This window comes from Streptomyces sp. NPDC101219 (assembly GCF_044767675.1).
In the GTDB taxonomy this organism is placed as follows: domain Bacteria; phylum Actinomycetota; class Actinomycetes; order Streptomycetales; family Streptomycetaceae; genus Streptomyces.
Map to the genome: position 1 here is coordinate 382,055 of NZ_JBIWOK010000002.1, position 57,526 is coordinate 439,580.

General features: G+C 68.9%; 51 protein-coding genes, 4 tRNA genes and 2 pseudogenes (1 of these 57 only partly in view). 22 read left to right on the plus strand and 35 right to left on the minus strand.

What is annotated here, in order from left to right; translation table 11 throughout:
* The 17 genes and pseudogenes from ACIRPP_RS05015 to ACIRPP_RS05095 all read right to left on the minus strand — a co-directional run.
* The coding region (locus tag ACIRPP_RS05015; protein ID WP_403638049.1) for a hypothetical protein at positions 1–841 on the minus strand (841 nt) is incomplete at its 3' end.
* Positions 842–1,017: 176 nt separating this feature from the next.
* A complete protein-coding gene (gene tuf, locus ACIRPP_RS05020; protein ID WP_164350660.1) occupies positions 1,018–2,211 on the minus strand; it encodes an elongation factor Tu in 1,194 nt (397 codons plus the stop codon).
* Positions 2,212–2,381: 170 nt separating this feature from the next.
* The gene (gene fusA / locus ACIRPP_RS05025) at positions 2,382–4,508 is read right to left on the minus strand and encodes an elongation factor G (protein WP_362090582.1); all 2,127 of its coding nucleotides are present in this window, start codon (positions 4,506–4,508) and stop codon (positions 2,382–2,384) included.
* A 38-nt stretch (positions 4,509–4,546) separates the two neighbouring features.
* Positions 4,547–5,017 (minus strand): 30S ribosomal protein S7, encoded by a 471-nt coding sequence (rpsG, locus tag ACIRPP_RS05030; protein ID WP_003998848.1) that lies wholly within the window; start codon positions 5,015–5,017, stop codon positions 4,547–4,549.
* A 2-nt stretch (positions 5,018–5,019) separates the two neighbouring features.
* Positions 5,020–5,391: a 30S ribosomal protein S12 gene (gene rpsL, locus ACIRPP_RS05035; RefSeq protein WP_003948652.1), complete on the minus strand. Its 372-nt coding sequence runs from the start codon at positions 5,389–5,391 to the stop codon at positions 5,020–5,022.
* Positions 5,392–5,662: 271 nt separating this feature from the next.
* Positions 5,663–6,223, minus strand: a complete 561-nt coding sequence (locus ACIRPP_RS05040) for a DUF1707 and DUF4190 domain-containing protein (protein ID WP_403638052.1) — start codon at positions 6,221–6,223, stop codon at positions 5,663–5,665.
* A gap of 249 nt (positions 6,224–6,472) precedes the next feature.
* A complete protein-coding gene (locus tag ACIRPP_RS05045) occupies positions 6,473–10,384 on the minus strand; it encodes a DNA-directed RNA polymerase subunit beta' (RefSeq protein WP_403638054.1) in 3,912 nt (1,303 codons plus the stop codon).
* Between the two features lie 111 nt (positions 10,385–10,495).
* The gene (gene rpoB, locus ACIRPP_RS05050; protein WP_403638056.1) at positions 10,496–13,981 is read right to left on the minus strand and encodes a DNA-directed RNA polymerase subunit beta; all 3,486 of its coding nucleotides are present in this window, start codon (positions 13,979–13,981) and stop codon (positions 10,496–10,498) included.
* A 600-nt stretch (positions 13,982–14,581) separates the two neighbouring features.
* Positions 14,582–14,968, minus strand: coding sequence for a 50S ribosomal protein L7/L12 (rplL, locus tag ACIRPP_RS05055; protein WP_403638058.1), 387 nt, complete (start codon positions 14,966–14,968; stop codon positions 14,582–14,584).
* A gap of 114 nt (positions 14,969–15,082) precedes the next feature.
* Complete coding sequence (rplJ, locus tag ACIRPP_RS05060) at positions 15,083–15,613, minus strand: 50S ribosomal protein L10 (protein WP_164334174.1); 531 nt, start codon at positions 15,611–15,613, stop codon at positions 15,083–15,085.
* Positions 15,614–15,947: 334 nt separating this feature from the next.
* Positions 15,948–16,190 (minus strand): annotated as a pseudogene (locus ACIRPP_RS05065) (DUF1396 domain-containing protein); the annotation flags it as partial.
* Positions 16,191–16,335: 145 nt separating this feature from the next.
* Positions 16,336–17,283, minus strand: a complete 948-nt coding sequence (locus ACIRPP_RS05070; protein WP_403638060.1) for a hypothetical protein — start codon at positions 17,281–17,283, stop codon at positions 16,336–16,338.
* Between the two features lie 168 nt (positions 17,284–17,451).
* Positions 17,452–18,177, minus strand: coding sequence for a 50S ribosomal protein L1 (rplA, locus tag ACIRPP_RS05075; RefSeq protein ID WP_192229764.1), 726 nt, complete (start codon positions 18,175–18,177; stop codon positions 17,452–17,454).
* A gap of 82 nt (positions 18,178–18,259) precedes the next feature.
* A complete protein-coding gene (gene rplK, locus ACIRPP_RS05080; protein ID WP_403638062.1) occupies positions 18,260–18,694 on the minus strand; it encodes a 50S ribosomal protein L11 in 435 nt (144 codons plus the stop codon).
* A 177-nt stretch (positions 18,695–18,871) separates the two neighbouring features.
* The gene (gene nusG, locus ACIRPP_RS05085; protein ID WP_403638064.1) at positions 18,872–19,675 is read right to left on the minus strand and encodes a transcription termination/antitermination protein NusG; all 804 of its coding nucleotides are present in this window, start codon (positions 19,673–19,675) and stop codon (positions 18,872–18,874) included.
* A gap of 80 nt (positions 19,676–19,755) precedes the next feature.
* A complete protein-coding gene (gene secE / locus ACIRPP_RS05090; RefSeq protein WP_164334180.1) occupies positions 19,756–20,043 on the minus strand; it encodes a preprotein translocase subunit SecE in 288 nt (95 codons plus the stop codon).
* 108 nt (positions 20,044–20,151) lie between these two features.
* A tRNA-Trp gene (locus tag ACIRPP_RS05095) sits at positions 20,152–20,224 on the minus strand.
* 271 nt (positions 20,225–20,495) lie between these two features.
* On the opposite strand from ACIRPP_RS05095, the gene ACIRPP_RS05100 reads away from it, so the two are divergent.
* Both ACIRPP_RS05100 and ACIRPP_RS05105 read left to right on the plus strand, forming a co-directional pair.
* The gene (locus tag ACIRPP_RS05100) at positions 20,496–21,722 is read left to right on the plus strand and encodes a pyridoxal phosphate-dependent aminotransferase (RefSeq protein WP_403638066.1); all 1,227 of its coding nucleotides are present in this window, start codon (positions 20,496–20,498) and stop codon (positions 21,720–21,722) included.
* Between the two features lie 143 nt (positions 21,723–21,865).
* Positions 21,866–22,912 (plus strand): adenosine deaminase, encoded by a 1,047-nt coding sequence (locus ACIRPP_RS05105; protein ID WP_403638068.1) that lies wholly within the window; start codon positions 21,866–21,868, stop codon positions 22,910–22,912.
* Positions 22,913–22,997: 85 nt separating this feature from the next.
* Here ACIRPP_RS05105 and ACIRPP_RS05110 read toward each other — a convergent pair whose 3' ends face one another.
* The 9 genes from ACIRPP_RS05110 to ACIRPP_RS05150 all read right to left on the minus strand — a co-directional run bounded on the left by ACIRPP_RS05110 (position 22,998) and on the right by ACIRPP_RS05150 (position 28,634).
* Positions 22,998–24,053 carry a UDP-N-acetylmuramate dehydrogenase gene (locus ACIRPP_RS05110; RefSeq protein ID WP_403638070.1) on the minus strand — a complete coding sequence of 352 codons (1,056 nt, stop codon included), beginning with the start codon at positions 24,051–24,053 and terminating at the stop codon, positions 22,998–23,000.
* 181 nt (positions 24,054–24,234) lie between these two features.
* Positions 24,235–24,615, minus strand: coding sequence for a DUF3291 domain-containing protein (locus tag ACIRPP_RS05115; RefSeq protein ID WP_403638072.1), 381 nt, complete (start codon positions 24,613–24,615; stop codon positions 24,235–24,237).
* Between the two features lie 165 nt (positions 24,616–24,780).
* Entirely contained in the window at positions 24,781–26,220 is a 1,440-nt protein-coding gene (locus tag ACIRPP_RS05120; RefSeq protein ID WP_403638074.1) for a DHA2 family efflux MFS transporter permease subunit, read from the minus strand.
* 110 nt (positions 26,221–26,330) lie between these two features.
* Positions 26,331–26,903 carry a TetR/AcrR family transcriptional regulator gene (locus tag ACIRPP_RS05125; protein WP_403638076.1) on the minus strand — a complete coding sequence of 191 codons (573 nt, stop codon included), beginning with the start codon at positions 26,901–26,903 and terminating at the stop codon, positions 26,331–26,333.
* 283 nt (positions 26,904–27,186) lie between these two features.
* Positions 27,187–27,615, minus strand: coding sequence for a MaoC family dehydratase (locus tag ACIRPP_RS05130; RefSeq protein WP_403638347.1), 429 nt, complete (start codon positions 27,613–27,615; stop codon positions 27,187–27,189).
* Positions 27,616–27,623: 8 nt separating this feature from the next.
* Positions 27,624–28,076: a MaoC family dehydratase N-terminal domain-containing protein gene (locus ACIRPP_RS05135; protein WP_164334187.1), complete on the minus strand. Its 453-nt coding sequence runs from the start codon at positions 28,074–28,076 to the stop codon at positions 27,624–27,626.
* Positions 28,077–28,189: 113 nt separating this feature from the next.
* On the minus strand, positions 28,190–28,354 hold the full coding sequence (gene rpmG / locus ACIRPP_RS05140; protein WP_003948671.1) for a 50S ribosomal protein L33: 165 nt from the start codon (positions 28,352–28,354) through the stop codon (positions 28,190–28,192).
* Positions 28,355–28,442: 88 nt separating this feature from the next.
* A tRNA-Met gene (locus tag ACIRPP_RS05145) sits at positions 28,443–28,515 on the minus strand.
* Between the two features lie 46 nt (positions 28,516–28,561).
* Positions 28,562–28,634 (minus strand) — tRNA-Thr (locus ACIRPP_RS05150).
* Positions 28,635–29,082: 448 nt separating this feature from the next.
* Here ACIRPP_RS05150 and ACIRPP_RS05155 point away from each other — a divergent pair.
* Entirely contained in the window at positions 29,083–30,339 is a 1,257-nt protein-coding gene (locus tag ACIRPP_RS05155; protein WP_403638079.1) for an amidohydrolase family protein, read from the plus strand.
* A 198-nt stretch (positions 30,340–30,537) separates the two neighbouring features.
* Entirely contained in the window at positions 30,538–31,194 is a 657-nt protein-coding gene (locus ACIRPP_RS05160; RefSeq protein ID WP_403638081.1) for an SDR family oxidoreductase, read from the plus strand.
* 99 nt (positions 31,195–31,293) lie between these two features.
* Here ACIRPP_RS05160 and ACIRPP_RS05165 read toward each other — a convergent pair whose 3' ends face one another.
* The 5 genes from ACIRPP_RS05165 to ACIRPP_RS05185 all read right to left on the minus strand — a co-directional run bounded on the left by ACIRPP_RS05165 (position 31,294) and on the right by ACIRPP_RS05185 (position 37,883).
* Positions 31,294–31,506 (minus strand): hypothetical protein, encoded by a 213-nt coding sequence (locus ACIRPP_RS05165; RefSeq protein ID WP_164333294.1) that lies wholly within the window; start codon positions 31,504–31,506, stop codon positions 31,294–31,296.
* A gap of 150 nt (positions 31,507–31,656) precedes the next feature.
* The gene (locus ACIRPP_RS05170; RefSeq protein WP_403638083.1) at positions 31,657–31,851 is read right to left on the minus strand and encodes a hypothetical protein; all 195 of its coding nucleotides are present in this window, start codon (positions 31,849–31,851) and stop codon (positions 31,657–31,659) included.
* Positions 31,848–32,822, minus strand: coding sequence for a hypothetical protein (locus tag ACIRPP_RS05175; protein WP_403638085.1), 975 nt, complete (start codon positions 32,820–32,822; stop codon positions 31,848–31,850). The genes ACIRPP_RS05170 and ACIRPP_RS05175 overlap by 4 nt, the downstream gene beginning before the upstream one ends.
* 583 nt (positions 32,823–33,405) lie before the next feature.
* On the minus strand, positions 33,406–33,870 hold the full coding sequence (locus ACIRPP_RS05180; protein ID WP_403638087.1) for a hypothetical protein: 465 nt from the start codon (positions 33,868–33,870) through the stop codon (positions 33,406–33,408).
* Positions 33,871–34,769: 899 nt separating this feature from the next.
* On the minus strand, positions 34,770–37,883 hold the full coding sequence (locus ACIRPP_RS05185; RefSeq protein WP_403638088.1) for an NACHT domain-containing protein: 3,114 nt from the start codon (positions 37,881–37,883) through the stop codon (positions 34,770–34,772).
* Between the two features lie 314 nt (positions 37,884–38,197).
* Between ACIRPP_RS05185 and ACIRPP_RS05190 the strand changes: the two genes are divergently transcribed.
* The 3 genes and pseudogenes from ACIRPP_RS05190 (at position 38,198) to ACIRPP_RS05200 (ending at position 40,412) form a co-directional block, all read left to right on the plus strand.
* Positions 38,198–38,392, plus strand: a complete 195-nt coding sequence (locus ACIRPP_RS05190) for a hypothetical protein (protein ID WP_403638090.1) — start codon at positions 38,198–38,200, stop codon at positions 38,390–38,392.
* Between the two features lie 429 nt (positions 38,393–38,821).
* Entirely contained in the window at positions 38,822–38,986 is a 165-nt protein-coding gene (locus tag ACIRPP_RS05195) for a helix-turn-helix transcriptional regulator (protein WP_403638092.1), read from the plus strand.
* 59 nt (positions 38,987–39,045) lie between these two features.
* Positions 39,046–40,412 (plus strand): annotated as a pseudogene (locus ACIRPP_RS05200) (tyrosine-type recombinase/integrase).
* Positions 40,413–40,812: 400 nt separating this feature from the next.
* On the opposite strand, the gene ACIRPP_RS05205 reads toward ACIRPP_RS05200, so the two are convergent.
* Complete coding sequence (locus ACIRPP_RS05205) at positions 40,813–42,348, minus strand: PIN domain-containing protein (RefSeq protein WP_403638093.1); 1,536 nt, start codon at positions 42,346–42,348, stop codon at positions 40,813–40,815.
* A gap of 242 nt (positions 42,349–42,590) precedes the next feature.
* On the opposite strand from ACIRPP_RS05205, the gene ACIRPP_RS05210 reads away from it, so the two are divergent.
* A complete protein-coding gene (locus ACIRPP_RS05210) occupies positions 42,591–43,379 on the plus strand; it encodes an NUDIX domain-containing protein (protein WP_403638095.1) in 789 nt (262 codons plus the stop codon).
* Here the strand turns inward: ACIRPP_RS05210 and ACIRPP_RS05215 are convergent.
* On the minus strand, positions 43,363–44,370 hold the full coding sequence (locus ACIRPP_RS05215) for an XRE family transcriptional regulator (protein ID WP_403638348.1): 1,008 nt from the start codon (positions 44,368–44,370) through the stop codon (positions 43,363–43,365). The genes ACIRPP_RS05210 and ACIRPP_RS05215 overlap by 17 nt on opposite strands.
* Positions 44,371–45,165: 795 nt before the next feature.
* On the opposite strand from ACIRPP_RS05215, the gene ACIRPP_RS05220 reads away from it, so the two are divergent.
* The 12 genes from ACIRPP_RS05220 (at position 45,166) to ACIRPP_RS05275 (ending at position 54,846) form a co-directional block, all read left to right on the plus strand.
* On the plus strand, positions 45,166–45,435 hold the full coding sequence (locus tag ACIRPP_RS05220) for a DUF6284 family protein (protein ID WP_403638097.1): 270 nt from the start codon (positions 45,166–45,168) through the stop codon (positions 45,433–45,435).
* Positions 45,432–45,713 carry a DUF6303 family protein gene (locus tag ACIRPP_RS05225; protein ID WP_403638099.1) on the plus strand — a complete coding sequence of 94 codons (282 nt, stop codon included), beginning with the start codon at positions 45,432–45,434 and terminating at the stop codon, positions 45,711–45,713. The genes ACIRPP_RS05220 and ACIRPP_RS05225 overlap by 4 nt, the downstream gene beginning before the upstream one ends.
* Positions 45,710–46,570: a protein spdB gene (locus ACIRPP_RS05230; RefSeq protein ID WP_403638101.1), complete on the plus strand. Its 861-nt coding sequence runs from the start codon at positions 45,710–45,712 to the stop codon at positions 46,568–46,570. Before ACIRPP_RS05225 ends, ACIRPP_RS05230 begins: the two co-directional genes overlap by 4 nt.
* On the plus strand, positions 46,570–46,920 hold the full coding sequence (locus tag ACIRPP_RS05235; protein ID WP_403638350.1) for an RRQRL motif-containing zinc-binding protein: 351 nt from the start codon (positions 46,570–46,572) through the stop codon (positions 46,918–46,920). Before ACIRPP_RS05230 ends, ACIRPP_RS05235 begins: the two co-directional genes overlap by 1 nt.
* The gene (locus ACIRPP_RS05240) at positions 46,917–47,234 is read left to right on the plus strand and encodes a hypothetical protein (RefSeq protein WP_403638102.1); all 318 of its coding nucleotides are present in this window, start codon (positions 46,917–46,919) and stop codon (positions 47,232–47,234) included. Before ACIRPP_RS05235 ends, ACIRPP_RS05240 begins: the two co-directional genes overlap by 4 nt.
* A gap of 106 nt (positions 47,235–47,340) precedes the next feature.
* Positions 47,341–49,458 carry an ATP-binding protein gene (locus tag ACIRPP_RS05245; RefSeq protein ID WP_403638104.1) on the plus strand — a complete coding sequence of 706 codons (2,118 nt, stop codon included), beginning with the start codon at positions 47,341–47,343 and terminating at the stop codon, positions 49,456–49,458.
* Positions 49,459–49,665: 207 nt separating this feature from the next.
* On the plus strand, positions 49,666–50,130 hold the full coding sequence (locus ACIRPP_RS05250; RefSeq protein ID WP_403638106.1) for a hypothetical protein: 465 nt from the start codon (positions 49,666–49,668) through the stop codon (positions 50,128–50,130).
* A 20-nt stretch (positions 50,131–50,150) separates the two neighbouring features.
* Positions 50,151–50,333 carry a hypothetical protein gene (locus tag ACIRPP_RS05255; protein ID WP_403638108.1) on the plus strand — a complete coding sequence of 61 codons (183 nt, stop codon included), beginning with the start codon at positions 50,151–50,153 and terminating at the stop codon, positions 50,331–50,333.
* An 87-nt stretch (positions 50,334–50,420) separates the two neighbouring features.
* On the plus strand, positions 50,421–51,266 hold the full coding sequence (locus tag ACIRPP_RS05260) for a bifunctional DNA primase/polymerase (RefSeq protein ID WP_403638110.1): 846 nt from the start codon (positions 50,421–50,423) through the stop codon (positions 51,264–51,266).
* 2 nt (positions 51,267–51,268) lie between these two features.
* Entirely contained in the window at positions 51,269–52,747 is a 1,479-nt protein-coding gene (locus tag ACIRPP_RS05265) for an ATP-binding protein (protein WP_403638112.1), read from the plus strand.
* Between the two features lie 469 nt (positions 52,748–53,216).
* Positions 53,217–53,402, plus strand: coding sequence for an AlpA family transcriptional regulator (locus tag ACIRPP_RS05270; RefSeq protein ID WP_156698646.1), 186 nt, complete (start codon positions 53,217–53,219; stop codon positions 53,400–53,402).
* Positions 53,403–53,466: 64 nt separating this feature from the next.
* The gene (locus ACIRPP_RS05275; protein ID WP_403638113.1) at positions 53,467–54,846 is read left to right on the plus strand and encodes a tyrosine-type recombinase/integrase; all 1,380 of its coding nucleotides are present in this window, start codon (positions 53,467–53,469) and stop codon (positions 54,844–54,846) included.
* Positions 54,847–55,020: 174 nt separating this feature from the next.
* Here ACIRPP_RS05275 and ACIRPP_RS05280 read toward each other — a convergent pair.
* Positions 55,021–55,102, minus strand: a tRNA-Tyr gene (locus tag ACIRPP_RS05280).
* A gap of 232 nt (positions 55,103–55,334) precedes the next feature.
* Here ACIRPP_RS05280 and ACIRPP_RS05285 point away from each other — a divergent pair.
* Complete coding sequence (locus ACIRPP_RS05285; protein ID WP_164333297.1) at positions 55,335–55,823, plus strand: YajQ family cyclic di-GMP-binding protein; 489 nt, start codon at positions 55,335–55,337, stop codon at positions 55,821–55,823.
* A gap of 137 nt (positions 55,824–55,960) precedes the next feature.
* On the opposite strand, the gene ACIRPP_RS05290 is transcribed toward ACIRPP_RS05285, so the two are convergent.
* Positions 55,961–56,227, minus strand: coding sequence for a GlsB/YeaQ/YmgE family stress response membrane protein (locus ACIRPP_RS05290; RefSeq protein ID WP_164333298.1), 267 nt, complete (start codon positions 56,225–56,227; stop codon positions 55,961–55,963).
* 122 nt (positions 56,228–56,349) lie between these two features.
* On the opposite strand from ACIRPP_RS05290, the gene ACIRPP_RS05295 reads away from it, so the two are divergent.
* Positions 56,350–57,526 carry the 5' portion of an APC family permease gene (locus tag ACIRPP_RS05295; protein ID WP_403638115.1) on the plus strand. Its footprint extends 74 nt past the window's final position, so only the first 1,177 of its 1,251 coding nucleotides appear in the window; its start codon is at positions 56,350–56,352; the stop codon falls past the right edge of the window.

Below are 57,526 nucleotides of genomic sequence, written 5' to 3' on the forward strand. Positions count from 1 at the left end.
GCCGGTCCTCCTCGGTCACCGCGACGCCCCGATGACGCAACAGCAGAAGAAGCGCACTCGCCAGCCCCTCGGCCCGACCCTCTTCACGGCCCTCCTCGCGACCCTCTTCACGACCCTCTTCACGGCCCTCCTCACGGCCCTCCTGCCGGAGCTTCTGCGCGGTCTGCGACTGGAAGAAGGAGAGGTCGACGGCCATGAGATGCCTCCAGAGATCCGCGGCCCGGGACGTGCCGAGGCCTTGTTCCGTGAGTTCGATGAAGGTGCCGGCGGTGGTCTCGTCGTCGGCCGACAGGCTTTTCAGCGCCTTTGCCAACGCGTTCAGTATGGCATCGGCTTCCGGCTCGCAACGGTGAAGAGCGGCCGAGAGGATCGTGAGCGAAATGTCCCGGGCGGCTTCGTCGGGGCTGTCGATCACCGGCACGTCATTGGGCCCCAGGACCAGCGGCCGCAGGGTGAGGGAGGGCCACTGACGGGGGCCGATGTCGAACTGCTGGGCGGCCCATGCGGCCGTCTTCCGGTCCGGGCACACGACGAGCAGCACCGGTGGGATGCCGTACTTGGCGTACACGTGGGAGAGGTAGTAGGCCCAGCTGGCCGGCTTGTCCGCGCTGGGCGCGCTCTGGGACTCGACCGCCAGCACGAAACTGCCGTCCTCGGTCTCCATGCGCAGCAAGGTGTCCACCCGACGCTCCAACGGCCGCGTCTCCGTGAGGTCGGTGGAGAGTTCGGACGCGGACAAGGGTGGGGGGAAGGCGACGCCGAGATTCCTGGCGGCGCGTGCGAAGAGGCCCGGTTCCTGCTGGAAGATCCGGTGCAGTGCCTCATGGGATGAGCTGACCATGGCGCAAAAATATGGGCGCCGACGGGTCCGCTTCGCGCAGATGCGCCATCTGTCCCGCGAACGAGTGGTCCGCACAGCAGGGAGCTGACGCCACAACGCAGAAGGGCCCGCACGACCGAAGTCGTGCGGGCCCTCCCAGGTGCTCGCGGTGGAGCTACCCGGTCAGATCAGCAAGCTCACTTGTTGATCTTGGTGACCTGGCCGGCGCCCACGGTCCGGCCACCCTCACGGATGGCGAACTTCAGGCCCTCCTCCATGGCGACGGGCTGGATGAGCTCCACCTTCATCTCGGTGTTGTCACCCGGCATGACCATCTCGGTGCCCTCGGGGAGGGTCACGACGCCGGTCACGTCCGTCGTGCGGAAGTAGAACTGCGGGCGGTAGTTGTTGAAGAACGGGGTGTGGCGGCCACCCTCGTCCTTCGACAGGATGTAGGCCTGGGCCTCGAACTCGGTGTGCGGGGTGACCGAGCCCGGCTTGATGATGACCTGGCCGCGCTCGACGTCCTCGCGCTTGATGCCGCGGAGCAGCAGACCGACGTTCTCACCGGCCTGGCCCTCGTCGAGCAGCTTGCGGAACATCTCGATGCCGGTGACCGTGGTGGTGGTCTTCTCCGGCTTGATGCCGATGATGTCGACGGTCTCGTTGACCTTGAGGACACCACGCTCGATGCGGCCGGTGACGACCGTACCGCGACCGGTGATGGTGAAGACGTCCTCGATCGGCATCAGGAACGGCTTGTCGACGTCACGCTCGGGCTCGGGGATGGACTCGTCCACGGCCTTCATGAGCTCGAGGACCGAGTTGCCCCACTCCTTGTCGCCCTCGAGGGCCTTCAGAGCCGAGACCTTGACGACCGGAACCTCGTCGCCCGGGAACTCGTACTCGGAGAGGAGCTCGCGCACCTCGAGCTCGACGAGCTCCAGGATCTCCTCGTCGTCCACCATGTCGGCCTTGTTCAGCGCGACCACGATGTACGGAACGCCGACCTGGCGGGCCAGGAGCACGTGCTCCTTGGTCTGCGGCATCGGGCCGTCGGTCGCGGCGACCACGAGGATCGCGCCGTCCATCTGGGCGGCACCGGTGATCATGTTCTTGATGTAGTCCGCGTGACCGGGGCAGTCGACGTGGGCGTAGTGACGCGACTCGGTCTGGTACTCGACGTGCGAGATCGAGATGGTGATACCACGCTGGCGCTCTTCCGGCGCCTTGTCGATCATGTCGAAGGCCGAGGCCTCGTTCAGGTCGGGGTACGCGTCGTGCAGCACCTTGGTAATGGCGGCCGTGAGGGTCGTCTTACCGTGGTCGATGTGACCGATGGTGCCGATGTTGACGTGCGGCTTAGTCCGCTCGAACTTCGCCTTCGCCACTGGGGTCCTCCTGTGGAGTGGTTCTGTACGCCTTACTTCATCGGCGCCAGGTGATCTGTGCTGGGAAACCCGGGCCCGGGACGCCCCGCCACGATGGCGGCGGGACGTCCACCTGCAAGCTCCGGGGTCAAGCCTAAAGCGTGCGGACGGTGTCCGTTAAACGGAGCCCGTCACTCGCCCTTGGCCTTCGCGATGATCTCCTCGGCGACGTTCCGCGGAACCTCGGCGTAGGAGTCGAACTGCATCGAGTAGCTTGCGCGACCCGACGTCTTGCTGCGGAGGTCTCCGACGTAGCCGAACATCTCCGACAGGGGCACGAGGCCCTTCACGACGCGGGCACCGGCCCGCTCCTCCATGGCCTGGATCTGACCACGGCGGGAGTTGATGTCGCCGATGACCTCGCCCATGTAGTCCTCGGGCGTGGTGACCTCGACGGCCATCATCGGCTCGAGGAGCACGGGGCTGGCCTTGCGCGCGGCCTCCTTGAAGGCCTGCGAACCGGCGATCTTGAACGCGAGCTCGGAGGAGTCGACCTCGTGGTACGCACCGTCGAGCAGCGTCACGCGGACACCGGTCATCTCGTAGCCGGCGAGGATGCCGAACTGCATGGCCTCCTGCGCACCGGCGTCCACCGAAGGGATGTACTCCTTCGGCACGCGGCCACCGGTCACCTTGTTGACGAACTCGTAGCTGGCGTCGCCGCCCTCGATCGGCTCGATCGCGATGATGACGCGAGCGAACTGGCCGGTACCACCCGTCTGCTTCTTGTGGGTGAACTCGACCTTCTCGACCGACTTGCGGATCGTCTCGCGGTACGCGACCTGCGGCTTGCCGACGTTGGCCTCGACCTTGAACTCACGGCGCATGCGGTCGACCAGCACCTCGAGGTGCAGCTCGCCCATACCGCCGATGATGGTCTGGCCGGTCTCCTCGTCCGAGTGAACCTGGAAGGAGGGGTCCTCCTCGGCCAGGCGCTGGATCGCGACGCCGAGCTTCTCCTGGTCGCCCTTCGACTTGGGCTCGATGGCGACCTGGATGACCGGGGCCGGGAAGTCCATGGACTCCAGGATCACCGGGTTCTTGTCGTCGGACAGCGTCTCACCGGTGGTGGTCTGCTTCAGGCCCATGACGGCGACGATGTCGCCGGCGCCCACCGACTCGATCTCCTCACGCTTGTTGGCGTGCATGCGGTAGATCTTGCCGATGCGCTCCTTCTTGCCCTTCACGGAGTTCAGCACCTGGGTGCCGGACTCCAGACGGCCGGAGTACACGCGGACGAAGGTGAGCTTGCCGAGGTGCGGGTCGCTCATGATCTTGAACGCGAGGGCGGCGAGGGGCTCCTCGTCCGACGGCTTGCGCTCGATGACCTTCTCCGCGTCCTTGACGTCGTGGCCCTCGATGGCCTCGACGTCGAGCGGGGAGGGCAGGTAGCGCACGACCGCGTCGAGCAGGGGCTGCACGCCCTTGTTCTTGAACGCGGTGCCGCAGAACACGGGGGTGACGGTGGTGCCGCCGCCCTTGCCGGACGCGATGGTGATCCGACGGATGGCCGCGTAGAGCTGCTCCGCGGTGGGCTCGGTGCCCTCCAGGTACAGCTCCATCAGCTCTTCGTCGTTCTCCGCGACGGCCTCGAGCAGCTTGCCGCGCCACTCCTCGGCGGCCTCGGTGTGCGTGGCCGGGATGTCGACGGTGTCGTACATCTCGCCCTTGGTCGCCTCGGCGGACCAGACGAAGGCCTTCATCGTCACGAGGTCGACGACGCCCTTGAAGTCGGACTCGGCGCCGATCGGCAGCTGCATGACCAGCGGCTGCGCACCCAGGCGGTCGGAGATCATGTCGACGCAGCGGTGGAACTCGGCACCGGTGCGGTCGAGCTTGTTCACGAAGCAGATACGCGGAACGCCGTAGCGGTCCGCCTGACGCCACACCGTCTCGGACTGCGGCTCGACACCGGCCACGCCGTCGAACACCGTGACGGCACCGTCGAGGACGCGCAGCGAGCGCTCCACCTCGACGGTGAAGTCGACGTGGCCCGGGGTGTCGATGATGTTGATGGTGTGGTCGATGTTCTCAAGCGGCCAGTGACAGGTGGTCGCAGCAGAGGTGATCGTGATGCCACGCTCCTGCTCCTGCTCCATCCAGTCCATGGTCGCGGAGCCCTCGTGCGTCTCACCGATCTTGTAGGAGACGCCCGTGTAGAACAGGATCCGCTCGGTGGTGGTCGTCTTGCCCGCGTCGATGTGGGCCATGATCCCGATGTTGCGGACCTTGGCCAGGTCAAGCGAAGTGGTAGCCATAAGGCTTCAGTCTTCTCTCGGTTTCGAAGGGGTTTCGACTACCAGCGGTAGTGGGCGAAGGCCTTGTTGGACTCGGCCATCTTGTGCGTGTCCTCGCGCTTCTTCACAGCGGCACCCAGGCCGTTGGAGGCGTCGAGGAGCTCGTTCAGCAGACGCTCGGTCATGGTCTTCTCGCGACGGGCGCGGGAGTAACCGACCAGCCAGCGCAGCGCCAGGGTGTTGGCACGGCCGGGCTTGACCTCGACCGGCACCTGGTAGGTGGCGCCACCGACACGGCGGGACTTGACCTCGAGGGTCGGCTTGATGTTCTCGAGAGCGCGCTTCAGCGTGATGACCGGGTCGTTGCCGGTCTTCTCGCGCAGGCCCTCCATGGCGCCGTAGACAATGCGCTCGGCGGTGGAGCGCTTGCCGTTCAGCAGCACCTTGTTGATCAGGGAGGTCACCAGAGGAGAACCGTAGACCGGGTCGATGATGACCGGGCGCTTCGGGGCGGGGCCCTTACGAGGCATTCTTACTTCTCCTTCTTGGCGCCGTAACGGCTGCGAGCCTGCTTGCGGTTCTTGACACCCTGGGTGTCGAGCGAACCGCGGATGATCTTGTAACGAACACCCGGCAGGTCCTTCACACGGCCGCCGCGCACGAGCACGATGGAGTGCTCCTGCAGGTTGTGTCCCTCACCCGGAATGTAGGCCGTGACCTCGATGCCGCTGGTCAGACGCACACGCGCGACCTTACGCAGGGCCGAGTTCGGCTTCTTCGGGGTAGTCGTGAACACACGCGTGCAGACGCCACGACGCTGAGGCGAACCCTCGAGTGCGGGCGTCTTGTTCTTCTCGACCTTGTCCTGCCGGCCCTTGCGGACCAGCTGCTGGATCGTAGGCACTACTTCTCCGGTTTCTGTGTGCCGATGGGTACAGCTAACCTGGAACGTCACCGACCCACGCGGTCGGGTGTGTCGAATCACGCGGACTCCCGCCGCAAGGCAGAAAGAATGCGCAGATTGCGGTGGCCGTTCAACAGCCCTCAGTGCGGTGGAAAGGCACGCACGAAGGCCAGGGCACACCCCAGGCACAAGGTCTGAGCGTACCTATCGCATTCGCTGCGGTCAAAACAAATGGGTCACACCCGGGCCGTCAAGCCCGGCGCCCGGTCCGTCAGCCGCCCGAGGCGGCCGCCACCATGAACGACACCATGAACAGCAGCACCCAGCCGGCCGTCGACAGCCAGCCGAGCACCAGTCCGGCGATCGCGAACCCGTCGCCCTCCTCACCGGTGCGCCGGATCTCCGAGCGCGCCGAATGGCCCAGGATGATCGCCGGAATGCCGGTGAGCCCGGCCGTGAACAGGCACAGCCCGCCGCAGACCGCCGCCGCCACCGCCTTGCCGTTGGTGCGCGTCCGGGGCGGCAACGGGAGAAAGGCCGGAGGAACCCCCACGGGGACCGGTGCGTGCGGAACCGGCCCCTGGGGCAGGTCGGCCACCAGCAGGGCCAGCTCGCCCACCGTACGGGCCGCGTAGGCCCGCGCGACGCGGCGGTCGAACTCGCTCTTCTCCAGCCGTCCCTCGCCGTAGCCGGAGCGGAGCACGTCGATGGCGCGCTCCCGGTCGGCGTGCGAGGCCAGCATCGACGGGGAACCGGCCTGGCCGGCCCATGGCTGCGGAACTCCGGGCCCCTGCTGCCAGGGCTGCCACTGCGGATACGGCGAATGCGACACCGAGCACCATCTCCCCCGTTGACACCGGGTCCCTCCATGATGCGCTGGAGCGGACGTTTCCGGCACTGTTACGGACGGAAACCATGCTCCGGACGGTTCCCGGCACCGCTCGGCAGCCGCGGACGTGAGCGGAAACACACCGGCGCACCACGCCTCCCGCCCGCTCCGGCACACGCCGGGGCGCCCCGGACAACGCCGAGGGGCGGCCACCCCGTACGGAGTGACCGCCCCTCGGACCGAACTGCCCGCTTACTGGTTGTACGGACCGTAGTCGTAGTCCTCCAGCGGAACGGCCTGGCCGGAGCCGGTGCCGAACGGCGAGTAGTCGATGTCGTCGTAGCCGACAGCCGAGTACATCGCGGCCTTGGCCTCCTCGGTCGGCTCGACCCGGATGTTGCGGTAGCGGGACAGACCCGTACCGGCCGGGATGAGCTTACCGATGATGACGTTCTCCTTGAGGCCGATGAGGCTGTCGGACTTGGCGTTGATCGCCGCGTCCGTCAGGACTCGGGTCGTCTCCTGGAAGGAGGCGGCCGACAGCCAGGACTCCGTCGCCAGCGAGGCCTTGGTGATACCCATCAGCTGCGGCCGGCCGGAGGCCGGGTGACCGCCCTCCTGGACCACACGACGGTTCTCGGTCTCGAACTTCGAGCGCTCGACCAGCTCGCCGGGCAGCAGCTCCGCGTCGCCCGACTCGATGATCGTCACCCGGCGCAGCATCTGCCGGATGATGATCTCGATGTGCTTGTCGTGGATCGACACACCCTGCGAGTTGTAGACCTTCTGGACCTCGCCGACCAGGTGGACCTGGACGGCACGCTGGCCCAGGATGCGCAGCACGTCGTGCGGGTTGGTGGCACCCACCGTGAGCTTCTGGCCCACGTCGACGTGGTCGCCCTCGCCGACCAGCAGACGGGCACGCTTCGAGATCGGGTAGGCCGTCTCGTCGCTGCCGTCGTCCGGCGTGACGACGATCTTCTTGGTCTTCTCGGTCTCCTCGATCCGGATGCGCCCGGAGGCCTCCGAGATCGGGGCGACACCCTTCGGGGTACGGGCCTCGAAGAGCTCGACGACACGCGGCAGACCCTGGGTGATGTCGTCACCGGCCACACCACCGGTGTGGAAGGTACGCATCGTCAGCTGGGTGCCGGGCTCACCGATGGACTGGGCGGCGATGATGCCGACCGCCTCACCGATGTCGACCAGCTTGCCGGTGGCCAGCGAGCGGCCGTAGCACATGGCGCAGGTGCCGACGGCGGACTCGCAGGTCAGGACCGAGCGGGTCTTGACCTCCGCGACACCGCGGCCCACGAGCTCCTCGATGAGCACGTCGCCCAGGTCCGTGCCGGCCGGGGCCAGCACCTGGCCGTCGACCACGATGTCCTCGGCGAGGCAGCGCGCGTACACGGAGGTCTCGACGTTCTCCGTCTTGCGCAGCGAACCGTCCTCGAGGCGGTCGGCGATCCGCAGCTTCAGACCGCGGTCGGTGCCGCAGTCCTCCTCGCGGATGATGACGTCCTGGGAGACGTCGACCAGACGACGGGTGAGGTAACCCGAGTCGGCGGTCCGCAGGGCGGTGTCCGCCAGACCCTTGCGGGCACCGTGCGTGGAGATGAAGTACTCCAGCACGGACAGGCCCTCACGGAACGACGCCTTGATCGGACGCGGGATCGTCTCGTTCTTCGCGTTCGACACCAGACCACGCATACCGGCGATCTGACGCATCTGCATCATGTTGCCTCGTGCACCCGAGTTCACCATCATGAAGATCGGGTTGGTCTTCGGGAAGTTGTCGTTCATCGCCTCGGCGACCTCGTTGGTCGCCTTGGTCCAGATCGCGATGAGCTCCTGCGTGCGCTCGTCCTTGGTGATCAGACCGCGCTCGTACTGCTTCTGGACCTTCTCGTCCTGCGCCTCGTAGCCGCGGACGATCTCCTTCTTCGCCTCGGGAACGACGACGTCGGAGATCGCGACGGTGACGCCGGAACGGGTGGCCCAGTAGAAGCCGGCCGCCTTCAGGTTGTCGAGCGTCGCCGCCACGATGACCTTCGGGTACCGCTCGGCGAGGTCGTTGACGATCTCGGAGAGCTGCTTCTTGCCGACCTCGTAGTCGACGAACGGGTAGTCCTCGGGCAGCAGCTCGTTGAACAGCGCCCGGCCCAGCGTGGTGTTCAGCCGGAACGGGTCGCCCTGCTGCCACTCGGCACCGCCGACGGGCTCGCCGTCCTCGCCCACCGGCGGGGTCCAGCCGCGCGGCGGGATGGTGCCGACCGGGAAGCGGACGTCGATCTTCGACTGGAGCGACAGCTCGCCCGCGTCGAAGGCCATGATCGCCTCGGCGACCGAGGAGAAGGAACGGTCCTCGCCCTTGAGGTCGCGCATCTCGCCGTCGGTGGTGAGGAAGAACAGACCGAGGACCATGTCCTGGGTCGGCATCGTCACCGGACGGCCGTCGGCCGGCTTGAGGATGTTGTTCGAGGACAGCATCAGGATGCGGGCCTCGGCCTGCGCCTCCGCGGACAGCGGCAGGTGCACGGCCATCTGGTCACCGTCGAAGTCCGCGTTGAACGCGGTGCAGACGAGCGGGTGGATCTGAATGGCCTTGCCCTCGACCAGCTGCGGCTCGAAGGCCTGGATGCCGAGGCGGTGCAGCGTGGGCGCACGGTTCAGCAGAACCGGGTGCTCCGCGATGACCTCTTCCAGCACGTCGTACACGACCGTGCGGCCGCGCTCGACCATGCGCTTGGCCGACTTGATGTTCTGCGCGTGGTTCAGGTCGACCAGGCGCTTCATCACGAACGGCTTGAACAGCTCCAGCGCCATCGCCTTCGGCAGACCGCACTGGTGCAGCTTCAGCTGCGGACCGACGACGATCACGGAACGCGCGGAGTAGTCCACGCGCTTGCCGAGCAGGTTCTGACGGAAGCGGCCCTGCTTGCCCTTGAGCATGTCGGACAGCGACTTCAGCGGACGGTTGCCGGGGCCCGTCACCGGGCGGCCACGGCGGCCGTTGTCGAAGAGCGCGTCCACGGCCTCCTGGAGCATGCGCTTCTCGTTGTTCACGATGATCTCGGGCGCGCCGAGGTCGAGAAGCCGCTTGAGGCGGTTGTTGCGGTTGATGACACGGCGGTACAGGTCGTTCAGGTCGGAGGTCGCGAAGCGGCCACCGTCCAGCTGCACCATCGGACGCAGGTCCGGCGGGATGACCGGCACGCAGTCCAGCACCATGCCCTTGGGGCTGTTGGAGGTCTGCAGGAACGCGGAGACGACCTTCAGGCGCTTGAGCGCACGGGTCTTCTTCTGGCCCTTGCCGGTGCGGATGATCTCGCGGAGCCGCTCGGCCTCCTCGTCGAGGTCGAAGGACTCCAGGCGCTTCTGCAGCGCCGCGGCACCCATCGAGCCGTCGAAGTACGTGCCGAAGCGGTCACGCAGCTCGCGGTAGAGCAGCTCGTCGCCCTCGAGGTCCTGGACCTTGAGGTTCTTGAACCGGTTCCACACCTCGTCGAGGCGGTCGATCTCGCGCTGCGCACGGTCGCGCAGCTGCTTCATCTCACGCTCGGCACCCTCGCGCACCTTGCGGCGCACGTCGGCCTTGGCGCCCTCGGCCTCCAGCTCGGCCAGGTCGGTCTCGAGCTTCTTGGCGCGGGCCTCGAGGTCGGCGTCGCGGCGGTTCTCGATCTGCTGGCGCTCGACGGAGACGTGGGCCTCCAGCGAGGGCAGGTCGCGGGTGCGGCGCTCCTCGTCCACGTACGTGATCATGTACGCGGCGAAGTAGATGACCTTCTCGAGGTCCTTGGGAGCCAGGTCGAGCAGGTAGCCCAGCCGGCTCGGGACACCCTTGAAGTACCAGATGTGCGTGACGGGCGCGGCGAGCTCGATGTGGCCCATCCGCTCACGGCGCACCTTGGCGCGCGTGACCTCGACGCCACAGCGCTCACAGATGATGCCCTTGAAGCGGACGCGCTTGTACTTGCCGCAGTAGCACTCCCAGTCCCGGGTCGGACCGAAGATCTTCTCGCAGAAGAGTCCGTCCTTTTCCGGCTTGAGGGTGCGGTAGTTGATGGTCTCGGGCTTCTTGACCTCGCCGTGGCTCCACTGACGGATGTCGTCAGCGGTGGCCAGGCCGATCCGGAGCTCGTCGAAGAAGTTGACGTCGAGCACTATGCGTCAATCCCTCTCAGGGTCGTAAGTCGTGGGGTCTGAAACGGGGGTCCTGGGGCCGGCCGGAGGTTCAGGGATCCTCATCGCTGAACCTCCGTGCCGCGGCTCCCGTCAGACCTCTTCGACGCTGCTCGGCTCGCGCCGCGACAGGTCGATGCCGAGCTCCTCCGCTGCGCGGAAGACGTCCTCGTCGGTGTCACGCATCTCGATGGACATACCGTCGCTGGACAGCACCTCCACGTTCAGGCACAGGGACTGCATCTCCTTGATGAGCACCTTGAAGGACTCGGGGATGCCGGGCTCGGGGATGTTCTCGCCCTTGACGATGGCCTCGTAGACCTTCACGCGGCCGGTGACGTCGTCGGACTTGATGGTCAGCAGCTCCTGGAGCGCGTAGGCGGCGCCGTACGCCTCGAGTGCCCACACCTCCATCTCGCCGAACCGCTGGCCACCGAACTGAGCCTTACCGCCCAGCGGCTGCTGGGTGATCATCGAGTAGGGACCGGTCGAGCGGGCGTGCAGCTTGTCGTCGACCAGGTGGTGCAGCTTGAGGATGTACATGAAGCCGACGGAGATCGGCTCCGGGAACGGCTCGCCGGAGCGGCCGTCGTACAGCCTCGCCTTGCCGGACGGGAGCACCATGCGCTCGCCGTCGCGGTTGGGGATGGTGTGCTGCAGCAGACCCGCGAGCTCGTCCTCGCGGGCACCGTCGAAGACGGGGGTGGCGACGTTGGTGCCGGGCGCGACGTGGTCGGCGCCGATGGCCTGGAGCCGCTCCGCCCACTCCTCGGCGAGGCCGGAGACGTCCCAGCCGCGGCTGGCGAGCCAGCCGAGGTGGATCTCCAGGACCTGTCCCGGGTTCATCCGGGACGGGACGCCGAGCGGGTTGAGGATGATGTCGACCGGGGTGCCGTCCTCCAGGAACGGCATGTCCTCGATCGGCAGGATCTTGGAGATGACGCCCTTGTTGCCGTGGCGGCCGGCGAGCTTGTCACCGTCGGTGATCTTGCGCTTCTGCGCGACGTAGACGCGCACCAGCTGGTTCACACCGGGGGGAAGCTCGTCGCCCTCCTCGCGGTCGAACACGCGGACGCCGATGACCTTGCCGGTCTCGCCGTGCGGCACCTTCAGCGAGGTGTCACGGACCTCACGGGCCTTCTCGCCGAAGATCGCGCGCAGCAGGCGCTCCTCGGGGGTCAGCTCGGTCTCACCCTTGGGCGTGACCTTGCCGACGAGGATGTCACCGGCGATGACCTCGGCACCGATGCGGATGATGCCGCGCTCGTCGAGGTCGGCGAGGACCTCCTCGGAGACGTTCGGGATGTCCCGGGTGATCTCCTCGGGGCCCAGCTTGGTGTCCCGGGCGTCGACCTCGTGCTCCTCGATGTGGATCGAGGAGAGGACGTCGTCCTGCACGAGGCGCTGCGACAGGATGATCGCGTCCTCGTAGTTGTGGCCCTCCCACGGCATGAACGCCACGAGCAGGTTCTTGCCGAGCGCCATCTCGCCGTTCTCGGTGGCCGGACCGTCGGCCAGGACCTGGCCCTCGATGATCCGGTCGCCCTCGCTGACGATGACCTTCTGGTTGACCGAGGTGCCCTGGTTGGAGCGGGCGAACTTGTGCAGGCGGTACGTGATGTACGTGCCGTCGTCGTTGGCGGTGGTGATGTAGTCCGCGGAGACCTCCTGGACCACACCCGCCTTCTCGGCCTTGACCACGTCGCCGGCGTCGACGGCGGAGCGGTACTCCATGCCGGTGCCGACGAGCGGGGACTCGCTCTTGATGAGCGGCACGGCCTGGCGCATCATGTTCGCGCCCATGAGGGCACGGTTGGCGTCGTCGTGCTCGAGGAACGGGATCATGGCGGTCGCGACCGACACCATCTGGCGCGGCGAGACGTCCATGTAGTCGACGTCCTCGGGGCTGACGTAGTCGACCTCGCCGCCCTTGCGGCGGACCAGGACGCGGGCCTCGGCGAAGCGCAGGTCGTCGGTGAGCGGCGCGTTGGCCTGGGCGAGGACGAAGCGGTCCTCCTCGTCGGCGGTCAGGTAGTCCACCTGGTCGGTGACCTGGCCCTCGAAGACCTTGCGGTACGGGGTCTCGACGAAGCCGAACGCGTTGACCCGGCCGTAGGTGGCGAGCGAGCCGATCAGACCGATGTTCGGGCCTTCGGGCGTCTCGATCGGGCACATGCGGCCGTAGTGCGAGGGGTGCACGTCACGGACCTCGAAGCCGGCCCGCTCACGGGAGAGACCACCCGGGCCGAGCGCGGACAGACGGCGCTTGTGCGTCAGCCCGGACAGCGGGTTGTTCTGGTCCATGAACTGGGACAGCTGGCTGGTGCCGAAGAATTCCTTGATGGAGGCGACGACCGGCCGGATGTTGATCAGGGTCTGCGGCGTGATCGCCTCGACGTCCTGCGTGGTCATGCGCTCGCGGACGACGCGCTCCATGCGCGCCAGGCCCGTGCGGACCTGGTTCTGGATGAGCTCGCCGACGCTGCGCAGGCGGCGGTTGCCGAAGTGGTCGATGTCGTCGGTCTCGACGACGACCGGCTGGCCGTTGTCGCCGACGGTCTCGATCTCACCGGCGTGCAGCTTCACCAGGTACTTGATCGTCGCGATGATGTCGTCGACGGTCAGGACACCGGCGTCGAGCTGCGTGTCCGTGCCCAGCTTCTTGTTGACCTTGTAGCGGCCGACCTTGGCCAGGTCGTAGCGCTTGGGGTTGAAGTAGAGGTTCTCGAGCAGCGTCTGCGCGGCCTCACGCGTGGGGGGCTCGCCCGGACGCAGCTTGCGGTAGATGTCGAGCAGCGCGTCGTCCTGGCCCTGGGTGTGGTCCTTCTCCAGGGTGGCGCGCATGGACTCGTACTCGCCGAACTCCTCGAGGATCTGCTCGGTGGTCCAGCCGAGCGCCTTGAGCAGGACGGTGACGGACTGCTTGCGCTTGCGGTCGACGCGGACGCCGACCATGTCGCGCTTGTCGATCTCCATCTCCAGCCAGGCACCCCGGGACGGGATGATCTTGGCGGAGAAGATGTCCTTGTCGGACGTCTTGTCGATGCTGGAGTCGAAGTACACGCCGGGCGAACGGACCAGCTGCGACACCACGACACGCTCGGTGCCGTTGATGACGAACGTGCCCTTGTTCGTCATGAGCGGGAAGTCGCCCATGAAGACGGTCTGGGACTTGATCTCGCCGGTCTCGTTGTTGGTGAACTCGGCCGTGACGAAGAGCGGGGCGGCGTACGTGAAGTCGCGCTCCTTGCACTCGTCGATGGAGTTCTTCGGCGGCTCGAAGCGGTGGTCGCGGAAGGTCAGCGACATCGACCCGGAGAAGTCCTCGATCGGGGAGATCTCCTCGAAGATCTCCTCCAGACCGGACTTGGTGGGGACGTCCTGACCGTTGTCCAGAGCCTGCTCGACGCGAGCCTTCCAGGCATCGTTGCCGAGCAGCCAGTCGAAGCTCTCGGTCTGGAGCGCGAGAAGGTTCGGAACCTCGAGGGGCTCCTTGATCTTTGCAAAGGAGATGCGCAGCGGGGCGGTGCTGGCGCCGTTGTTCGTATTCGCGGTCGAGGCAGTGCGCGAGGCGGCCAAGAGGGGGTCCTTCCGAGGGCTCGGACTCACTACGCGCGTACCGGCCCCCCACTGTGCACGGAGGCGGAGCCCCCTGAGACGGCCCCAAAAGGCCGGGTCAGAGACGGTCCGTTCATCTGTGCTCGAGCGAGGGCATGCCCCTGGTGACGGGCAGGGGACAGCTAACAGGCAGCGCAAAGGGTCAGTGTAGCCACTTGGCACACTGATGTCCAGTGCGGGTTTTCGAGACCCTCGGAGGCCCTCGTTGTTCTCAACTCCTGCGACAAGGCGCTGCCCTCAACGCACCGTGATACTGCCCTCTTCGCCACCGATCCATGCCTCGGATTCGGATCCTTGTGACGACGCGTCCTGAGAATTGCGCGCCGCGTGCCGTTCGTCAAGGCCCCCCTTGCCCGAACCGCCTTCCACCAGGCGACCCGTCGCGGCCCGTTGAGGCACATCAATGATCACCATACCCCCCGCCGTCCCGGGCGCAAGGCAGTCGCCGCCGGGCCCCTCGGACACCGAAGAGCGACCACCCGGATGGATGATCGCTCTTCCGTGCTTACGCGTTACACATCCCGCGGGACGTGCTGCGGATCCGGCCGGATCCGCGAGGTCCTACTTGACCTCGACCGAGGCGCCGGCGCCCTTGAGGGACTCGACGGCCTTGTCGGCCTGCTCCTTGTTGACCTTCTCGAGGACCGGCTTCGGGGTGCCGTCGACGAGGTCCTTGGCCTCCTTCAGACCCAGGGAGGTCAGCTCGCGCACGACCTTGATGACCTGGATCTTCTTGTCGCCGGCGCCGGTGAGGATGACGTCGAACTCGTCCTTCTCCTCGGCGGCCTCGGCCGGGGCACCCGGGGCGCCCGGGGCGGCGACGGCGGCGACCGCGGCGGCGGCGGTGACGTCGAACTTCTCCTCGAAGGCCTTCACGAACTCGGAGAGCTCGATGAGGGTCATCTCCTCGAACTGGGCAAGCAGCTCGTCCTGGGTGAGCTTCGCCATGATGGCGGTCCTTCCACTAAATCGGCAGGTGCCGGATGTACTGGGTGAGGCGGGCGTACGTCGGGCCCGCAACGACCCTCACCCCATGCGGTGAGGATCGGTCAGCGAGCCGAATTACTCGGCACCGCCCTGCTCGTCCTGCTTGGCACGAAGCGCGTCCACGGTGCGGACCAGCTTCGACGGGAGCGCCTGGAACACCTGGGCAGCCTGGGTCTGCTTGCCCTTGAAGGCACCCGCCAGCTTGGCGAGCAGAACCTCGCGGGACTCGAGGTCCGCGAGCTTCTTGATCTCGTCGGCGGACATCGCCTTGCCGTCAAGGACACCGCCCTTGATGACGAGATTCGGGTTGTCCTTGGCGAAGTCACGAAGACCCTTCGCCGACTCCACCGGGTCACCGGTGACGAAGGCGACTGCCGTCGGACCGTTGAACAGGTCGTCCAGCGTCGAGATCCCGGCCTCGTTGGCCGCAATCTTGGTCAGCGTGTTCTTCACCACGGCGTACTGGGCGTTCTCACCGAGCGAACGGCGCAGCTGCTTGAGCTGAGCCACGGTGAGACCGCGGTACTCGGTCAGCACGGCAGCGCTGGAGTTGCGGAACTGGTCCGTCAACTCGGCCACTGCGGCAGCCTTGTCGGGCCTCGCCATAGAGCCTCGGCCTCCTTCCGGGTGATTCGGACCGCGCGGACCCGAAGGAGGACTGGGGAAAACGAAACGCCCCGGCGCAGGCGCACGGGGCGAGACTCGACCGGTTCCGGCACGGCCTTGTGGCAGCGTCGACGTCCGGGAGTTCTTCCACAGTCACCTGCGCGGGTCGTCCGCAGTTCAGCGGATCCTTCGGCCACCGCGCCCTCTTACGAGCGCACGGCAACGACCAGCGGTCTTTGGCTTCCTCTGGAGAGTACGGGAACGGATCGCCGGGAGGCAAATCCGCTCCCGCGCTCCGGCAGGCGACGAGCGACGGGCGGCGGAACCCGGCGGATCAGCTCTCCCCGAGGTCCGCCATCAGCTCCGCGAGGTCGGCGGTCTCGGCGGCCGGCGGGGCCTCGACGGTGACCGGCTTGTTCACGTCGTGGAAGGTGATCGTCATGTCCAGCAGGCCCTTGTCGGCGTCGCCGCGCATCCGGAACCGCTTGGTGTGGTCGTCGCCGTCCACCCACATGTCCATCGTGAGCTTGTCGACGCCCATGCGTTCGTACCGCTCGATGTTCTTCTCGCGGCGCTCGGCCCCCAGGATTCGGGTCCCCCGACTACGACTCCCCCCGGGGGAACACATGGCTGACGCACTGAGAGATGCGGAGACCATCCCACCGGTATGACAGAGACGTTCGAATTTTCCGCGAGGGCCGGGCGCCCGCGGGGTGCGCTCGTCAGGAGAGGCCGCCGGGTCCGCCCTGCTCGCCCACCAGTTCCTTGAAGTCCTTGGTGTCCCCGGCGGGCGGCGCCTCAGTCGTCACGTCCACCCCGTAGCCGGAGTAGTAGGCGGTCTGGGTCAGCTCGCCCGACGACGTGACCGCCTTCTCCGCCTTCTTCACCAGCAGGCCCCGGTCGTCGACCCAGACGTCGACGGTCTGGGTGGTGACCCCGGCCCGGGTGAGCCGGTCCTTGAGGTCGGCCAGCTCGGCGGCGTCGAGCCCGGAGTCCCGGGGCGCAAGGGCGGCCACGTCCACCGTGCCCCGGTAGTGCGTGGCCCGGTCGCCGCGGACCTGCTCCGCACCGACCCGCCTGGCGTCCCCGCAGGCCAGCAGCAGCTTCACGGAGTGGTGCGGCGCGGTGTTGCGCATCTGGTCGCCCAGCTGGGCCCCGGCCCCGTCGGCGAGCTGTTCCAGGTCCCGGTAGGCGTACCGGAGCCAGTGCCTGCCGTCCGCCCGTGCGGCGAAGGCGTCGCCCATGCGGGCGTAGTAGGCATCGGGGAGGTAGCGGGCCTCCATCGAGGTGCTGCCGAGCCGGCGCATGGCGTCGGCGACGCTGCCGCCGGTGTAGGTCAGGGTGAGGGTGCCGGTGAGTCCGTCGCTCCAGGACAGGACTCCGGTGGCCTTCATCGACATGAGCGAGCCCATGGTCGTCGTCGACTCGACCCGGGCGGAGTCGGCCGCGCCGGTGGCGCGTTCCGCGGACTTCAGTGCCGCGACGGACGCGGGGTCCGCCCCGCCGTCCTGGCGCCCGGCTCCGCCGTCCGTGCCGGCGGGCCGGGAGGGGGACGCACCGGCCCCCTGGGACGGGCTCGTCGCGCCGGAACCGGCCGTCGTGCAGGCGGACAGGGCGGTGAGCCCGGTGAGGGCGGCCGCCACGGCCAGGGCGAGGCCCGTACGGCGCACTGAGGTGATTGTCGTCGGTCCCGGTCCCACCCCTGCGCCCCCGCTTCTGTTGTGCTGACCCCGTGTCGGCACCGTAGCGCAGACGGCCGACCGGCGGGCCGGAACGGGGACGGGCCCCGCACCTGAGCAGGTGCGGGGCCCGTGAACCGGTTGAGGTGAGCCGTGGGCTCAGACCGCGGCCGGGTCCTCCTCGACGAGGAGGTTGCGGGTGCGGTTCGGGTCGACCGGGATGCCGGGGCCCATCGTGGTGGCGATGGCGGCCTTCTTGATGTACCGGCCCTTGGCGGCGGACGGCTTCAGACGGAGGATCTCCTCCAGCGCGGCGCCGTAGTTCTCCACCAGCTTGGAGTCGTCGAAGGACGTCTTGCCGATGATGAAGTGCAGGTTCGAGTGCTTGTCGACGCGGAACTCGATCTTGCCGCCCTTGATGTCGTTGACAGCCTTGGCGACGTCCGGGGTCACGGTGCCGGTCTTGGGGTTCGGCATGAGACCACGGGGACCGAGCACGCGGCCGAGGCGGCCGACCTTGCCCATGAGGTCCGGGGTGGCGACGACGGCGTCGAAGTCCAGGCGGCCCTTCGACACCTCGTCGATCAGCTCGTCGGCGCCGACGATGTCGGCGCCCGCGGCACGCGCGGCCTCGGCACGGTCGCCGGTCGCGAAGACCAGGACCCGGGCGGTCTTACCGGTGCCGTGCGGGAGGTTCACGGTGCCACGGACCATCTGGTCGGCCTTGCGCGGGTCGACACCCAGGCGGAAGGCGACCTCGACGGTGCCGTCGAACTTGGTCGTGGAGGTCTCCTTGGCGAGACGGACGGCCTCGAGCGGGGCGTACAGCTTCTCCCGGTCGATCTTGGCGTCCGCAGCGCGGAGAGACTTGCTGCGCTTGCTCACTACTTGCTCCTGTGGGTTCTTAGGAGTCGTGGTGCGGGCCGAGCAGGCCCTGCCACTTCTGCTGGGCTTACGGGGGTGGAGGTCAGCCCTCGACCGTGACGCCCATGGAACGGGCGGTGCCGGCGATGATCTTCTCGGCGGCGTCCAGGTCGTTGGCGTTCAGGTCGGGCATCTTGGTGGTGGCGATCTCGCGAACCTGGTCACGCGTGATCTTCGCGACCTTGGTCTTGTGCGGCTCGCCGGAGCCCTTGTCCACGCCCGCGGCCTTGAGGATCATCTTGGCGGCCGGCGGCGTCTTCGTGATGAAGGTGAAGGAGCGGTCCTCGTAGACCGTGATCTCCACCGGGATGACCCAGCCACGCTGCGACTCGGTCGCGGCGTTGTAGGCCTTGCAGAACTCCATGATGTTGACGCCGTGCTGACCCAGCGCGGGGCCGACCGGCGGGGCCGGGTTCGCGGCACCGGCCTGGATCTGGAGCTTGATGAGCCCCGTGACCTTCTTCTTCTTGGGAGGCATGGCTCTCCGGGTCCTTTCATTCGGGTCCTGCCCGCGGCCGGGAAACCACCCGGACGCAGGCATACCGCACAACGATAGCGGGTATGTATGCGCGGCCAAAAACCGAGCAGGTCAGACAAACGCGCGAGCGCTCGCCTGACCTGCGCGGAAGCTGTGTATCAGCCGATCCGGGAAGTTCTAGTTCTTCTGGATCTGGTCGAAGGAGAGCTCGACCGGCGTCTCCCGGCCGAAGATCTCCACCAGACCCTTGACCTTCTTGGAGTCGGGGTTGATCTCGTTGATGGTCGCCTGCAGCGTGGCGAACGGCCCGTCGGTGACGGTGACCGAGTCGCCGACCTCGAAGTCCAGCACCTGGACCTCGACCTTGCGCTGCGGGGCCGGCTTGCCCTCGGCCTCGGCGGCCTCGCGGGCGGCCTTCTCCTCGGCCTCCGGGGCCAGCATCTTGACGATCTCGTCCAGCGTCAGCGGGTACGGGTCGTAGGCGTTGCCCACGAAGCCGGTGACACCGGGGGTGTTGCGGACGACGCCCCAGGACTCGTTGGTCAGGTCCATGCGGACGAGGACGTAGCCCGGGAGCTTGTTCTGCTTGATGGTCTTGCGGTCGCCGTTCTTGATCTGGACGACCTCTTCCTGCGGCACCTCGGCCTGGAAGATGTAGTCCTCGACGTTCAGCGAGACGGCGCGCTGCTCCAGGTTGGTCTTCACCCGGTTCTCGTAGCCCGCGTAGGTGTGGATGACGTACCACTCGCCGGGCAGCGTCCGCAGTTCCTCGCGGAGCTCCTCGACCGGGTCGCGCTCGTCCTCGGCCTCCTCGGCCGCTTCCTCGTCCTCGGCTCCGCCGTCCTCGCCCGGGGCGGCGTCGGCAGCCTCGGCCTCGGCGGAGGCCTCGGTGTCCTCGCTGTCCGCGCCGTCGACGGTGGCGAGCTCGTCCTCGACGGACTCGGCCGGCTCGATGGCGTCGTTCACGTTCGGGTCAGACACGGTGGCTGCTTCTTCCTGGATACATAGGGGTGGAACATGCGAAAGGAGCGCCGGGTACCTCGGCGCTCTTCGCTTGCGGCTCAGCCGAAGACGTATTTGGCGGCGTGACTGAATCCATAGTCGATCCCGGTGATCAGTCCGATCATGAGGACGACAAAGATGATCACGGCGGTCGTGTACGTCGTGAGCTGGTTGCGGGTCGGCCAGACCACCTTGCGGAGTTCCGCGATGATCTGCCGGTAGAAGAGCGCGAGGCGCCCCAGCGGACCCTTCTTGGCCCGCTTGCCGCCCTTGCGGGTCTTCTTCTTGGAGTCCGGAGCCTCGTCTTCGGCATCAGGCATGTCGATGGAGCCCACGGCGTCCGTCACTCGTCCTCACCTGATTCCGGGTCGTGGCCGTGCCGCGCCCGGTCTGAGCCGCACGGCGGTGCATTGCTGTACGTACATGCGCACACATCCTGGCGAAGGAGTGTGTAGCAGGGCCGGAGGGACTTGAACCCCCAACCGCTGGTTTTGGAGACCAGTGCTCTACCAATTGAGCTACGACCCTTTGTGTGTTCCCCAACGTACCGCATCCCACCGGTTGCTTGGTGTGCACCGGTCGTCGCGGGCCGTCGGAGGCCAACGAGGTGAGAGTGTACGTGGTCCTGGCCCGGGCGTCGAACAGAAAGCGCCCGTGGGGGCGTCGCCGGCCGGAGATCGTCCTGTCCGCACGGGCCGCCGGCGGGCCGATCCGGACAGGTGTTCCGGGGTTTGCCCCGTCCTGTTCAGTCTGTGAAACCCCTGTGCCGCCCGTGATTCCGGTCTGGAACGATGGGTGCATGAGCGCTGCTACCCCTCCGACCGAGCGCCGGGTCTCCGCCCGCATCGGCGCGATCTCCGAGTCCGCCACCCTCGCGGTGGACGCCAAGGCCAAGGCCCTCAAGGCCGCCGGGCGTCCGGTGATCGGCTTCGGTGCAGGTGAACCCGACTTCCCGACTCCGGACTACATCGTCGAGGCCGCGATCGAGGCCTGCAAGAACCCGAAGTTCCACCGCTACACCCCGGCCGGCGGCCTTCCCGAGCTGAAGGCCGCGATCGCCGCGAAGACCCTGCGCGACTCGGGCTACGAGGTGGACGCCTCCCGGATCCTGGTCACCAACGGCGGCAAGCAGGCCATCTACGAGGCGTTCGCCGCCATCCTCGACCCGGGCGACGAGGTCATCGTCCCCGCCCCGTACTGGACCACGTACCCGGAGTCGATCCGGCTGGCGGGCGGTGTCCCGGTCGAGGTGGTCGCCGACGAGACCACCGGCTACCGGGTGAGCGTGGAGCAGCTGGAGGCGGCGCGCACCGAGAAGACGAAGGTCGTCCTCTTCGTGTCCCCGTCGAACCCGACCGGCGCCGTCTACAGCGCCGAGGACGCCGAGGCGATCGGCCGCTGGGCCGTCGAGCACGGGCTGTGGGTGCTCACCGACGAGATCTACGAGCACCTCGTCTACGGCGACGCGACCTTCACCTCGCTGCCGGCGATCCTGCCCGAGCTGCGCGACAAGTGCATCGTGGTCAACGGTGTGGCGAAGACGTACGCGATGACCGGCTGGCGGGTGGGGTGGCTCATCGGCCCGAAGGACGTCGTCAAGGCCGCCACCAACCTCCAGTCGCACGCCACGTCGAACGTGTCCAACGTCGCCCAGGCGGCCGCTCTGGCCGCGGTCTCCGGCGACCTCGACGCCGTGGCCGCCATGCGCGAGGCGTTCGACCGGCGCCGCCGCACCATCGTGCGGATGCTGAACGAGATCGACGGCGTGGTCTGCCCCGAGCCCGAGGGCGCCTTCTACGCCTACCCGTCGGTGAAGGCGCTGATCGGCAAGGAGATCCGAGGCCGGCGCCCGCAGAACTCCGTGGAGCTGGCCGCGCTCATCCTGGAGGAGGCCGAGGTCGCGGTGGTGCCGGGCGAGGCGTTCGGCACGCCCGGTTACCTGCGGCTGTCGTACGCCCTGGGCGACGAGGACCTGGTGGAGGGCGTGAGCCGGATCCAGAAGCTGCTGGCGGAGGCCCGGGACTGACCCGGACCGATCCGTGCACCGTGAGCGGGCCGTCTCCCCATGGGGAGGCGGCCCGCTCACGTACGGGCGCACTCACGTGCGAGCAAGACCACGTTCCGGGAAAGCGCTACCGGCACGGACCGCGGGTGCGGCACGATCGGGCAATGGAACGTGTACGTGATGTCTCCCGGCTGCCGAAGGCCCATCTGCACCTGCACTTCACCGGGTCGATGCGCCCCACCACGGTGCTGGAGCTGGCCGACAGACACGGTGTCCGGCTCCCGGAGACGCTGACCGACGCACTGACCAGCGGCAGGCCGCCCGAGCTGCGGGCCACCGACGAGCGGGGCTGGTTCCGCTTCCAGCGCCTGTACGACGCCGCCCGCTCCTGTCTGCGGGAGCCGGACGACATCCGGCGGCTGGTGCGCGAGGCGGCGGAGGAGGAGCTGCGGGACGGCTCGGGCTGGCTGGAGATCCAGGTGGACCCGACGTCGTACGCGCCCCGGCTGGGCGGGCTGATCCCGGCGCTGGAGATCATCCTGGACGCCGTGGAGACGGCGCAGCGGGACACCGGGCTGCGGATGCGGGTGCTGGTCGCCGCGAACCGGATGAAGCACCCGCTGGACGCGCGCACCCTGGCCCGGCTGGCGGTGCGGTATGCGGACCGGGGCGTCATCGGCTTCGGTCTGTCGAACGACGAACGGCGCGGGATGGCCCGCGACTTCGACCGGGCGTTCGCGATCGCCCGCGACGGCGGCCTGCTGTCGGCGCCGCACGGCGGTGAGCTGACCGGCCCGGCGTCGGTGCGGGACTGCCTGGACGACCTGGGGGCGAGCCGTATCGGGCACGGGGTCCGGGCGGCGGAGGACCCGTGGCTGCTGAAGCGGCTCGCCGACCGCCAGGTGACCTGCGAGGTGTGCCCGGCCTCGAACGTGGCCCTCGGGGTGTACGACAAGCCGGAGGACGTGCCGCTGCGGACGCTGTTCGACGCGGGTGTGCCGCTGGCGCTGGGCGCGGACGATCCGCTGCTGTTCGGCTCCCGGCTGGCGGCGCAGTACGAGATCGCGCGGGAGCACCACGGCTTCACGGACGCGGAGCTGGCGGAGCTGGCCCGGCAGTCGGTGCGGGGGTCCGCGGCGCCGGACGACGTGAAGGCGGAGCTGCTGGCCGGTGTGGACGCGTGGCTGGCGGAGCCGCCGGCGGCCGGCTGACCTCCGTCCCCTGCCGGGGCCGGCGGGTCCCCCGGGACAGCGGACCCCGGAGGCGGCGGACCCCCCGGGGACGGCCGGCCTCGGCTCAGAGGTGCACGCCCACCGTCACCGGTTCGTTGACGAGGGTGATGCCGAAGGTGCGGTGCACACCGGCGACGACCTCCCGGGCGAGGGCCAGCAGGTCCTCCGTCGTCGCGCCGCCGCGGTTGGTCAGCGCGAGGGTGTGCTTGGTGGAGATGCGGGCGGGTCCGGTGCCGTAGCCCTTGGTGAACCCGGCCTTGTCGATCAGCCAGGCGGCGGACGTCTTGGTACGGCCCTCACCGGCCGGGTACGCGGGCGGCTCGGCGTCGGGGCCGAGGTGCTCCCGCACGCGCGCGCGGAACGCCTCGAACGCGTCGGCGGTGAGGATCGGGTTGGTGAAGAAGGAGCCCGCCGACCAGGTGTCGTGGTCCTCCGGGTCCAGGACCATGCCCTTGCCCGCGCGGAGCTTGAGCACCGCCTCGCGGGCCGTGTCCAGCGGGACGCGGTCGCCGGGTTCGACACCGAGGGTGCGGGCGGTCTCCGCGTACCGGAGGGGCCCGGACAGGCCGCCCGCGTCCTCCAGGGCGAACCGGACGCGCAGCACGACGTACCGCTCGGGGTCGGCCTTGAACCGGCTGTGGCGGTAGGAGAAGGCGCAGTCCTCGTTGGCGAGGGTGACCGTCTCGCGTGCGGTGCGGTCGTAGGCGACCACCTCGGTGATCGTGGAGGAGACCTCCTGCCCGTACGCCCCGACGTTCTGGATGGGGGTGGCGCCCGCCGAGCCGGGGATGCCCGCCAGGCACTCGATCCCGGCCAGCCCGGCCTCCACGGTCCGGGCGACGGCGTCGGTCCACACCTCTCCGGCCGCCAGTTCGAGGCGGGTGCCGTCGAGCGTGAAGCCCCGGGTGGCGACGACGAGTGCGGTGCCGTCGAAGCCCTTGTCGCCGATGACGAGGTTGGAGCCGCCGCCGACGATCAGCAGGGGCGTCCCGGTGTCGTCGGCCTCGCGGACGACGGAGATCACCTCGTCGTCGGTCGTCGCGGTCACCAGCCGGGCGGCGGGACCGCCCAGCCGGAGGGTGGTCAGCGGGGCGAGGGGAGCGTCGTGGAGTTCCTGCACGGGCCCAAGACTACGGCCCCCGCCGGGCGGTCCGGCGGGGGCCGTGCGTGCGGTCACGGGGGCGCGGGCAGGGACGGGCGGGCGGCCCGGGGCCGTCCCCGGGGCCGCGGCTGCTCGGCCCCGGGCCCGAGGACTGCCGGGAGGTGGCTGTCGTGCCTGACGCGCATACAGCGGAGGCGCATCAGGTCAGACGGCGCTGTACCTCGGTCCAGTCGACCGGCAGGTCGTCGCTCTTGGCCGGCCAGGAGACGAACTTGGAGTCCCGCATGTGTGCGGAGAGCTTCCGCGCCGTCGGCCCGTGCGGGCGGCTCCGGGCGAAGGCGGAGAGCGCCTTCGGCGACTCCCAGGCGGACAGGGTCCAGAAGGTGCGGCGCAACGGCTCCGCCTTGAGCGAGGCCCCGTACGCGCCGGGTGCCCGGCTCACCTGCCACCAGATGGACGGGGTCTTCAGGAAGAACCGCAGGGCTCCCCAGAGGCTGCGGGTCTCGAAGCGGGAGGCGAAGACGTGCACCTCGGTGTGCGGCGGCGGGGTGTTCGGGACGGTCCAGGGGAGGGTGGGCATGACGCGGTCCTTCCTAGGTGCCGGGTGTGGGGTGTCGGGCGTGCGTGCGTCGGTGTCGGTGGTGCGTGGTTCGCGCCGTCGTGCGTCGGCGGGGGGCGGGGACCGGCCGGAGGGCGGACGGTCCCCGTCCCCGTCGGGCCTGCGGGCCTGCGGGCCTGCGGGCCGTCAGGGCACCTTGTCCAGGACGGGTTCGGCTGCCGGGGCCGCCGGTGGTGCGGCGGGGCCGACGGGCCTGCGGGCCGGGATGAGCAGTGCGGCGACTCCGGCGAGGGCGACGGCCGCGGAGCCCGCCACGAGCGCCGGCCGCATGCCGTCGACGAAGGTCTGGCCGGACTCGTAGCCGCCGCGGGCCGCGAAGATCGAGGCCATCACCGCGATGCCGAGGGCGCCGCCCACCTCACGCAGGGCGTTGTTGGCGCCGGAGGCGATGCCCTGCTCCTTCGTGCGGACGCTGGACATGACCAGGTTGGCGGCCGGGGCGAAGTACAGGCCCATGCCCACGCCACTGATGATCAGGGCGGGCAGCTGGGCGGCGTAGGAGACGTCGGTGGTCACCACGACCGCGAACCAGCCGAGGCCGAGGGACTGCAGGAACAGCCCGGCGGCCACCACCGGCCGTCCGCCGATGCGGTCGGAGAGGATGCCTGCGACCGGCGCGACCACCATGGGCATGCCCGTCCAGGGCAGCATCCTCAGGCCCGCCTCGGTGGGCGAGTAGCCGAGCACGTTCTGCAGGAACTGGGCGAGCAGGAAGATCGAGCCGAACATGCCGAAGAACATCAGCAGGCTGGCCGCGTTGATGCCGGCGAAGGCGCGGGAGCGGAACAGCCGCATGGGCAGCATGGGGTTGCGGGCGCGGGTGCTGTAGAGGACGAAGCCGACGAGCAGCGCCGTGCCGGCGAACAGGCCGGTCAGCACGGTGGGGCCGGTCCAGCCGTCGGCGGGCCCGCGGACCAGGCCGTAGACGATGCCGAAGAGTCCGCTGCTGGCGAGCAGGGTGCCGGGTACGTCGAGCGGGGCCCCGGTGCCGTAGGACTCGGCGAGGCGCAGCCGGGCGAGCGGGATGAGGGCGAGGCCCAGCGGCACGTTCAGCCAGAAGATCCACTCCCATGCGATGTGCTCGGTGAGGCTGCCCCCGACCAGGGGTCCGGAGGCCACGGCGAGGCCGTTGACGGCACCCCAGATGCCGTAGGCGGCCCCGCGTCGTGCCTCGGGCACGGCTGCGGTGAGCAGGGTCAGCGTCAGGGGCATCATGACCGCGGCGCCGGCGCCCTGGACCGCGCGGGCGGCTATGAGGGCGTCGATGCCGGGGGCGAGGGCCGCGGCCGCGGACGACGCGGTGAAGACGGCGAGGCCCACGATGAAGAGGCGCCGGCGGCCGAAGCGGTCACCGAGAGCGGCACCGAACATCAGGAGCACGGCGAAGGTGAGCGTGTAGGCGCTCACGGTCCATTCGAGGTCGTGCAGTGCGCCGCCCAGGTCCTCGCGGATGGAGGGCAGTGCGGTGGTGACGACGAGGTTGTCCAGGGCCGCCATGAAGCCGGCGACGCTGGTGATGACGAGGGCCCAGGCGGCTCCCCCGCGACGTTCGGTGTGAGGTGACATCGCTCCCCCAGGAGGTGATCGCACTCGTTGATGATTAGTAATCGATGACTAACTTTCATGGTCATGAAAGACCGGTCCGCCACGGGACGGACGGGTCCGGTCACCAGGCCCTACGACGCCGGCTCCTGCCCTTCGTCCGGTTCCGGCAGGGCGAGGCCCTCCCAGACGCGGTGCTCCGGCGGGAACCCCATGGCGGCCAGGCAGTTGATGAGCATGCCGTAGGCCATGAAGGTCGTCGTCTCGCGGACGTCCGCCCCGAGGGCGAGGTGCGCGGTGTCCCACAGACGCATCCAGCCGTCTCTCACCGTGGCACCGAACTCGTGATCGCCCTCGCGCTCGGCGGCCGCCACCGCGAGATACATCTGCATCTGCATCTGGAGTTGTTCGGGCTGCTCCGCGATGGTCCTGTTGTAGGCCTGCGCCATGGCGCGCAGCGCTTCCTCGCCCTCCAGGCCCTCGGAGGCCTCCGCGAAGGCGCGGATGGTGTCCTCCACGCAGTGTTCGGCCGCCGCGAGGAAGATCGCCTTCTTGCTCGGGAAGAGCCGGAAGAGGTACGGCTGCGAGACGCCGACCCGCTTGGCGATCGCCTCGGTCGAGGTGCCGTGGTAACCGCCACGCGCGAACTCGGCCGTCGCCGCGCGGATGACACTCCGCCGCCGCTCCTCTGCACTCATCCTGACCATGAGAAGTAAGTTAGTACTCAATCACTAACTACGTCAAGAGGGATTCCGATTCGGGACGGACCCTGGGGGGCAGCGGTAAGGGGCGCCCTCCAGGGAGGAGCGCCCCTTACCGACCTGCATCGGCCGGCCCTGCTGGCCCTCGGACCGATGTCGCGGACCGGAGCGGCAGGCATGGCGGGCGAGCCCAAAACCGGACCCGGACCCGAAAACTCGGACCCGGCCCCAGACCCGGACCCGGACCCGGACCCGGACAGGAAACCCCGGACTCGGACCCGGACCCGGCTCAGGCGAGCCGCACGACCGCGCGGGACATGCCGAGCACCTTCTGCCCCGCACTGGTCACCGTGAGGTCCACGCGGACCGTGTTGTCGTCCAGCTTGGCCGCGACCTTGCCGCTCACCTCGATGGTGGCGCCCTGGTCGTCGTCGGGGACGACGACCGGCTTGGTGAACCGGACGCCGTACTCGACGACCGCGCCGGGGTCCCCGGTCCAGTCGGTCACCACGCGCACCGCCTCGGCCATGGTGAACATGCCGTGCGCGATGACGTCGGGCAGGCCGACCTCCTTGGCGAACTTCTCGTTCCAGTGGATGGGGTTGAAGTCACCGGAGGCGCCCGCGTACTGGACGAGAGTGGCGCGGCTCACAGGGAAGGTCCGAGCGGGCAGCTCGGTGCCGACCTCGACGTCGGCATAGGCGATCTTCGCCGTCATGGTGTTCGTCACGCCCCCTCGGCCGCGCGGGCCACCAGCTTGGTGCGGGCGGTCACGACGTGCTCGCCGGCCTCGTCGTACACGTCCCCGCGGATGTCCAGGAAGTCGTTGCCCGCCATCGACTTGATGCCCTCGATGGTGGAGACGACGGAGAGCCGGTCACCGGCCCGGACCGGGCGGGTGTAGGAGAACTTCTGGTCCCCGTGCACCACCCTGCTGTAGTCCAGCCCGAGCTGCGGGTCGGCGACGACCTCACCGGCGGCCTTGAAGGTGATCGCGAAGACGAAGGTCGGCGGGGCGATCACGTCCGGGTGGCCCAGCGCCTTGGCGGCCTCCACGTCGGTGTACGCCGGGTTGTCGTCCCCGACCGCCTCGGCGAACTCACGGATCTTCTCCCGGCCCACCTCGTAGGGCGCGGTGGGCGGATACGTCCGCCCCACGAAGGACTGGTCCAGCGCCATGCGCGCGGCACCTCCTGTGTCGGCTGTTGACGGGCATCGTCGACGTGCAGTGCGGTGAAACGACGCGAGGCCGCCCCCAGTGGTCCGGGGACGGCCTCGTGCACGAGCCTGTTTTATCGCGTTTCGCGGTGCGCGGTGTGCGCATTGCAACGCGGGCAGTGCTTCTTCATCTCAAGACGGTCCGGGTTGTTACGCCGGTTCTTCTTGGTGATGTAGTTCCGCTCCTTGCACTCCACGCAGGCCAGCGTGATCTTCGGGCGGACGTCGGTGGCAGCCACGTGAGTGCTCCTTGACGAACGGATTGACTGAATTAACGCAGAAAGAGTAGCCGATCGAAGGACCGACCCCGCAATCGGCTACTGTCTGTAGCGGTGACCGGACTTGAACCGGTGACACAGCGATTATGAGCCGCTTGCTCTACCGACTGAGCTACACCGCTGAGATGCGATCGGGCCCCGCCTCGCGACGGGAACCTCCCACACCAGAGCCCCAAAACGGAATCGAACCGTTGACCTTCTCCTTACCATGGAGACGCTCTGCCGACTGAGCTATTGGGGCGAGCGAGGAAGACATTACACGCTCCGCGGCCGATCGCCCAAATCCGATTCGCGGGTCCGATCCACTCGGAACCGTCGGTCCGCGTCACTCGGATCCGAGGGTCCGCGTCACCCGGATCAGCCGGTCCGCCTCCCTCGGAACCATCTGTCCGCCCGCTCGCAACCGCTGCTCTCCCCCCTTCCCTCTCGGGTCCTCCCCGACCTCCGCGAGGTCCCCTCCGCCCTCCCGGCCACGGGCAGTTCGCCGCGTCACCCACCTTCCACCGCACCGCTCGGGGCGCACTGTCCGCCCGCGCACCACCACGCCGGTACGACTATTGCGCTCCTCCCGGCGAGGGACGGGTCGCCACCCTAGGCTCTACTCACTCTGCGTGATCTTGCCTCTGAGTGATCTTGTCACTGCGCGGTCCTGCGGGTCCTTCGCGCGCAGCCCGAGCCCCTGGAGTGCGATGCCCGACAGCCAGCCGCAGCCGCCGTTCTCCTCCTCGTCCTCGGGCGCGGCCGCCCCGCCCCCGCTCCTGCTGTGCGGCGCCCGGCTGACCGACGGCCGGATCGTGGACGTGCGGCTGGGCGGCGGGCGTATCGAGGCGGTCGGCACGTCCGGCAGCCTCGCGGCGGACGGCTCCCGCGCGTGCGGCGCCCGGGTCGACCTCACGGGCCACCTGCTCCTGCCCGCCCCGGCCGAGCCCCACGCCCACCCCGCGACGGCGCTGTCCGCCGACATCGGCGGCCCGGTGCCCTACGACCCCGAGGCCGTCCAGCGCCGGGCGACCGAGGCGGCGCTGCTCCAGCTCGGGCACGGGGCCACGGCGCTGCGCGCCCACGTGCGGGTGGGTGACGTGGCCGGTCTCGGCGCGCTGACCGCGGTGCTCCGGGCGGCGCGTTCGCTGCGAGGGCTGACGGAGCTGACCACGGTGGCGATGCCACGGTTGCTTACCGGAGTGGCCGGCGCGGAGGCACGGGCGGTCCTGCGGGACGCGATGAAGATGGGCGCGGCCGTGGTGGGCGGCTGTCCGGACCTTGACCCCGACCCCACGGGGTACGTGGAGGCGGTCCTGGAGGTCGCGGCCGAGCACGGCTGCCCGGTCGACCTGCACACCGACGCCGCCGAGCCGGCCCGGCTCACCCGCCTGGCGGCGATGGTCGGCGGGCTGCGTCCCGGGGTCACCCTCGGTCCCTGCGCCGGCCTCGCCCGGCTGCCCGCCGACCAGGCCGCCCGCACGGCGGACCGGCTCGCAGCGGCCGGGGTGACGGTGGTGTGCCTGCCCCAGGGCGGCTGCGGTGCCGCGGACCGCCGGGGTGCCGCTCCGGTGCGGCTGCTGCGCGCGGCCGGGGTCAGGGTCACCGCGGGAAGCGGCGCCCTGCGGGACGTGTCGAATCCCGTCGGCCGCGGCGACCCGCTCGAGGCGGCGTATCTGCTGGCCTCCGGGCACGGCCTGTCCCCCGCCGACGCCTACGCCGCGGTGAGCGCATCGTCGCGGGCTGCGCTGGGCCTGCCCGAGGTGCGTGTGGAGGCGGGTTTTCCGGCCGAGTTGCTGGCGGTGCGGGCGGACAGTCTGCCGGGCGCACTGTCCCTGGCGTACAGCCGTGTCGTGGTGCACCGGGGCCGGGTGGTGGCCCGCACCAGCGCCGTGCGTGAGTACTGCGGTTCGGCGACGACGACGGAGCTGGGCCTGCCGCGCCAGGGACGCGGCGGGACCCCGTGAGCGGCGGTGGGCGTGCAGAGCCCTCGACTCCCGCCCGCAGTCGGGAAGTTGCCTGACGCTGCGGCGGTGCACGGCAGCGGGCCGGACCCCGGCACGGACCGACCGCACGGACGCTCCCGTGGCGGCGAATGCCGCAATCCGGAGTGGCGCATGCGCGTGGTGCGGCGAACGAGGGCCGTCCGGCGTACGGTCGAAGACATGCGCATTGTCATCGCTGGTGGTCATGGTCAGATCGCGCTGCGGCTGGAGCGGCTGCTCGCGGCGCGCGGATACGAGGCGGCGGGCATCATCCGCAAGCCCGAACAGGCGGACGAGCTGCGGCGGCTGGGTGCCGAACCGATCGTTCTCGACCTGGAGTCGGCGAGCGTGGAGGAGGTCGCACAGGCGCTGGAGGGAGCGGACGCGGCGGTGTTCGCGGCCGGAGCGGGTCCGGGCAGCGGGGCGGCGCGCAAGGAGACGGTGGACAAGGCGGCGGCGATCCTCTTCGCCGACGCGGCCGTCCGCGCGGGCGTGCGCCGCTTCGTCGTCGTGTCGTCGATGGGCGCCGACGCGTCCCACCCGGGCGACGAGGTCTTCGACGTCTACCAGCGCGCCAAGGGCGAGGCGGACGACTACGTGCGCGGCCTGGACGCCCTCGACTGGACCATCCTGCGGCCCGGCATGCTCACCGACGACGCGGGGACCGGCCTGGTCCGCCTGGAGGCCCACACCGGCCGCGGTCCCATCCCCCGCGACGACGTGGCCGCCGTCCTGGCCGAGCTGGTGGACACCCCGGCGACGGCCGGGCTGACCCTGGAGCTGATCAGCGGGCAGGCCCCGGTCTCGGTGGCGGTGAAGTCGGTGGCGGGCAACTGAGCCGCGGCCGGGGCGCAACGGCGGGCAGGCGCGAACGTCCGGGCGCCCTCAGGGTCCGGGCGCCCTCAGGGGCCGGTCGCCCTCAGGGGCCGGTCGCCCTCAGAACAGCGGCATCTGACCGGGGAACTCCGGCAGGACGTAGCCGTCCAGCCCCGGCTGCTCAGCTCCGGGGCGGGCCTGCCGCCGTGAACCGGGGCACGACGTGAGCTCCCCGCTCTGCCGTGCGCCGGGCGGATCGTGACGCGCGTACCGCCCGGCGACGACGGCGATCTCACGACGGCACTCGGGACACGTTCTGCGACGGGACGACATACCGCCAGTCTGCCCGTGCCCGGTCCGAACCAGAGCGAGAGGAACCCCTGCGCGCCGCGGAACGCGGAAGGGAGGGGTTCCTCTTACGTGTGTCCGTGTGGCGGCCTGCCACCGCGCCCGTACCCGTACCCGGGACCGGCCGTCGGGACGTCAGGGCCTCGGATCTCGCCCGGTCCAGCCCCGGCCGGCCCGTCGGCGCAGGACGGCCGCCCCGCCCAGCGTGGCCGTCAGGAGGACCGCCACCAGGGCGAACGTCGCCCATACCGGCGGTTCCAGCGCCCGCAGCACCAGCGCGCAGACCACACTGACCACCGCGACGGTCAGTGCCGCGATGCTGTTCCTCACGAGTACTTGCAGTTCTTGTCGCTGACGATCTTCCACTTGCGCTTCGAACCGAACTTGTTCTGGTAGCACTTCTTCGGCTTGAGCTTCTTCACCTCGGCCCACGTCGGGAAGAGCACCTTGCCGCCGACCGCGAGACCGCAGGCCGTGCCGAGGATCAGCTTCGCCTTGCCGCAGATGTAGGCCAGTCCGACCTCCACGCCGAAGCCCACGGCCAGGGCGGCGGCGCCGAGTTCGTGTCCCCACATGTTGATGTAGACGCCCCAGCCGAAGGTGACCTTCGGGTCGGCGACCACCGGGAACGCGGTGTTCTCGTTCGTGTCGATGTCCTGGACGAGGGTGTGCCCCTCGGCCGTGTAGCGGGTCGGCACCGGACGGCCCTGCGCGTCCTTCGCCCAGGGGGCGGCGACGGAGCCGGCGACCGTCTCCTCCCCGCCCTCACCCTGCTCGACGATGTCGAAGCCGCCGCCGTCGTCCGGGCGCAGCGAGGCGCCGTCCGGGAGGTCCAGTTCGAACCGGTGCCGGGTCGGTGCGGCGCTGTCCTTGAGGGTGACGAGCGTCCGGACGGACCCCTCCACCGTGGGCTGCACGGCGAGGTCGACAGAAGGCGCGGCGCCCGGGTAGACGACGGTGCCGCTGCCCGCCTTGACACCGTTCACGTCCTTGGCGCCGGCCAGGCGCAGGGTGAGGCGGTCACCGTCGGTGCCGCCGACCTCCACGGGGCCGTTGGCCGTGGCCGGGGCGGTGATGGTGACGGACTCCGCCTCGCGCTCGACGGTGGCCTCGGCGGAACCGTCCGCCCGTTCACGGGACGGAGCGAGGTCGGCCGCGCCCGTGGCGCGTTCCACGACGGCCGCGGCCTGGGCCACGGAGTTCGACGACGGTCCGTCAGCAGCGACGGCCGGAGCGATGGTCCCCACCAGAGCGGCGGCGGTGATCGCCGCGATACCGGCCAGCGGACGCCGGTACGACATTGCCCGAAGCAACGTTTCCCCCAGTTTTCGATTGTTCGATCGGTCGTTCCCGTCGGCATGGTCGGTGCCGACGGCGGAGATGATCTTCCGTGTGTTTCCAGCCGTTGTAAAGCCGGGGTGACGGGGCTCATAGACAGGGCGGGGGGACTGTGTTCCCCCGCACAGACGCCAAGGGATCACCTGCTGAGTGGCACCAGTCGGCGCCGCATCGACCGCAAGACTCGGGCCGCGGGTGGTGCCTCCTCCCTGGCCATGCACCCCGAACCCACAGGCCACGCGCTCGCCGGACCGGCCTTGCGGGTCCACTCAGGCCCCGAGCACACCCGCCTTCGCCCATCCCGCACCAGCCGTTCCGGTGCAGCCGGGCGGCGCGCCGACGGTCGCGAGCATCTTCCTGCCCGACGTCCGAGTGGTCACCGGATACGCCATCGAGCACTCGCAGCACGCACCCGCCGCGGCCCGCTTTCCTGGGCGGCTGGATAGCCGTCCAGGTTCTCGGTCTGAGCCGCCACCGCAGTGCCACGACGGTGAACTCGCAAGGCCACATTCAAGGCCACATTCAAGGGCAACAGGTTCGGGTGCCCTACACGCACTGCTCTGGGTGTTCGGCCCAGTATTTGGCCACAGCCGCCCACCACTTCGGACGTTCCTCGATCAAATGGACAATCGCCGGAGAGGTGCGCCGGAGAGACAACGCATAGTCGCGCCACCCCGCGTAGAACTTGATATCGGGACTGGCTTCGGTAATTACAAGACCATAGTCCACCACGTCGGCGAGCATGCCCGCGATGACGAGAACACGGACCCGCTGATGTTCGTCGTCCGGGAGTGATGTGCCGCCGTAGAAGTGGCCGTACAGCCAGGGCTCTGCGGCAATCAGGCTCTCGATCTGGTGCAGCCGTTCCATCCCGTTGTACATGGCAGACACGCCTGCCACGCCGTTGCTGATCGCCGTCTGCCGTGTCAGTTCTCGTGTCTGCCAACTGGACACGAGTAACGATGCAACCACACCGATCGTCGCGATCAATCCAAAGATCTTTTCCATCATCCCCCCCCAAAAAAAGGTATCGGTGCTCTACCCCCGCGAGTGATCCACTAACGGAGCCTTTGCGCGCCAGATCCCGCGCGAATTCCCCGTTATTGCTCCCGCCACTTCCGACACTCAGCTACGCCAGTGGTGGCCTCTCCGTCTAGCCGAAATCGCGGTGCCGCCCATGCCAGCCAGAAGCCATCAAGGAATTGGAGACACCCAGCATGACGTAACCCATCTCCCAACCCCTGGCATGCCGGGGTTTCGCTCGGGCTCGGCTCAGGGTGAACGCGTTGGAGAGCACCCGGCGTGCCGGTCCCAGCGTCGCGGTACTGCACAAGGTGTACGCCAGGTTCTTGACCAGACCCGGGAGCTGCGAACAACTGGATCGACGCGGCGCTCCGGATGGGAACGAACCGGAGCGACCATGCTCACCCCCCGGGGGGGGGGGACACTCGGAGGACCCGCACGGATCAAACGTGGGGTACGGGCGGTACGACGTCAGACACGTCCACGCCCGGCCCACAGTCAACCGAGCAGAGGCGGCAACAAAAAACCCCCTCCGACCAGGTAAGTACCTGACCAGAGGGGGTCTCCCTCAGCGTGGCGGCGCCAGGATTCGAACCTGGGAAGGCTGAGCCGGCAGATCTACAGACCGCGCAGGAAAGCTCGAATGAACTGGACTTTCCTGGGTTCTGTACTCGCCGGCCCCACATCTGCCCCGCGTTCCCCTTGGTGGTCGCTTGGCCCACACATGGCCCACTGGCCCTCCCTCCTCGACCGGTGCGGCCGCCTCTGCCGTCGCGAGGGAGACATGATCATTGGCCTCAGCCACCATCCCCATACTGACTCCATTGCGGTACAGCTACCGGCATAACCCCAGAACCGGAATCAGCGTGTTGTTCTTATGTAAGCCCTTAGAGCCCGCTCCTGTGGTGGATGAGCCGGTCATGAATTCGGCCGTCTTCGCTGTCGAGGCCCGGATGGGAAAGCCCGAAGCGCTCCAACGCCTGGACCAGGGAGTAGACGACCGGAGGGGTCAGTCGGCGCTGGTCCCGCTCCAGGGCACGTAGCAGAAGGCTCCGCAGCAGGGTGCGCTGCTCGCCCGGGAAGACCGACATGCCCAGGTGCCTGACGCACTCCCGATACAGCGCCTCCAAGTCGTTGACGGCCATGGAGTTCACGTCGTCGGCGAGCAACAGCTGCAGCACCTGGTCGAGAGCAATCCTGTACTGGTCGTCATTCTCCTGCAGGGGCAAGCCGTGGTCGCCGCCATCGAGACGCCCTGATGCGATCCCCAAGGCCAGCAGGTCCGCGTCGGCGCGGCAGCTGAACAGGGCCCGCCGGGCGACGACATCGGCGGAGGCCTCCCCCAAGGTGTGACTGCTCAGGGTCCAAGCGGGCAGCCGCACCATTTCCTCGCCCTGGGGGAGATCCGAGGCCCAGGACAGCAGAATGTCCTGCCGCGGACCGCCCTGTCGATCCACCACGGCCCGTTCAGCCATGAGGCACTGAGGCAAATCACCCCAGAGCGTCTGGTCCAGCTGCGACTCCCACAGACCAGCGAGCCGCCGCCACGCCCCGGGCACGTCGGTGGTGTCCAGGAGATCGGACACATACGTCTCGCGGCTGAGCAGGACGTGCAGCAAGGTGACGTTCGCCGAGTAGTACGCGAGGTGCAGCAGCGGTGTCAGTTGCCGCGGCTCGTACGGGATTTCGGCTTCCGGTGCTCTGTCGTCGAGGCAGCTCCTCAGGATGCCCTCCAGCCGCCGACACATATCCTGGCGCCGTTCGGGAGCGGCGGCCGCCACGAGGTCGTCGAGCCGCTCCAAAACCTGGGTCCGCTCGGTGAGCAGGGCGAAGGCCAGCAGGGCGTATAGTCGCGCCCCGTCGCCGGTCGCGGTGAGGTGCTCCAGCTCCTTCCAGATGGAGCGGGCAACCAGATACTCGCTGAACGTGGCGTGCAGGAACTCATACGCCTTGCTGGCCCGCCCGCGTCGCACGGCCTGCGCCTCGTGGATGAAGAAGAATCGGCCGAACGCGCGGTCGTCCGACCAGCCCCAGTCGCTGCCGAGTAGCGCCCGCGCGTCCCGCGCCACGTCAGTGCCGCCGACGCTCTGCCGCCCGCGGTTGAACATGGCGAGCGCCACCACACTCAGGCGCGCCATCTCCTCCTCGGCCTCCCGCTCGACCTGCTGCGGGAAGCGGGGGCGCGGATGGTGTTTGCGCACCTGGCGCTTGACGAAGCCGAGTAGCAGTTGCTCGTACAGGTCGGCGCCGCTCACCTCCGACCTGCGCACCCGCGCCAGATCGTTTTCCTCGGCGTCGTACAGCGCGAGGAGTAGCAACAGCAGGGGTTGGAAGGCGAGTTCGCGGTAGGGCTCCAGTGCGGCCGGAGTGAGCTCCGCGAGTCCGTGCTCGGCGAAATAATTCCGGTTGACCGTGTTCCAGACGGCGAGCCAGCGGTCCCTGCGTTCGGTATCGAAGGGCTCCAGGTAGATCGCCCTGCAGCCGGGCGGGGTCCTGCACCGGTCCATGACGACGGTGCGGCTGGTGATGACGACAGCGAGCGGGCGCCCTGCCGCCGCCTCCCGCTCCTGGAATGCCTGCACCTGTTCCACGTAGTCCCAATGCCCAAGCTCCCCTGCCTGCATCAGCTCGTCGAGGCCGTCGAGGAGCACCACGGGAATCCGGCCTGCGGCGCCTTCGAGCACATCGGACCAGGTGCCCTCCTCGTCGAGCTGCACGGCGACGGAGTGCGTGATCTGCTCCAGGACCGAGGCGTCCGCATCCACCGAGCGCAGCTCCACCCGCACTGGCAGGAAGTCGGAGGCTGGGAGGCGCGCCATGAGGACCCTGGTCAGCAGGGACTTACCGATGCCCGGATGGCCGAGGACGAGTAGCGGGCGGCACACGGCCTGCGGACCGGTGAAGTGCGTGGCGAGCCAGGTGCCGAGCGACGCCCGATCGCGGTGCTCACGCCACCACGCGTCGTCGTGCACGGGGTCGCCTTCCCGCACGACGACGGTACGCACGGCGGGTTCCACGTAGCCCATGCCTAGGCTGGGAACGGTCACCCGGGAGTGGTCTTGCGAGCTCTCGATCAGGGAGTGGCCGAGCTCCTGCGAGGGGCGCCGGCTCAGGATCCGCGCTGCGCCGAGCGGCGGGGGGTGCGGCGACACGGTGAAGGCGGCGCTCAGTCCGGCGAGGGCCGTGCCCGCGGCGGCCGGCGTGCGGTTCCGGATCCCTGCGTGGAACCACAGCTCCGGCTCGTGTTCCGCCAGCGGTTCGAGCAGGTCCAGGAATCGGGACGCGGTAACCATGGGATACGGCAGCTTCATGTGCGCGGTCGAGTTCTCCCAGCGCTCCCAGAGCCGTTGCAGCAGCTCTCTGTCCGCCGCTTCCACGGGCTCCTGCGGCGGCATCGTCAAGGACTGCATGAAGTGATGCAGCACTCCGGCCGCCTCCCGCTCGGCCTGCACATACTCCTTCTGCTGCGTCCGTTCCTGCTTGCCCCTGTTCTCGGCGTTCTCGGCCAGGTCGTCCATCACGTCTAGGAGTGCGGCCAGGCACAGCACCTGCACCATCGCGCGGCCGACCGCGCAGCGTGTCATGCGGTCGGCCGCACGCACGCGGGCAGGAAACCCGTCTATGGCGTTCTGGCACAGCTGCCGCAGCCCCGCCCGGAAGCCGCCCGGATCCGGTTCGTCGACTACCTGCTGCGCTCGGTCCCGGTCCTGGGACAGCTCCGGATCGATCAGCAGGGTCAAGCAGTTCGGCCAGGTAAGCCGGGCCGCCTGGAAGAGGTCCCAGGGGTCGACCCGGTACGGCTGCGCGTTCTCCGTCGGCCGGGTCCCCGCGCCGCGGGTCAGGTCCTCGACCAGCTGTCCGTGGCGCGTCCGCCACGTCGCCAGCTCGGCCTTGAGCGCGGGCCCTTCAGCTCCGCCTCGCCGCGCACAGTAGGTCACGATGCCCGCCACGTCGTGCCAGGTCGGGGGGCGGGTCAGCCGCCCGTTGAGCAGGGCGGACACCGCGCCCTCCGACTTGCGAATGGCCTCCGCTAGTTGGGCCTGCTGGACCTCGGCACGCCGTACCAAGACCTGTAGCTCGCGGCAGAACGCGGCTACCTCTCCCCCGTGTTGTGCACCGCCCACGCCCGGCGCTCCCCTCGGCCCGCGGTTCGGCATGCTTCGCCGTACTTCAGTCCAGAGTAGGGCTGACCTGCGCGCGCTGTACGTCGCTTCACCTCAGTTCGGGTTCCCTGACTGCGCGCCCCGACCCCGGCGAACCTGGCGGCACAACCCGATCCCGTACCGCCACCACGGTCCGACCCACGGAGCCCACCATGACCCTGCCGCCGATCGTGACCGCCCTGGGGCCCCAACTCCTGCCCGTGGTCGCCCTGTTCCTCCTCGCCCTGTTCGCCGCCGTGCTGCTCCCTGCCGTCTGGTCCCGCAAACCGGCCCGCCGCCGCGCGGCCGAGCGCATCGTGCGGTTGCTGGTCGACGCGGCCACCATTGTGTTCCGGGGCCGACGATGACCGGCCGGGAGGGGCGCCGACGCGACCAAGAACGCGCCAAAGCCGGACCGCTTCCGCGTCACGTGTCTTCCGCTGGCCGTACGGTCATGCACAGGTGATGGAGTGATCAAGGGGTGGCGCGCGGCAAATACCGCAACTGGATCAGCTCGCACGGCAACCTAGCCCAGCCCCCCGTCACACTTATCGACGACTACAAGGGCATCCTGCAGCCGGGTGAGCCTGCTAGCGAAGAGCAGGCTCCCGCCGACGAGCTCAGCCCACCGATCTTCTCTGCCGGGGATCCCGCGGTCGACGAGTATCAGCTCGCCTCTACTCCTCCTGCAGATCTGCAGCCTTCAACCCGCTTTCCAACTGTCCGCGTGGCTGTTCGGGGGTGTTCGCGAGGGGTCAACGGGGAGGTCAGGTGGGGTAGGTGTACGGCGGCGGACGGTGACGGCCGTTGGCGCACTGGACAAAGAACAGGACCGCGCCGCCTTCTACCGCCTCCGCGCCCGCGGCAAGGCCCCCATGCTCATCAAGCTCCCCAACGGACACATCCGCTGCCGCCGCAGCGACCTCGACGCGTGGTGGGCCGCGCACGAAATCGCAGCCTGACCCTGACCATGCCAATGGGGCCCCGCCGTTGCGGGGCCCCATTCGTAGGAAGGCCCTCGATGGGAAAAACGTACGACGTTCGAATCTGGTCTGTCCGACAGCGCAAGGACCGTGGACAGACCTCCGCGGAATTGCGCTGGAAGACGGGCGATACTCCGCACTCTCAGACGTTCCGCACCAAGACGCTGGCAGAGGGTCGCCGTGCCGAACTCCTGCGGGCGGCTCACGCGGGCGAGCCGTTCGACGCGTCCACCGGAGTGCCGCTCTCTGAGCTGCGGCGACGCAACGACGTCAATTGGTACCAGCACGCCCGCGAGTACATCGAGATGAAGTGGCAGCACTCCCCCGGATCCACGCGTCGGACGCTCGCGGAGGCCATGGCCACCGTTACGCCGGCTCTCGTCAGGGACACCATCGGCATGGCCGATGCCCAGACGGTACGGACGGCCCTCTATAGCTGGGCATTTAACGTGAGCCGTCGTGACCAGGAGCCGCCGGACGAAGTAGCCGCCGTGTTGGCGTGGTTTGAGCGGAAGTCCCTCCCAACGTCCTCTCTGGCCGACCGCATGCAGGTACGCGCCGCCCTGAACGCGTTGACCAAGAAACTGGACGGCACCACGGCGGCGGCGTCGACCATTCGTCGGAAGCGGGCCATCTTTCACGACGCTCTGGGTTACGCCGTTGAAGCTGGACGCTTGACGGACAACCCCCTACCGCAGGTTCAGTGGAAATCCCCAGAGCAGGTGGCGGAGGAACTGGACCCGCCTCCGTGCCGGACCCCCGACAGGCCCTCGCTCTGCTCAATGCCGTGCGCCTGCAGAGCTCTCGCGGGCGGCGCCTGGTCGCCTTCTTCGGCTGCATGTACTACGCCGCCGCTCGACCGGCAGAAGTCATCGGCCTACGCCTCCGGGACTGCGACCTACCCCGCCGGGGGTGGGGCACTCTCCGACTCCGGGAGACTCGCCCACGCTCGGGTTCGGCCTGGACTGACAGCGGCGAGGCACACGACCGGCGTGGGCTGAAGCACCGACCCCGGAAGGCGGTCCGCACCGTGCCGATTCCGCCCAATCTCGTGAACCTGCTCCGGTGGCATGTCACCGCGTACGGCGTCGCCCCCGACGGGCGGCTGTTCCGGACACAGCGTGGCGGACTCATCCAGGACACCGGATACGGAGAAGTGTGGGCGGAGGCCCGTGCCCGCGCGCTCACGCCCACTCAGTACGAATCACTGCTGGCCAAGCGTCCATATGATCTTCGCCACGCCGCTGTATCCACGTGTCTCAGTTCCGGTGTGGATCCACAGGAGGTGGCAGCGCGCGCTGGCCACAGCGTGGCCGGGCTGTTCAGGGTGTACGCGAAGTGCCTGGACGGCGGCGCCGCCACGGCCAATGCCCGGATCGAGCGGGCATTGAAGAACGGCAGTTAGGAGGCGTGGAAGCTGCCCCACGCCCGCCCCACACGGACTGGTCAGCACCCGAATCAGAGTGAGACGCACTGGGAAATAACGCCCGAAATGACGCTCTGGACTCAGTGAATGACGGAAGGGCCTGCGATCAGCATTGCTGCTGGTCACAGACCCTTTCGGTCGTGTGGCGGCGCCAGGATTCGAACCTGGGAAGGCTGAGCCGGCAGATTTACAGCGGGCCGGGCTCTCAGCCTCTGAGCTGGGCTTTCCCTCTGCGCACCTCGCTCCGGGGGACACCTGGGGGAAAGTGCCATCATCCGCCGTAGTCGAAGGTGAAGGTTCTCCAGACACTCTGTGGTGTCTCATCTGAGTGACTCATGAGTGCGTCCCGTACCTGTTCCAGGGCGCCTCCGTTCCTCTATCAGACGTCGGAAGCGTCTCCGTCTCCCTCTTCCCCACTGATCTCTTCGACATCACCGCCGTCGTCATCGAGGTCTGTCTGCGCGGCACTCAAGCGAAAAGATGAGGCGAACGCCGATGAATCAGCGATTCGCTTGAGCGCATTGACTGTTGGAAACATGCCCTCAAAGATCTTCGGATCAATCTGCGGACGCAGAGCATCCAAGATCTTAGGGTTGACCACCGGGCCGCCGAACAACTTAGGATCAATCTGCGGACGCAGACCGTCCCAGATCTTAGGGGAAACCACCGCACTGCCGAACAACTTCGGATCAATCTTCGGACGCAGAGCATCCAAGAGCCCTGGGTCGATCTTCGGACGAGGCAAGGATTCAAGGAGAGCGGAATCCACCAAGCTGTGACGCTGGAGCCCGGAAAGAGCTGCTTGAAGCGAAGCGAGAACCGATCCCTTCGACTTCCACGGCTCAAGGCCAGGATCATCAATCAATGCACCAATATTAGACACTTCTCCACTTACGGGACGCCCATACGAATCAAGCTCAATCAACCCCTGAAACCCGAGCTCCTTGAGCACAGTCGCACTTCGGTCAACACCGTCTCCCCGCTCGAAGCCTTCCGGGAGCTCTGTCGCCGTGTCCGCCAAGTCAAGACCGATCAGTGTTTCGGCAGTGAAGGAGAACTCTGCGAAAGCACCCCCTTGCTCAGCTACTCCCTTAACTTCCAGTTCAAGGCCCTGGACGCCTTGGACCGCCAGAACTTCAGGCTTCAAGGCGTCCAAGGGAAGGGCGCAGCGACGCGGCGAAACCAGCTTCTTGACGACTGAAGGGAGAACGGAAACGTTGATAAATTCCGCGATTGCCCCCCGCTGGAGGTTATCCTGCACATTCCGCAGATCGTCGGACGATTCATCATAGTGAGATGCGGCCAATGACAGCAGAAGGCTCGACAGGTCACTGAACCAGCGAACTCGACTAGCCGCACCCACCCCTTCAAGGTCCTCCAACAGGTCTTCATGGAGGTTGTCTTTTTCCTCATTTGCGAAGTCGGTCGAATTGTCCGTAACCCAGAATATGGTCTCTTCTGGACTGCTTTGCGCGATCTCCAAAATTAGGAGCCAGTTGAGGGTGTCCCGATATCCATCACCCTTCTGGTCACATGGCTTACGCCTCGAAGCAGCTCGCCTCGCTAGTTCCATATGAGGAACATCAGGCGGAGCCAGCACAGTGCCCCCCAGGTCCTCAATCAACTGAGTAAGGCGCTCCTGATAATCTCTACGCCGTTCCTGCAAGGTTCCCAAAAGGTCCTCGAATGGCTGCCCGAGGCCCAGTCGACCGGAATATTTCGTCGCGACCCTGTCAAGGGCGAGGGAAGCATGCCCAATCTCGCGTTCATAGCCCCCGACAGCTTCAGCAACGACAACCTCGGGAACGCGGATCTGCAACCCCCAGGCCTTACTGGCATGCGCCAACACACGCCAGGCAGTGCCGGAGCACGTGAAGTCCGAAGAGAACACTGTGGTATCAAGGATGACGATCACATGTCGAGTGTGACACCACATGGCCCGCCCGGGAGCTAGTTCAGCAGAGACGGGCGAGCGCCCGTGACGCGCCGGCTCTCGGCCGCCAGCCGAAGCGGCTCTGTCTCAACGGCTGGCGCCACGTCTTCCGAAGAGCCATTCCCCCCGCGCTCAGCTCACGAGGCATCCGGACGACCGGAGGAAGAGTGACCCATCCCCGCTACGCTGGTACGCACCACGTCAGAACGGAGAGTGCTCCGAGGATGGGACCGAAGACGACAAAGGTCTACGAGACGCTTCGCGCACGACTCGCGGCCGGCGAGTACGCCCCCGGCGACAAGCTCCCCTCAGAACGCGCCCTGGTGGAAGAACTCGGCATCGGGCGGACAGCCCTACGGCAGGTGCTCGCCCGTCTCGTCTCGGAGGGCCAGTTGGAGGTTCGCGGCCGAAGCGCGTACCGGGTGCCGGGCGCGGTGAGCGTTCAACGCCCGGAGGGTCTGGAACCCTGGCGCATCCACAGCGAGCGCGACGTGTACGACAACCGATGGGTCAAACTCCAGCTCTGGGACGTAGAGCCGCCCGGAGTGAAGCGGTTCGAGCACCACGTCGTGAGGCTTCACCATGTGGCAATCACCGCCGTCATTGATGATCAGGACCGCGTCCTGATGATGTGGCGGTACCGCTTCGTGCCGAAGCAATTCGGTTGGGAACTCCCCGGCGGCATCGTCGACGAGGGCGAGGACCCGGCGGACACGGCGCTGCGGGAAACCGTTGAGGAGACGGGATGGCGGCCCAAGTCGCTGGAACACGTGGTGAGCTATCAGCCCATGGTCGGCATGGTCGACTCGCCGCACGAGATCTTCGTGGGGCACGGCGCTGAGAAGGTCGGTGAGCCGACCGATCTGGAAGAGGCCGGCCACATCGAGTGGGTACCGCTGGCGGACGTTCCCGGGCTCATGGCCCGGGGGGAGCTGCTCGGCTCGGGCACCCTCGTTGCCCTCCTGCACATCCTGGCGGGCCGCCGTACTCAGGGGCTCACAACCGCGCACTGAGCAGGTCGACGCGACGACGCTGCCGGACCGATCCGGTACGGCCCGCCAACAGGCGAGCCTGCCGCAGGTGCGTGCTGGCGTCGTCGTACTCGGCTCGCGTGAGGTGAGCTTGTGCCAGGTCGGCGTGGAGCCCGGCACGGGCACGTACAAACGTCGGGTCCATGACTTCGAGCGCGCTGTAGAGGCTGGTGACCGCCGACTCCTCCCCGAGGAGAGCGAGCACGTTTCCTTGCCATCGGGCGAGATGGGCGCCGTTCAGGAAAATGCTCAGCATGTCCGGGTCCCGGTCCTCGGGACCCGGCGGGATGACGGCCAAGGCCGCTTCCAGCGCACGCCGACTGTCGTCCGGCATCTCGGCATGCGCGCACATCTCGGCTTCCGCCGCGTACAGCCACGCCCGCAGTCGAGCGGACCCGGACGGGCCGACGGTGCGCTGTGCGTCCCGCACCAGGTCGACGGCGAGCGCCGGCCGCCCCGCCTCGCAGAGCACGTACGCCTGCTCGCCCATAGCGTGGGCCAGGTACATCGGCTCTTCAGCGTCGCGAGCCGCCCGCTTGGCGAGTTCGTAGTGCCGCCACGCTCGCTCAACCGCTCCCGAGTCGATTGCCTGCCACGCCGCGAGAGTCGACGCACCGGCGAGCGCGAGCGCCACGGGTCGGCGTGTGCTGGGCAGCACGGCGAAGTTGAGCGCGTCTTCGAGGGCGGACAGGTGGCCAGTCATCTGGTCGACCAGGGCTGCGGCGCCCCGCTGTCGGTCCATGGTGCGCAGTAGTTCGGTCTGGTCGTTGAACGCCTTCACCATGGACTCACCGACGCTGCTCGCCGAGTCGATCCGGCTCAGCAGGTCGTCGTAACCGTCGGCGGTTGGCGCCGCCGGTAACGGGTCGGTGTCTCGCAGCTCCCCGTCCGTGACGCCGAGGAGCTGTCGCAGGACGCGCGCGTACCGGTCGGAGATGGTGCGCTTGCCGTTCTCCCACTCGGAGACGTACACCCGCAGACTCGCAGTCGACGCAACGTCCGTGAGGTTCCGCCGGGCGTACTGCTCGATCTCGCGAACCATTCGTTCCTGCGACCACCCGCGCGCCGTCCGCGCGCTGCGAAGTCCTGTACTCACAGGCGACCTCTCGACGTTGGTTTGGCTCGCACCACCTTGCCAGCATGGCGCACATCTCCGCAGGTCAACAGCCCTTAACAGGACGGATGTTAAGCCCTGTTGGCTACCGCAGGCCCTGGCCCAAGGGGTCTTCTGGAGATGCACCGCGACGGGGCGACCATCGCCCGAATCAGCGAACCACCTTGACACTGGTGCGCACCAGATGCACCCTGCTGGTGCGCACCAGATTCCAGGCTGGTCCTGGATTCGCGATGCGCGATGCGCGAGACGAACGCCCGGAGGGCTCCGTGAAACGGGCTCGAAGGAAGCGCCGGCTCTTTGACAACTGCATAGGTGGGCCCCGTCTCCCCGAGTCGAAAAGACGGACCGCGCGGCAGGAAGCCGCGCCCCACATGCCCCTGCGAACGCGGGAGGTCGGTGTGTACCGACGACATATCCAGGCATCGCCGGTACGGACCGGCCGGCGGTGCCGCGCAGTAGCTCAGCCCGGTCCCGCTCGCAGCATGGTTGCTGCGTCGGCTGCCTCTCCCGTCCGTCCGTTCCGCGTTGCGGGGCGTACGGGCGGGAGCGCGGGGAGCCGGATGTTCCGACTTCAACGGCGCGCACCCACCGGAGGGCCAACTCCGGTGGGTGCTGTTCGGGCCGTTCCACCTGTGAGAGGAACACGACCCAATGAACCCCATCGTCACTGCTCTGGACGCTGTTACCGCGTTCGCCGACTTCATGGAGCCGACGAACGCCGAGCTGGACGCGATCGAGCAGGAGATGCCGGTCATCCTGGCGGACGTCGAGCTGTTGGACGCGCACATCATCACGCTGGACCGGACGCCGACCGAGTTGGACGCCCGGCGCATCCGCCGGGCCCGCCGTCGCGCGCTGGCCGCCCGCGTGGCCCTGCTCAACCGCAGCACTGGCGCGAGCCTGCCCGGGGGTGCTGCGTGAGGACGCTGACGGCGCAGATGTCGAGCGACGGCGGCGCCTGGCGCCTGTACGTCGTGCTGTACGGCGAGACCGAGTGGCCCACGTTCCGGTGGGAGCGCTCGGGGCCGGTGCCCACGGGGGCGGAGCGCCGGGCGGCGCTGGCTGCCCTCGGGTACGAGGTGGCGCCGGGTGCGGTGTGGTCCTGGACTGAGGACAGCCGGGACCACGGCGACGACTCCACCCCGGTCCTTCTGATCGCGGCTGTCACGGTGCGCGGTCGGAACGGGGGTGCGGCATGAGGGCGAAGACTGTTCTGCCGGCCGTCGCGATGACGGCCGTGTCCATGGTGCTCACCCTCGCCGTCGTCGTCATGTGGCTCGGGACGGCGGTGCCGTGGCCCGTCGCCCTGGTCGTCGGGCTCGGCATCGACGGCGGCTGGCTGGCCACCCTCGCCTACGAACGCCGCCTCGCCGCCCAGGGCGACCACAACCGCGCCGTGACCGCCGTCGGCTGGTCCTTCGGCCTGGTCGCCACCGGTGTCCTCATCGCCCACGCCCTCACCGCGGAGGAGTCCGCCGGGGCGTGGCTGGCGGTGGCGTGGCTGCCGATCGCGGCCAAGGCCCTGTGGCTGGTGCACGCGATGTGGGAGCGCACCGCCCTCACCCCGGTCGCGTTGGACGCGATCCGGGGGATTCAGCAGGAGGCGCGCGACGAGGCGGCAGTGGCGCGCGCCCGGCTGCGGGCGGAGGCCGCGACCGAGGAGACGCGGCTGACGGCCGTGACGGAGGCCGGTGCCCGTGTCGCCCGCGTCCAAGCGAAGACCGCACAGACCCTCTCCGGGGCGTGGTCGACGCTGGAGACGGCCCGCGCGGGCGAGGAGACCGGTAGGGCGCTGACCAGTGTGACGGCCCGCGTCACGCCCGGTGTCACGCCCCGCTGGGAGCTCCCGGTGTGGGGCCCGTCCGAGCCGCTGACGTCCCGCTCGCTGGAGGCCGCACCGGCGCTGACGGATGAGGCACTGGACGTCATCGTGGATGAGATCCGCACCAGCGAGACCCCGGCCCTGTCGTACCGGGAGATGGCCGCCCGGTTCCGCGCGGCCGGGCACTCCGCGTCCGAGGTCCGCTTGCGGGCCGCGTGGAAGCGCGTGGCGTGATGGGGGCGCTGCCGGTGTTCCGGTGGCGCTACGCCCCGGACGGCTACGCCACCCGCCGTCAACTCCGCGCCCAAGGGCTACGCCCCGGCGGTCAGGACGTGGCCGCGCAGCTGGAGCGGCCCCGCCGTCGGCGGGGCCCGCTGGTCGCCTACCTCTACCGCGTCGACCTCGCCAAGCCCGTCCGGCCCATGACCCCGGCCCGCCGGGCAGCGCTCGCCAAGGCCAACGCCGCCAGGCGCCTGTGCCCGTCATGCCGGCGTGATGCCGGATACGTCATCCCCACCTCGCTGGGCACCTGCGTGCCCTGCGCCGATACCGACCCGCACGGGCCGGAAGGGAGCACCCTGTGAGCAACGCCGACCTGCGCCGCCTGGACCGCGAGATCCGGGCCACCACGAAGAAGCTCGAAGCGGTCCGGCGGGGTGAGTTGTGGCCGCTGAACAGCCACGAGCGCCGGGCGATGCTCCGCGCCGCCGCCGGGGGCGCCTACCGCACCCTGCGGGGCCGCGGCACCGGCCGCGCCGAGACGCAGATCGAGTCCACCGGCACCGCCGCCGAGATGCGGCTCACCGCCGAGCTGAACGCGCTGCACGGCGAGCGGCAGCGCCTGATCACCGAGGCGGCCCGCGCCAAGGCGGCCCGCAAGTCGTCCGGCTGGTGGTGACAAGCCCAGCCCCGCACGCCGGGGTGGCCGCCTCCCTGCACGGACCCGGCCACCCCGGCTCTCCCAAACTCCCGCCCCCATGGGGGCAGTCAGGAGCACTTTCAGCATGTCTGAGAACGTCGTCCACCTCCACAAGCACACCGACCCGCCCGCCGCCGACGCCCCGGCCGTGACCACACTGACCGTCGTCCCGGACGCCCCGCCCGCCCGGCCGGTGCCGCTGTGGGTGCGTTCCGGCCGCGCGGTGAAGACCGCCGTCACGCACGAGCGCACCCGGTCGGCAGGCCGCGCCGTCGTCCGGCACGGCCTCTACACCGTCAACGGCGGCAGGATCGCCGCCCATCGTGCATGGGACGGCCGCACCGGCTCCCGCTACGAACGGATGATCCGTGCGGCGGAAGCCGCGGGGAACCTGGAAGCGGCCCAGGAGTGGGAGGAGCGGTTGCAGCGCTTCCGGGCCGCCCGCCATCACCGCCGCATGGACCTGCTCCACTCCCCGGTCGACGCGGCCAAGGGCGTCGCCGTTGGCGCCGGCATGAGCGTCGGTGTCCTGGTCGCCCTCGGGGTCGCCCTGGCCATCAGCACCGGAAACGCCGGGGATGTGGTGACGCCGTTGTCGGCGACCATCGACTTCATCGCCTTACTCATCCGCATCGTGCAGATCGTGTGGGGGCCGCTGCTCACGGTCGGGCCGCTGCTTGCGCTGCTTGCCCTGTGGTCCGTTGGCCGTAAGCAGCACGCCGCCCCCCAGTGGGCCCTTCCCGCCAACATCCGCACGGGTGAGGGGGAGCCGATCACCCCGTCCATCGTCGTCAAGGCCCTCCGAGACCTCGGCATCCCCGCCCTGGCCCGCGCCATCAAGGAGATGGGCGACGCCGGCGCCTCCATGCTCGGACCGATCACCATCGCCGGATGCGGCGTGGAAGTCGACGTCACCCTGCCCTCCGGGGTGTCGACCAACGAGGTGCAGGGCAAGCGCCGCAAGCTCGCCGAGAACCTGACCCGGCACGAGCACGAAGTCTTCATCACCATCCCCCAGGCCGCCCGCACGGTGCGGCTGTGGGTCGCGGACTCGGGGGCGCTGGATGAGCCGATCGGCCCGTCCCCACTGGTCACGGACGAGACGATGACCGCCGACTACGCCAAGGGGAAGGCGCCATGGGGGCAGGACCTGCGCGGCGACGCCGCCGCCCTCTCCCTCTACCAGCGGCACCTGCTCATCACGGGTCTGTCGAACCAGGGCAAGACCGTCGCCCTGCGCTCGCTGGCGCTGTGGCTGTCGCTGGACCGGTCGGTGCAGTTCCTCATGGGCGACCTGAAGGGTGTGGGCGACTGGGCCATGTTCGACGGTCTCGCCTCCACCCTGATCCAGGGCCCGACGGATGAGCACGTCATCCAGGTGACCGAGATGGTCGAAGGGGCGGTGGTCGAGATGAACCGCCGCATCCAGGCCCCGCCCGGCACCACCTTCCCGCCGCTGATCGTGCTGGTCGACGAAGCGCAGGTGGCGTTCATGTGCCCGGCCAAGGACGAGGACAAGCGGCCGTATGGCGGGTCCAAGGCGAACTCCCGGTACTTCATGGCCGTGCGGAAGATTCACAACCAGGGCCGGGCGGTGAACGTGCTGATGTGGCAGGGCACCCAGGACCCCACCAACGAGAACCTGCCCAAACTGGTCCGCGAGGGCGCCCACACCCGCGCCTCCCTCGCTCTCGGCACCGAGTCGCAGGCACGTATGGCGCTGGGGGACAAGGCCGTCGACGGCGGCGCCGCCCCGAACCTGCTGCGTCCCGGCCTGGACCGGGGCACGCTGGTCGTCGCCTCCGACGGCATCACCATCCCGGCGGGGCAGTCGTCCATCACGGTGCGCACGCACTACATCGACGACGACGCAGCCACCGCGATCACCGACCGGGCCAAGGCCCTGCGCGACGGCGTCACCACCCTCCACGCCATCGACCGCACCGAGGAGCACGACCCGCTCGTCGACATCGCCGCCGTCATCGGCGACGCACCCCGTGTCCGCACCAAGGACGTCCTCGCCCGCCTCGCCACCCGCAACGCCGACGCCTACGGCGGCTGGTCGTTCCTCGACCTCAAGCGCGTCCTCGACGACGCCGGCGCCTCGCCCTACAAGTCCGACGGCGTCATGTGCGTGGCCCGCGACCGCGTCGCCCGCGCCCTCACCAACCGCGACACCGAAGGTTCCGCTTCCGCCGACTGACGGCAGGGAGCCGACCCCGCGCGGGTCAGGGAGACAGGGAGAACTCCCTACCCGCCTCCCTGACCCGCCTCCCTGACCCTGACCAGCATCTTTGATCGTCCAGGGAGTCAGGGAGGCACCCCATGTCACACCCCCGAACACCCCTCAACGGCGCCCCAGCAAGGGGGTGCCTCCGCCTCCCTGACCAACACCCGGAAGGGATTCCGCATGCACCCCGAACCTGCCCGCCACACGCCCGCCGAACGAGCCTTACCGGTCCACTCCCCGACCCCGATCACACCCGCCGCCGTCCACCCCGCGCCGGTCGTGCCGATGCAGCCGGGCCACGTGCCGGCGGTCGCGAGCATCGTCCTGCCGGACGGCCGTGTCGTGACCGGCTACGCCATCGAGCACCCGCAGCCCGCACCCGTCACGGCCTCGCCGCCCGTCTCCCGCGCGGCGGTGAACGTCGCGCTCGGAGGCGTCGGGTTCCTCGCGGTGTGCGGCGGGCTGCTGCTGCTCACCTCGTTCATCGCCGCCCTCACCGCGTTCATCAGCCAGCTCATCATCCTCGCCGCCGTCATCTTCGGCGGCTGGATAGCCGTCCAGGTCCTCAGCACGAGCAGCCACCGCGGCGCGACGACGGTGAACATCCGCAAGGCCACGTTCAAGCGCAACCACTTCCACGGCTGACCGGCCAGAAGGAGAAGTCCGTGTTCGACATCCGCATCATCTGCGACCCGGCCGACGAACCGGAGATCACACAGGCACTGACGGCCGCGTTCGACTGCGACCCCATCGAACGCCGCCCGGCCCGCGACGGCTACCGCGTCCGCCTCTACACCAAGGCGTTCCACCCCGACCCGCTGACCCCGGACAACAGCACCAACGCCTAGCTACGCCAAGGGCGGCCCCCCATTCCGCCAAGAACCGGGGCCGCCCTTGCCAACCAGTCCGCAACAGACCTGTTGGAGGCATCCAGCATGACTCATCATTCCTCATCCGCGCTGCTGTCGACGGCGCAGAGTCTGGCGGCATCCGGTGTGCCGGTGCTGCCCCTGCGCCGGGGCAAGGTGCCGTTCGGCAACTGCCAAGCATGCGCGGGCAACGCGTGCGGCGGCCGGCCGAACATGAAGACCCCGGGCCCGTGCCGGTGTCCCGGCGTCTGCCACGCGTGGGCCGCCGCCAGCACCGACCCGGCCGTCATCGTCTCGCCCGCGTGGGCGGCCGTCTGGCGGCGGGCGGTGTGCGTCGGCTACCACCCCGGCGGCGCCGGTCTGACCGTCGTCGACCTGGACGACGCGGACGCCGTCGCCTGGGCGCGTACCGCTCTGCCCGCTACGCGGACCTTGGCGACGACGCGCGGTGAGCACTGGATCTACCGGGGCGCCATGGCTTCCAGGAACGCGGTCCGCCCCGGCGTGGACATCAAGTCGGCCATGGCCTACGCCCGCTACCTCGGCCCCGGCACCGGCGCGATGGCCGACCTGCCGGACGCCGTGCGTGCGCTGACCGCCAAGGCACCCTCTCCCGTCCGCCCGGCACCGGCTACAGCCATCGGCGGCGGGGGCGGGGCGTGCCCGCATCGCACGCCGACCTACCTGGAACGCGGTATCGCAATGGCGGAGCAGCAGATCACCGCCGCTCGCGCCGGTGTCCACGCCACGGTCTACCGCACTTTTCTGGCGGTGCTGTCCCGGCACGGCCGGTGCGGCTGCCTCACCGACATCCACATCACGCGGCTGTTCACCGCCGCGCAGGCCAAGGGCGAGACCCTGCGGCACTGCGCGGATGCGTGGATCAACGCCCGCACAACGTTGGGGATGTGACCATGTCCGAGGACGACAAGACTCCGGCACGCGAGATCATCACCGACTACGCGCAATCGCACTTCCGGTACTTCCGCACCGCCGACGGCACCGTCTACGCGCAACGCAACGGCCACCCCGTGGCCCGCCCGATCCGCTCCCAAGGCACGACGGGAAGCCACCGGCAGGAACTCATGGTCGGGCTGTTCAAGGACGGCGTCGGCGTCTTCAACGGCACCGCGATGAAGGAAGCGCTCGACCTCATCGAAGCGCTCGCGCTGACCGAGGACGTCCAGCCCGTCCACATCCGCGTCGCCCCCGGATTCGACGGAGCCACGTGGCTGGACCTGGGACGGGCCGACGGGCAGTCCGTGCGCATCCACCCCACCGGATGGGACATCCGCACCCCCGACCCGCGGGAAGTGTCCTGGCGGCGTACCCAGCTCACCGGGGAACTGCCCCTGCCCGCCCGGGACACCGACGGCAAGGGCATCGACCTGCTGATGCGGCTGTGCAACTTCGCCACCGCCGAAACCGAGTGCCTGGCCATCGCCTGGCTCATCGGCTGCCTCGCCCCGTCCGTGCCCGTCCCCGCACCGTTCCTCACCGGACCACAGGGCGCCGGCAAATCCACCGGCGGGCGCATGCTCGTGCGGATCATCGAGGGCATGACCGGCGACCTGCGCCGGGCACCGAAGGATGAGGAGAACCTGATCACAGCGGTGGCCGCCGGGTGGGTCACCGCCCTGGACAACCTCTCCCACATGACCCCCGAACTGTCCGACGCGATGTGCTGCATCGTCACCGGCGCGGAAAACGTCAAACGCGCGCTGTTCACCGACGGGGACGTCTTCCGCATCGGCTACCGCCGCCCCCTGCTGCTGACCGGCATCGACGTCGGCGTCATCCGGCCCGACCTCGCCGAACGACTCCTTCCCCTGCGGCTGGAACGGCCCCGGGTGCGGCGAACCGAGGCGGAACTGTGGTCCGACTTCGCCGAAGTGCTGCCCGTCATCCTCGGCTCGCTCCTGGACCTCACCGTGCAGGTGCGGGCGGCTCAGGCGGACATCCCCACCGATCTGCGGATGGCGGACTTCGCGCACCTGTGCGCGCAACTCGACGCCGCCACCGGACTGGGGGCGCTGGCCGCCTACCGGGCCAGCCTGGACGACCTCAACGACGACGTCATCGAGGGCGACCTGTTGGCACAGACCGTCCTCAAGCATGCCGCCGGCATCGCCCCGGGCAGCGAGCAGCGGATGACGTCGGCCGAGTGGCTGTACTGCCTCACCGGCCTCTATACGGGCGAGGAATGCCGTCCCCTGCCCAAGGGGTGGCCGACCACCGGCAAGGTGCTCTCCGACCGGCTCAAGCGGCTACAGCCCACCCTCGCCGCCCGCGGCGTCCTCATCGACTGGGGACGCACCAAAGCATCCCGCTACATCGAAATCGCACGGCCCACCGCCGCACCGGCCACCACCGAACAGGAAGCGGCCTTCTGACCGCATCACTCCCGGCATCGCACAAGCAAGAGGAGCACCCGGCCCCGCGTGCTCCTCTTGCTGTTCGGCGGCGACGCCGCCCTGAGATGGGCGCGCCGCGAAGCGGCCCCTTTCTTCACTTTCTGAGCCGCGCCCCCACAACAGACACCACCCTCTTTGTCCTAAGGAGGAAGACCCTGCGTCACCTGCGTCACCCACACCCAGAAAACAGCCGGTGACCTGCCCAAAGACAGGTGACGCAGACCGCCGAATCCTGCGTCACCCCGCGTCACCTGCGTCACCCGGTGACGAAGCCATGCGTCACCGGTGACACACCCCCAACGCCCTGCGTCACCGCGAAACCGCAGGTCAGCACCACGAATGACGCAGATGACGCAGGTGACGCAGAAATCCGCACCTCGGACAGAAGCAGGCCCCTTGCTCGGGGTCCGCCACCCCTCCCCGCCCGACCTGAGAAGGAGTAGTTGCCTTGGCCGCCCCCAAGATGCTCAAGCTCCCGGAAGTGCTCGAAGAGATCGAGATGAGCCGCGCCGCCTTCTACCGCATGCGCGCCCGCGGCAAGGCTCCCAAGCTCATCAAGCTCCCCAACGGACAGCTCCGCTGCCGCCGCAGCGACCTCGACGCCTGGTGGTCGTCGATGGAAGACGCCGCCTGACAGACCACCCGCCCGCACACCAGACATGAGGGGCCCGCTCCCGGCGGGCCCCTCTGGAGTTTGTATGCCTCTCACGTACGACGTTCGTCTCTACTCCATCGAGATCCGCAAAGACCGGCCGAAGCCCTACCGCCTTCGCTGGCTGGTCGGAGACCGTAAGCACTCCAAGAGCTACACACTCAAGGTGCAGGCAGAGGGACGCCGCTCGGAACTCATGTCCGCCGTACGGCGCGGTGACCAGTTCGACGAAGAGACGGGGCTTCCGGTCTCAGAGCTGCGCGCCAAACAGAACAGCATCACTTGGTACGCGCACAGCCGCGCCTACGTCGACCGCAAATGGACGCAGGCCCCAGCGAAATCCAGGCGGAACTACGCCGACGCGCTGGCTACCATCACTCCCGCGCTTGTGAAGACAAGGGTGGGCATGCCGGACGCCGCACTCATGCGGCGGGCGCTCTACGGGTGGGCGTACAACCGCAACCGCTGGAACGAGACCCCGCCGGACGACGTTGCCCGCGCCTTGGCCTGGATCGCCAAGCACTCCATGCCGGTGTCCGCACTGGAGGATCCCGCGACCGTACGCCTGGCCCTGGACGCCCTCTCGCTGCGGCTGGACGGAAAGACAGCGTCACCGCGTACCGCCAAGCGGAAGCGTGCGTGCCTGAGTGATGTTCTGGGGCTCGCCGTGGAGGAGCAGTACTTCACCGTCCCGGTCAACCCGCTCGCGACCGTGAAGTGGACCGCTCCGAAATCGGTGGAGGCAGTGGACCCCGAGAGCGTCGCCAATCCGCGGCAGGTGCGCGCCCTCCTAACGGGAGTGCGCGAGCAGGGGCCTCGCGGGCGGCACCTGGAAGCGTTCTTCGGATGCCTGTACTACGCGGCAATGCGGCCGGCCGAGGCCGCCGGACTGCGCGCGGATCAGTGCCACCTCCCGGAATCTGGGTGGGGCATGCTCACTCTGCGGCAGGGCATCGTCCGGGCCGGACGGAGCTGGACGAACGACGGGGCGGCTCATGAGACGCGCCACCTCAAGGCCCGTGCCGAGAAGGATTCCCGACCGGTACCGATCCCTCCGCACTTCGTCCGCATGCTGCGGCAGCACATCGCAGAGCAGGGGACCGCGCCCGACGGTCGGCTCTTCCGTACGAACCGCAACGGCTTGTTACAGGAGACCGGCTACGGGGAGGTGTGGGCGAAGGCCCGCCGGGACGTGCTGAGCGAGGCAGAGACCGCCTCCCTGCTGGCCCGCCGCCCGTATGACCTCCGGCATGCCGGGGTCTCGTTCTGGCTCAGCTCAGGGGTGGACGCGATGGAGTGCGCCCGGCGTGCTGGTCACAGCGTCGCGGTGCTGCACAAGGTGTACGCCAAGGTCCTTGACCAGACCCGGGAGCATGCGAACAGCCGTATCGACGCGGCTCTCCGGGAGTGGAACGAACCGGAGTGACCATGCTCACCCCCGGGGGACGCCTGGGGGACACGCACTGATCAAAGGTGGGATACGGGCGGTACGAGGTGAGACAGGTCCACGCCCCGCCCACAACGGATCAGGCAGGAAGAGGAAACGAGGAACCCCCTCTGACCAGGTAGAACCTGGCCAGAGGGGGCCTCATTTCAACTGTGGCGGCGCCAGGATTCGAACCTGGGAAGGCTGAGCCGGCAGATTTACAGTCTGCTCCCTTTGGCCGCTCGGGCACACCGCCGGGGTTGCTGCCCATGACCGCCTTGCGGCGGTGCTCCGTGGCAACGACGTAAACAATACCCGATGGGCAGGGGTGCTTCGCCACCCGATTGATCGCCACCCGGGGCGCGCGGGGTGGCTAGGCTTGTCCGGATGCGGCCCGGGACCGTTGCGGGGCTCGGTGGCCGCCCACGTTCGCCGGTACGGATGCGGTTCGCAGCCGATGCGCACCCCGATACAAGGAGCCACAGGACATGGCCGACTCCAGTTTCGACATCGTCTCGAAGGTCGAGCGGCAGGAGGTCGACAACGCCCTCAACCAGGCCGCCAAGGAGATCTCGCAGCGCTACGACTTCAAGGGCGTGGGCGCCTCGATCTCGTGGTCCGGGGAGAAGATCCTCATGGAGGCGAACTCCGAGGACCGGGTGAAGGCTGTCCTCGATGTCTTCCAGTCCAAGCTGATCAAGCGCGGCATCTCCCTGAAGGCCCTGGACGCCGGTGAGCCGCAGCTGTCGGGCAAGGAGTACAAGATCTTCGCGTCGATCCAGGAGGGCATCTCCCAGGAGAACGCGAAGAAGGTGGCGAAGATCATTCGCGACGAGGGGCCCAAGGGCGTGAAGGCCCAGATCCAGGGCGAGGAACTGCGGGTCAGCTCGAAGAGCCGGGACGATCTGCAGACGGTCATCGCGCTGCTCAAGGGCAAGGACTTCGACTTCGCCCTGCAGTTCGTCAACTACCGCTAGAGCACCGCGCGGCGGGTCCGTGCCGGGCCCGCTTCGGAGTCGCGGACGAGCGGCTGACGCAGTGTGAGGACAAGGAAGGGTGGGCACCTCCCCGGGGCCCACCCTTCCTTCGTGTCGTCCTCCGTCAGCGGGTCACGTCAGCGGCGCGAGTGGCCGAACAGCAGGCGGTAGGCGATCAGGAGGACCAGCGAGCCGCCGATCGCGGCGACCCAGGTGGTGCCGTCGTAGAAGTCCTTGGTGATCGGCTGGTCCAGCCAGCGGGACGAGATCCAGCCGCCGATGAACGCGCCGGCGACTCCGATGAGGGTCGTGCCAATGAGGCCGCCCGGGTCACGGCCCGGGAGCAGGAACTTCGCGATCGCCCCGGCCAGCAGGCCCAGGATGATCCAACTGATGATCGTCATACTCCGAGCCTGCCCTTTCGCGCCGCGCCACACCCTCCCGTTGCCGGGTGTTCATGCCGTTGTGACGGTAAGGACGCCGTCGATACGCCCGATGGTTGCAACGGTCAGTAGCGTGCAGCCTTATGACAGCACCTTCCGGCCCCGGTCTCCGCCGCACCCTCGGTGTGGGCGACGCCGTGGTCATCGGTCTCGGTTCGATGGTGGGAGCCGGGATCTTCGCAGCCCTGGCACCCGCCGCCCGCGCGGCCGGATCCGGGCTGCTCCTCGGGCTGGCGGTCGCCGCCGTGGTCGCGTACTGCAACGCGACGTCCTCGGCCCGGCTGGCGTCCCGCTACCCGGCGTCCGGCGGCACGTACGTCTACGGGCGCGAGCGGCTCGGCGAGTTCTGGGGCTACCTCGCGGGCTGGGCGTTCGTGGTCGGGAAGACGGCCTCCTGTGCGGCCATGGCGCTCACCGTGGGTGCCTATCTCTGGCCGGAGCAGGCGCACGCCGTGGCGGTGGCGGCGGTGGTGGCGCTGACCGCGGTGAACTACGGCGGGGTCAGGAAGTCCGCACGGCTGACGCGGGTGATCGTGGCCGTCGTGCTGGCCGTCCTCGCCGGGGTGGTGGCCGCGTCCCTGTCGTCGGGGCAGGCCGAGGCCGGGCATCTGTCCCTCGGGGCGTCGGGCGGTGTGAGCGGGATCCTGCAGGCCGCGGGGCTGCTGTTCTTCGCCTTCGCCGGGTACGCGCGCATCGCGACGCTCGGCGAGGAGGTCCGCGATCCGGCGCGGACGATCCCGCGCGCGATTCCGCTCGCCCTGGGCATCGCGCTGGCCGTGTACGCGGCGGTCGCTGTCGCCGTCCTCTCCGTGCTGGGGCCGGACCGGCTCGGGGAGGCCGTGGCTCCGCTGGCCGACGCGGTACGGGAGGCCGGCGTGCCCTGGCTGGTGCCGGTGGTGCGGGTGGGTGCGGCGCTGGCCGCGCTCGGGTCGTTGCTCGCGCTGATCCTGGGGGTGTCGCGGACGACGCTGGCCATGGCCCGGGACCGGCATCTTCCGGTCGCCCTGGCCGCCGTGCATCCGCGGTTCCGGGTGCCGCACCGGGCCGAGCTGGCCGTGGGTGCCGTGGTCGTCGTGCTGGCCGCCACGGTGGATGTGCGGGGCGCGATCGGGTTCTCCTCCTTCGGGGTGCTGGTGTACTACGCGGTGGCCAACGCGTCCGCCTGGACGCTGGGCCCGGGACTGTGGGCGCGGGTGGTCCCGGCGGTCGGGTTCGCCGGCTGTGCCGTGCTGGCGTTCTCGCTGCCGGGGGGCTCGGTGG

What these genes read in the sequence shown, in the direction of transcription:
- ACIRPP_RS05210 (WP_403638095.1), top strand. Translation starts at nt 42,591, where the DNA reads ATGGGACCGAAGACGACAAAGGTCTACGAGACGCTTCGCGCACGACTC.
- rplL (WP_403638058.1), bottom strand. Translation starts at nt 14,968, where the DNA reads ATGGCGAAGCTCACCCAGGACGAGCTGCTTGCCCAGTTCGAGGAGATG.
- ACIRPP_RS05135 (WP_164334187.1), bottom strand. Translation starts at nt 28,076, where the DNA reads ATGGCGCTGGACCAGTCCTTCGTGGGGCGGACGTATCCGCCCACCGCG.
- ACIRPP_RS05235 (WP_403638350.1), top strand. Translation starts at nt 46,570, where the DNA reads ATGGGGGCGCTGCCGGTGTTCCGGTGGCGCTACGCCCCGGACGGCTAC.
- rplJ (WP_164334174.1), bottom strand. Translation starts at nt 15,613, where the DNA reads ATGGCGAGGCCCGACAAGGCTGCCGCAGTGGCCGAGTTGACGGACCAG.
- ACIRPP_RS05100 (WP_403638066.1), top strand. Translation starts at nt 20,496, where the DNA reads ATGAGCGCTGCTACCCCTCCGACCGAGCGCCGGGTCTCCGCCCGCATC.
- ACIRPP_RS05130 (WP_403638347.1), bottom strand. Translation starts at nt 27,615, where the DNA reads ATGACGGCGAAGATCGCCTATGCCGACGTCGAGGTCGGCACCGAGCTG.
- rplK (WP_403638062.1), bottom strand. Translation starts at nt 18,694, where the DNA reads ATGCCTCCCAAGAAGAAGAAGGTCACGGGGCTCATCAAGCTCCAGATC.
- ACIRPP_RS05105 (WP_403638068.1), top strand. Translation starts at nt 21,866, where the DNA reads ATGGAACGTGTACGTGATGTCTCCCGGCTGCCGAAGGCCCATCTGCAC.
- ACIRPP_RS05290 (WP_164333298.1), bottom strand. Translation starts at nt 56,227, where the DNA reads ATGACGATCATCAGTTGGATCATCCTGGGCCTGCTGGCCGGGGCGATC.
- ACIRPP_RS05265 (WP_403638112.1), top strand. Translation starts at nt 51,269, where the DNA reads ATGTCCGAGGACGACAAGACTCCGGCACGCGAGATCATCACCGACTAC.
- ACIRPP_RS05260 (WP_403638110.1), top strand. Translation starts at nt 50,421, where the DNA reads ATGACTCATCATTCCTCATCCGCGCTGCTGTCGACGGCGCAGAGTCTG.
- rpsG (WP_003998848.1), bottom strand. Translation starts at nt 5,017, where the DNA reads ATGCCTCGTAAGGGCCCCGCCCCGAAGCGCCCGGTCATCATCGACCCG.
- ACIRPP_RS05175 (WP_403638085.1), bottom strand. Translation starts at nt 32,822, where the DNA reads ATGTCGTACCGGCGTCCGCTGGCCGGTATCGCGGCGATCACCGCCGCC.
- ACIRPP_RS05245 (WP_403638104.1), top strand. Translation starts at nt 47,341, where the DNA reads ATGTCTGAGAACGTCGTCCACCTCCACAAGCACACCGACCCGCCCGCC.
- ACIRPP_RS05160 (WP_403638081.1), top strand. Translation starts at nt 30,538, where the DNA reads ATGCGCATTGTCATCGCTGGTGGTCATGGTCAGATCGCGCTGCGGCTG.
- ACIRPP_RS05115 (WP_403638072.1), bottom strand. Translation starts at nt 24,615, where the DNA reads ATGCCCACCCTCCCCTGGACCGTCCCGAACACCCCGCCGCCGCACACC.
- ACIRPP_RS05250 (WP_403638106.1), top strand. Translation starts at nt 49,666, where the DNA reads ATGCACCCCGAACCTGCCCGCCACACGCCCGCCGAACGAGCCTTACCG.
- ACIRPP_RS05220 (WP_403638097.1), top strand. Translation starts at nt 45,166, where the DNA reads ATGAACCCCATCGTCACTGCTCTGGACGCTGTTACCGCGTTCGCCGAC.
- ACIRPP_RS05180 (WP_403638087.1), bottom strand. Translation starts at nt 33,870, where the DNA reads ATGATGGAAAAGATCTTTGGATTGATCGCGACGATCGGTGTGGTTGCA.
- ACIRPP_RS05190 (WP_403638090.1), top strand. Translation starts at nt 38,198, where the DNA reads ATGACCCTGCCGCCGATCGTGACCGCCCTGGGGCCCCAACTCCTGCCC.
- fusA (WP_362090582.1), bottom strand. Translation starts at nt 4,508, where the DNA reads ATGGCTACCACTTCGCTTGACCTGGCCAAGGTCCGCAACATCGGGATC.
- ACIRPP_RS05230 (WP_403638101.1), top strand. Translation starts at nt 45,710, where the DNA reads ATGAGGGCGAAGACTGTTCTGCCGGCCGTCGCGATGACGGCCGTGTCC.
- ACIRPP_RS05165 (WP_164333294.1), bottom strand. Translation starts at nt 31,506, where the DNA reads ATGTCGTCCCGTCGCAGAACGTGTCCCGAGTGCCGTCGTGAGATCGCC.
- ACIRPP_RS05155 (WP_403638079.1), top strand. Translation starts at nt 29,083, where the DNA reads ATGCCCGACAGCCAGCCGCAGCCGCCGTTCTCCTCCTCGTCCTCGGGC.
- ACIRPP_RS05125 (WP_403638076.1), bottom strand. Translation starts at nt 26,903, where the DNA reads ATGGTCAGGATGAGTGCAGAGGAGCGGCGGCGGAGTGTCATCCGCGCG.
- ACIRPP_RS05285 (WP_164333297.1), top strand. Translation starts at nt 55,335, where the DNA reads ATGGCCGACTCCAGTTTCGACATCGTCTCGAAGGTCGAGCGGCAGGAG.
- ACIRPP_RS05120 (WP_403638074.1), bottom strand. Translation starts at nt 26,220, where the DNA reads ATGTCACCTCACACCGAACGTCGCGGGGGAGCCGCCTGGGCCCTCGTC.
- ACIRPP_RS05275 (WP_403638113.1), top strand. Translation starts at nt 53,467, where the DNA reads ATGCCTCTCACGTACGACGTTCGTCTCTACTCCATCGAGATCCGCAAA.